The organism is Croceibacterium segetis, assembly GCF_011320115.1.
Lineage (GTDB): Bacteria > Pseudomonadota > Alphaproteobacteria > Sphingomonadales > Sphingomonadaceae > Croceibacterium_B > Croceibacterium_B segetis.
Genome location: NZ_JAANOZ010000018.1, coordinates 1 through 47184, shown reverse-complemented (window position 1 = coordinate 47184; position 47184 = coordinate 1). Strand labels below are relative to the sequence as shown.

Genomic DNA, 47184 nt, shown 5'->3' with positions numbered 1-47184 from the left:
CCGCGGCGAGCGCGCCCGACGCGTAGCCGGCTGAGCCGTTCGCGGCGCCGTAGCCGCTGCCCGAGGCGTTGCCGGCCAGCGAACCGGCGCCTCCGGCGAGGCCCGAGGCCGTGCCGCGCGCCTGCTGCGCGGTTCCGCGCGCTCCCGCGACGGCGCCTTGCGCGGTCGAACGAAGCTGGTCGGTGCCGATCAGGTCCGCCGACGCCGAGCCGCCGCCCGATGCCGAGCCGCTCGCGCGGCCGCTGCCGTTGGCGCTGCCCGCCGGGGTGTTGAGCACGCCGTTCAGGCCGCCGTTGCCGCTGGCGTTGCCGTTTCCGCTTGCGTCGACATGGCCCCTGTGGTGGTCGACATGCGCCGAGCCGTTGCCGCTGGCCGAGCCGCTGCCGGTGGCACCCAATGTGCCGCCGGTGGGATTGCTGGGCAGGTCGGGGAGGGAGGGGAACGACGGCATCGCGCCGACCGAGCCGGCGCCGCCGAGCACGCCGCCAAGTCCCCCGCCGCCGCCGAGAATCTGCGCTTGCGCCGGGAGGGCGATGAGAGCGATGGCCGATCCGGCGATCCAAATCCGTTTCATGACTGGGTTCCTTCTTCCATTCGCCGGCAGGGTCTGCTGCCGGTTCGAAAGGAAAACGGATGTCCCGAGCGGTTTAATTCACGCGATGGGAAAGAATTTTGCGAGCCGGTTCGGCTAGCGGCGGGCACACTCGCGGCAAAGCAGCCCGCGGCCGAATTGCCCGTCCGGTCCCTGCGGCCCCAGGTCCACCGCTTCGCGGTCGAGCGCCGCCCGCCACGATCCGCCGCGGGCGAGCGCGGCCGCGGCGCGAGCGGCAACGAGAGGGACGGCGAAGGAGGTTCCGCGCAGGCTGGCCCATTTCCCCGCCTTGTCGCGGCCACGGATGTCGGCTCCAGGTGCGGCGTAGTCGAGGTGCAGCGCGCGGCCAGCCTCGATCAGCGGGCGCTGGCGGCGATCGACACCGGTGACCGCCAGTACCCCGGGATAGGACGCCGGATAGGACGGCGGCGCGGCAGGGCCGTCGTTGCCGACGGCGGCGACCACGATCATGCCCTTTCGTTGCAGCGCTCCGAGCGCCTTCTCGAGCACTGCGTTGCGCGGACCGACCAGGCTGATCGAGACCACGCGCGCGCCGGCCCCGGCGAGCCAGTCGAGCGCGCGAACGATGGCGAGCGCGTTGCCGCCCGCCGGATCGCTGCCATAGACGTCGGCCGCCAGCACCCGGCGCGCGCCCGCGCCTTGCAGCAGCGAAACGACCGCGCTGCCGTGGTTGCTGGCCAGCGGCGCGCCCTTGGCGAAGCCGCGCAGCGCGGCGACTTGCTGGCCCTTGCCCGGAGCGCCGTCGATCACTCCCACGGGAGTGGCGATCGTCGCGGGCGCGACGGCCGCGGCAGCCGCAACTTCGAGCGTCGCCGTGCCGCCGCTCTGAAAATGCAGGTTGTCCGGGGCGATCTCGGCGGCGGGCGCCACGCGCAGCAAGTGCCGCTGCGCCTCGCCGAGCGACGCGCCCCGCGGCACCTGCAATCGGGTGACGCTTATTCCGAGCGAGCCAAGTTGTTCGCTGCCCGCTTCCCTAAAGCCCGCCGCGCGCACAGCCCCGAGCGTCGCCGCATCGGCATCGACCAGCAGAAGTTCGCCGCGCACCGCCGGCTCGCCGTTGGCATCGGGTTCGACGAATTCGCTCTGGCGCCGCAGCAGGTCGGCGATGCGGTCCGCGCGCGCCTCGACCAGCTGCTGCGCGGTCTGGCGAATGTCTTGCAGCGGGCGGTCGAGTGTCTGCTCGAGGCCTTGCGCGACCGGCCCCACCACTGGCAATTGCGGCACGCCGACGCCCGGCAGCAGCTGCGCCGCGGCAGGGACCGTGAGCAGCACCGCGCAGGCGGTCAGCAGGGTGAAGGGAGCACGCATTCTCGACATCTCTTGCTATTTCGCATGAAGCACGGATGAAACGCACGGTCTCATCCGTTTAATCCATGAAACGAGGCAAGTCATAGCCGACGACGGCTTCGAGCAAGGCGTGATGGCGCTCTTACCCCGGCTGCGGCGTTTCGCCGCGGGCCTGGCGCGCGACCCCGCCGACGGCGACGACTTGTGCCAGGCGACCGTGATCCGCGCGCTCGAAAAGCGCGATTTGTGGCAGCCGGGCACGCGACTGGACAGTTGGATGTACCGAATGATGCGTAATATCTGGATCGACGAAAGCCGCGCGAGGACGCGCCGGGGCGAGACCTTCGTCGCCGAGGAAGCCGGCCTGTCGGTCGGTGGCGGCGGCGGGCAGGAAGAAGCGGTCACGCTTTCGGTGATCGAGCGCGGCCTGGGCACATTGCCTGACGAGCAACGCGAGGCGGTGCTACTGGTGATGGTCGAAGGCTATTCCTACAAGGAAGCCGCCGAGATCGTCGGTTGCCCTGTCGGCACGCTCAACTCGCGGCTGGTGCGCGGGCGCGACGCGCTGATGGCGTGGCTGGGAGACGGCGTATGAGGGTGTTGCGCGAGGAACTGGCGGCCTTTGCCGACGGCCAGCTCGCCGAGCCGCGGCAGAGCGAAGTGGCAGCGGCGGTCGCGGCCGACCCGACGCTGGCGACCGAGGTTGCGCGGCATCGCGCGCTCAGGGACCGCCTGTCCGCCCACTTTGCGCCGATCCTCGACGAGCCCGTGCCGGAAAGCCTGACCGCGCTGTTTGGCAAGGCGGCGCCGAAGGTGATCGATTTCACGGCGGCGAAGCAGCGCCGCGCCGCACGCGGCATTCCACGCTGGGGCTGGATCGTCGGCCCGGCGCTCGCCGCGTCGCTCGCGCTGGCGGTCTTCCTGCCGCGCGGCGGCGAGGTGCCGGAAGGCTACGCCGGTGCGCAGCTTGCGTCCGCGCTCGATAACCAGCTCGTCGCCACGCAAGAATCCGGCGCGCCCACTCGCATGCTCCTCAGCTTCCGAAACGACGGCGGGCAATACTGCCGCGCTTTCGCCGGCGCCGCGCAAAGCGGGATCGCCTGCAAGGATGCGATCGGCTGGCAATTGAAGGCCGTAGGCGGTGCCGCCGCGATGCAGCAAGGCAACTACCAAATGGCCGGAAGCACCGCGGCCGAACTGATGGCGAAGGCCCAGGACATGGCCGCCGGGCCGGCGCTCACGGCAGACCAAGAGCGAGCCGCGCGGGCCAGCGCATGGCGTTGATTCGCTAGACGGACTGCGCGGCTCAGCGGGTGGCCCGGAACATTCCTTCCTGCGCCACGCTGGCGATCAGCCGGCCGTCGCCGGTGAACACGCGGCCGAAGTTGAGCCCGCGGGCGTGGCCGCTCCATGGGCTGTCCATCGCGTAAAGCAGCCACTCGTCGGCGCGGGCATCCTCGTGGAACCACAGTGCGTGGTCGAGGCTCGCTCCGCGCACGTCGCCGCGCGCGAAGGCGAGGCCGTGGGGTAGCAGGCAGGTCGCCATCAACCGCATGTCGCTGAAGTAGGCCAGCACCGCGCGGTGCAGGTTAGGATCGTCGGGAAGGGGTGCGCGAGCGCGGAACCACACGCGCTGCTCCGGTGCGCCCGGTTCGCGGCTGAGGAGCCCCATCGGGTTGGCTGCGCGCACCTCAATCGGTCGCGGGCGCAGGATGATCCGCGGCGCGTGAGCTTCGATTTCGGCGCGGTGGCGTGCCAGGACTTCGTGTTCGGGCTCGAGGTCGTCCGGCGGGGGCACCGCGGGCATCGTCGCGGACTGGTGGCTGGGTCCGTCCTCTGACCGCTGGAATGAGACCGAGCAGGCGAGGATCTGCCGCTCCTGCTGCATCGCGACGACGCGCCGGTTGGCGAAGCTGCCACCGTCGAAGCCCCGTTCAACGCGGTACTCGACATCGTGCTCCTCGCTGCCGCCGCGCAGGAAGTAGGCGTGGAGCGAATGCGCCGGGCGGTCGTCGGGTACGGTCGCCTGCGCCGCCATCAGCGCCTGGGCGATGACCTGGCCGCCGAACACCCGCCCGACCCCGTCGCGCCGCCGTGGGCCTTCGAAGCGGTCCTCGCCGAGCGACTTGAGCTCGAGCAGCCGTAGCAGGTTGGCGACGAGAGCTTCGGAGGTCGGTTCGCTCATCCCCGGCGGCTACACAAAAGCCCCGCCCGGCGCCAGCCGGACGGGGCTCTTGAACTCAGTCGTGAAGATCAGACGCCGGCGTGAGCGGCCAATGCCGCCAGGAGCAGCAGCGCGACGATGTTGGTGATCTTGATCATCGGGTTCACCGCCGGGCCGGCGGTGTCCTTGTAGGGATCGCCGACCGTGTCGCCGGTCACCGCGGCCTTGTGCGCCTCGGAGCCCTTGCCGCCGTAGTGACCGTCTTCGATGTACTTCTTGGCGTTGTCCCACGCTCCGCCGCCGGCGGTCATCGAGATCGCCACGAACAGCCCGCCGACGATCACGCCGAGAAGCAGCGCGCCGAGTGCGGCGAAGCCGTTGGCCTGCCCGGCGATCGCGGTGATCACGAAGTAGACCACGATCGGCGCGAGCACCGGCAGCAAGCTCGGCACGATCATCTCCTTGATCGCCGCCTTGGTGACCAGGTCGACCGTGCGGGCATAGTTCGGACGGCTGGTGCCGGCCATGATGCCCGGGTCGCCCGCGAACTGCTCGCGCACGTCCTTGACCACGTCTCCCGCCGCGCGGCCGACGGCAGTCATGCCCATCGAGCCGAACAGGTAGGGGAGCAGCGCGCCGAGCAGCAGCCCGACGATAACGTACGGGTTCTCGAGGCTGAAATCGACGTTCAGCGCGGGGAAGAACTCGCGCAAGTCGGTGGTGTAGGCGGCGAACAGCACCAGCGCGGCGAGGCCCGCCGAACCGATCGCGTAACCCTTGGTCACCGCCTTGGTGGTGTTGCCCACCGCGTCGAGCGCGTCGGTCTTCGCACGGACCGCGTCGTCGAGGCCGGCCATCTCGGCGATGCCGCCGGCGTTGTCGGTCACAGGGCCGTAAGCGTCTAGCGCGACAACCATGCCGGCGAGGGCGAGCATCGCCGTCGCCGCGTAGGCGATGCCGAGCAGGCCAGCGAGCTGGTAGGCGATGATGATGCCCGCGACGATCACCAGGGTGGGCAGTGCGGTCGATTCGAGCGACACCGCAAGGCCCTGGATGACGTTGGTGCCGTGGCCGGTTTCCGAAGCCTTGGCGATCGAGCGCACCGGGCGGAAGTTCGTCCCGGTGTAGTACTCGGTGATCCAGATGATTAGCCCGGTGATGACGAGGCCGAGCAGCGAACACCAGAACAGGTCCATGCCGGTGAAGTTGCCGCCACCGCCGCCGGCGACGCCAACGACCGCGTTCATGTCGCCGAGCGCGAGCATCATCATGCCGTAGATCGCCGGAATCGAGAGGACTGCGGTGACGAGGAAGCCCTTGTACATCGCGCCCATGATGTTGGTGCCGCCGCCGAGACGGACGAAGTAGGTGCCGATGATCGAGGTGACGATGCAGGCGCCGCCGATCAGCAGCGGCAGGCTCATCAGTGCCATCAGCTTGTCGCCGGCGCCGCCGAGCAGCAGCGCGGTGAGCACCATCGTGGCGCCAACGGTGACGACGTAAGTCTCGAACAGGTCGGCTGCCATGCCGGCGCAGTCGCCGACGTTGTCGCCCACGTTATCGGCGATGACCGCCGGGTTGCGCGGGTCGTCCTCGGGGATGCCCGCCTCGACCTTGCCGACGAGGTCGGCGCCGACGTCGGCCGCCTTGGTGAAAATGCCGCCCCCGAGACGGGCGAAGATCGAGATCAGCGAAGCGCCAAAGGCCAGTGCGGTGAGTGCCTGCACGACCGTGCGGTCGGTCCCGCCGACGGTGTAGCCGCCCGGGCCGGTGAGGTACCAGAAGAACACCGCGATCGCGAGCAGCGCCAGACCGGCGACGAGCATGCCGGTGATCGCGCCGGCGCGGAAGGCGAGGGTCAGGCCCTGCTGCAAGCCCTTCTGGGCTGCCGCAGCGGTGCGCACGTTGGCCCGCACCGAAATGTTCATGCCGATGAAGCCGGCGAAGCCCGAGAGGACGGAGCCGAGCACGAAGCCGGCGGCGCTGATCGGGCCGAGGAAGATAGCGACGATCACCGCGACGACGACGCCGACGATGCCGATGGTGGTGTACTGGCGCTTGAGGTAGGCCTGCGCGCCTTCCTGGATCGCCCCGGCGATCTCCTGCATCTTGTCGCTGCCGGCGGACGCGCCGAGGATCTGGCGGCTGGTGACGAAGCCGTAGACGACGGCCAGAAGTCCCAGAACAATCGAAATACCTACGAGGCTCATTGCTAGCCTTCCCCCTATTTCCCAAAACAAAGCCGCGGCCCGACGGGAACTCCCTCGGCCGCAGGCGACGAAGCTGGCTAGAGGGCGCGCGGGGCGCGTGCAAGCCCCTTGCGGCGGATTTCCGCGCCGACCTCGGCGGTGGCCGCCGCGCCATGGCGGCTGACCCGATTTGTGACGGCAAGCCCCTGAATCTTGCGGCGGACCATGGTTTAATTTAGGTAAACGGCCGATGGGCGCCCTCGTAATCCGCAAACTGCTCTATTGGATGCCGTTCCTCTTCGGGATCGGCTTCATTGCGCCGTTGACCGCGCAGACGATGGCCTATTGGCAGATCGACGCGCCGCTCGGCCTCTCGCGGATCGGCTTCGGGCTGCTGTTCGGTGGCCTCTGGGGGCTCTACGCCAACATCAGGGGGCGGTGGATTTGATGGACCGCCCGCTCGACGACCTGACCCGCGAAGAGGCGGAAGACTACGCCCTGCCCGGTGACGCCGGGTTGATCGAAGGCGGCGTCGAGGGCGCCGCCGCCGAGCGTTCGGCATTCGAATGGCGCCACGCGCCCCAGCTCGACAAGCACGTCCGCGTCAACCTGCGACTGCAGGAACGGGAGGTGGCCGAGAAGTTCATGGCCGACCCGAAGCATATGCGGATCTATACCGTGCTGACGCTTGGCTGCTTCGGCCTGTGGCTGGCGATGTTCCCGCTGACGATGATGCAGATCATCCCGATCTGGCCCTGTTTCCTCTTCGCCACGTTCATCGCCGCGGTCGGCTACATCCCGAGCCACGAGGCGATGCATCGCAACATCGGCCGGCCGGGCACCAAGTACCACTTCTGGAACGAACTGGTCGGCCAGGTCGCCACGCTAATCCTGATCTTCCCGTTTTCAATGGCGCGGCTGATGCACATGCATCACCATTACCATTGCAACGATCCGGTGATGGACCCGGACTACACCGACGGCGCCAGCGGGCCGATCATGGCCTGGGTCAAGACCTGGCTCAACCGGCAGCCCGGCGCCGACGGCTCGATCCATCACTACAAGCGCTGCCTCGAGCGGATCGGCACGCCGGAGGCCCAGGTCGCCCTGCGCGACACGATGCTGCTGCAACTGGGCAGCATGGGGTTCCTCTTCGCGCTGGCGTGGAGTGGATACGCCTTCGTTGCCTGCTTCCTGTTCTGGCTGCCGCGGCACCTCGGCCTCAGCTACATCCGCTACTGGCTGAGCTGGGCCCCGCACCATCCGCGCGACGGGCTCGACCGCTACACCAACACCCGCGTGTTCCGAACCTGGGTCGGCCACTGGCTGTCGCTGGGGATGCAGTACCACATCGTCCACCACCTCTATCCGGGCATCCCCAACCACGCGACCAAGTACGCCTATTACGAGATGAAGCCGATCCTCGAGCAGCGCGGAGTCGACTGCTCGCCGCTCTAATGCTCGTAGCCGAGCGGGCCCGTTGGCGGTTGGCCGTCGAGCAATAGCGCCGCATCGCCTCGTTCACGCACCTCGCCGATGCGCCAGGCGCTTACCGTGGGCTCGGCGCCGGCGGGGAGTGTGAACAGCAACTCGTAGTCCTCCCCCCAGCGCAGCGCATCGGCCCGTCGCTCCTCCGGAACGGCGATGGGCACGTCGGCAGAGCGCAGCGAAATCGTCACTCCGCTCGTCTCAGCCATTCGCGACGCGTCGAGCAGCAGCCCGTCCGAAATGTCCATCATCGCGGTGACGAAGGGGGCAAGCACCTCGCCTTCCGCCAGACAGGCGAGCGGGCGGCGGAAGGCCACGCTGCCCGCGCCGGTGCCGCCGCGCAGGGCCTCGAACCCCGCCATCGCCGCGCCGAGCGGCCCGGTCACCCAAACCGTGTCTCCCGCTCTGGCCCCGGAGCGCGAAGGCACGGGCCGGTGCGTCGCGCGCCCGATAGCGGTCAGCCCCCACGCGCGCGGCGGTCCGCCCGATGAGGTGTCGCCGCCGAGCAAGGGCACATCGTACCGGGCGAGAACTTCACGGAGGCCGCCGGCGAAGCGCTCGTCGTCCGGGCCGAGCATGTGCCCGAGCAGCACGCCGAGCGGCCGCGCGCCCTTGGCGGCCAGGTCCGAGAGATTGGTGGTGACCAGCTTCCACGCGATATCGGCCGCGTCCTGCCCCGGCAGCGTGTGGACGCCTTCGACCATCATGTCGTGGGTCAGCACCAGCGTCTCGCCGCCGACCTCGATTACCGCGCAATCGTCCGCAAGCCCGCGCGCGGCGGGGTCTGTGGCCAGGGTTTTGAGGGACTCGATGAAGGCGCGCTCGGCGCTCACCGCACCGCCTTGGACACGGCGTCGAGCACGCCGTTGACGAACTTCGCCTCACGGTCCTCGAAAAAGGCGTGAGCGACATCGACGTATTCGCTGATCGCGGTGCCGACCGGGATGTCCGGCCGGGCAAGCAGTTCGTAGGCGCCTACACGCAGAATCTGGAGCATGGTCTTGTCGAGCCGGGGGAGGCTCCAGCCCTGGGCCAGGCGTTCGCTCAGCAGGCCGTCAATCTCCTCGCGCCTGGCGAGCGTGCCGATGACCAGGTCGTCGAAGAAGTCGACGTCGGCCTGTTCGTACTGCTCGTCCTCGATCTCTCGGCCGAGGCGGTGCTGGTGGAACTCGTCGAGCAGCTTGGCCTGCGCGGTGCTCTCCATCTCGTGCTGGTACAGCGCCTGCACTGCGGCGAGGCGCGCCGCCGCGCGCGCCCGTGAGCGCTTGGGACCGCCGCGGCTCATTTGAGCCTCAGCTCGACCGACTGGGCGTGCGCCGGAAGCCCTTCGGCCTCGGCCAGCGCGATCGCCGCCGGGCCGATTTTGCCGAGCGCCTCGGCATCCATGGAAATGAAGCTGGTGCGCTTCATGAAGTCGAGCACCGACAGCCCGCTGGCGAAGCGCGCTCGGCGACCGGTCGGCAGCACGTGGTTGGGTCCGGCAATGTAGTCTCCCACCGCCTCGGGCGTGTGCCGGCCGAGGAAAACGCTGCCGGCGTGGCGGATCTGCGCGAACAGCGCCTCGGGATCGTCGACCGCCAGCTCGACATGCTCGGCGGCGAGCCGGTTGGCGAGGGCGGGGGCTTCGGACAAGTCGGACACGATCAGCAGCACCCCGAAGTCGTCCCAGCTCGCCCGCGCGGTGCGGCGGGTCGAGAGCATCGAACATTGCACGTCGATACGGTCCTCGACCTGTTCGGCGAACTGCGGGTCGTCGGTGATAAGAATCGACTGCGCCAGAGGGTCGTGCTCGGCCTGGCTGAGCAGGTCGGCGGCGATCCACTCGGGATCGTTCTTGCCGTCGGCGATGACGAGGATCTCGCTCGGACCGGCGACCATGTCGATGCCGACCACGCCGTAGAGCTGGCGCTTCGCTTCGGCGACATAGGCATTGCCCGGGCCGACGATCACGTCGACGGCCCGGATCCGATCGGTGCCGTAGGCGAGCGCGCCAATCGCCTGCGCTCCGCCGATGCGCCAGATTTCCTCGATGCCGACGAGGTGCGCGGCGGCGAGCACCAGCGAATTGACCTCGCCCTTGGGCGTCGGCGTGGCGATCACCAGTCGCTCGACCCCGGCGACCTTGGCCGGAATCGCGTTCATCAGCAGAGAAGAGGGGTACGAGGCACGGCCGCCCGGCACGTAGAGCCCTGCCGCATCGACGGCGCTCCAGCGCGCTCCCAGGCGCACGCCGGCGTCGTCGGTAAAGTCGCGGTCGCGCGGCAGCTGGTCCCGATGGTAGGCGCGAATGCGGTCAGCCGCGAGCTCGAGCGCCTGGCGCAACCTGGGGTCGAGCGCTTCGAATGCCTGCTTGCAGGTGTCTGGGCTGATCCGCCAGTCCTCGTCCGAACGTAGCCGATGGTCGTCGAAGCGTGCGGTGTATTCGATCAGCGCCTCGTCGCCGAGGTCGCGGACCCGGTCGAGGATGTCGTCGACAGCGTGCGCGACCTCGACGTCGCTTTCGCGCCGGTCGTCGACCAGGCGGGCGAACTTCGCCTCGAAATCGGGGTCGCTGGTCTTGAGCCGCTGCATCAGGCAGCTGCCTCGGCGACCAGCGTCCGGAACGTCTCGACCAGTGCGGCGACGCGCGGGTCGGTCTTGAGTGCCGCGCGATTGAGGATCAGCCGGGCGGAGACCTCCATGATCGTCGCCGTTTCCACGAGGCCGTTATCGGCCAGCGTCCGGCCGGTCGAGACGAGGTCGACAATCTGCCCGGCAAGCCCGAGCCCTGGCGCCAGCTCCATCGCGCCGTTGAGCTTGATGCACTCGGCCTGCACGCCTTGCCGCTCGAACCAGCGCTGGGTGATGTTGGGGTACTTTGTGGCGACGCGGATGTGGCTGGCGTTGTCCACTCGCTTCGCTTTCTGCGGCGCGGCGAGCGACAGCCGGCAGTGGCCGATGTCGAGGTCGACCGGCGCGTAGAGCTCGGAAAAGTCGAACTCCTCGATCACGTCCGAGCCGACGATCCCAGCCTGCGCCGCGCCGAAGGCCACGAATGTGGCGACGTCGAATGCGCGCACGCGGATGATCCGCATGTCGCCGCCGTGGCAGGCGAACGACAGCGCGCGGTTGCCCTTGTCGTGAAACGCGCTTTCCGGCACGAGGCCGGCGCGCGCCATCACCGGCAGCGCCTCGTCGAGGATGCGCCCCTTGGGCACGGCGAAGGTCAGCGGTTCGGGCATCGCGGCGCAGATAGTCGGCAGGTGGAGAAAGGGCAACGCATATGGCGGGAACCGGGGTGACCGACATTCTGGACGTGCGCGAGGCGATCGAATGGCAAGCCCGACATGCCGAGGAGGCCAGCGCGCCGCGCACCGCGCGCGTGATCCGCGCTGAGCTGGCGATTCTCGACACGGAGACCGCCACCGGGCGGCGGATGGCCAACTGGCATGGGCTGGTGCTGGCGGACGCCATGCCGCTGCGCATCGCCGGCGGCCTGCACTGGCTGTGCCTTTCCGGCGAGGACCGGCGGCTCGAGCCGGTCTATGCCGGGCTGCTGACCGATCAGGCCGCGATCGACGCGATCGTCGTGGACATGGTGGCCAAGTACGACGCGCGGCTAATGCCGTGGCTAGATGGCCCACCGCAGACCAACGAGGCCGGGCGTTCCGCGAGCATCATGGCCGGGCTGCTGTGGCTCTCGCAGCGAGTCGGGCCAAAGTTCGAGCTCAACGAAATCGGCGCCAGCGCCGGGATCAACACGATGATGGGGCGCTATCGTTACGACCTCGGCGGGGTGAGGTCGGGACCAAGCCTGTCGCGAATGAAGATCGCCCCCGAATGGCGCGGTCCGCCGCCTCCTGACGCCAAGGTGGAGATCGTTGCCGCGCGCGGATGCGATCGGTCGCCGGTCGACCTCAGCGATCCGCAGCAAGCGCTGCGCCTCAAGGCCTACGTCTGGCCCGACGCGACCGAACGCATGGCGCGCCTCGACGCCGCCATCGCGATGGCCGAGCGGTCGGCGCCCGAGCTCGTCGGGATGGACGCCGGCGAATTCGTCCGCGAGCGGCTGGCCGCGCCGCAGGAGGCGGGCGTTACCCGCGTGCTGTTCCATTCGATCGTCTGGCAATACCTGCCCGATGCGACCCAGCAGGCGGTCACCGAGGCGATGGAGGCGGCGGGCGCGAAGGCAAGCGCCGAAAGGCCGCTCGCTTGGCTGGCTCTCGAGACCAATCGCCAGACCTTCAAGCACGAGTTGCGCGTGCGCTACTGGCCCGGCGGCGCAGAACCGGTGAAGCTGGCGGAGGCCCATCCACATGGTGCATGGGTCGACTGGCTCGGCGAATCCTGACGACACCGAGTGGGCGAAATGTAACGCGTGTCGCAGACGTGCGACCAGCGAGCATGATTATTTCTTTGCCAAACCCCGCTAATCGTTGACTTTGTCCAGTTTCGTGCGCGGCACGGCCGCCGTACAATCTCCGACAATTTGCGTCACGTCGGGCAAACTCCTGCGACGCCCCCTGCGGCATATGGGTGCCATCGCCAATCACGGCGCCGACCCTCGGAGTTTCATCATGACCAAGCTTGCCATCAACGCGGTTCTTGCCGCCTCGCTTTCCCTCCTCGCCGTTGCCCCGGCCGCGGCCGAAGAGTTCGCCACCCAGGTGACCTACGGCGACCTCGATCTTGCCTCGCCCGCCGGCGTCAAGGTTCTCGCCCAGCGCGTCGAAGCCGCCTGCGCCCGTCCCGACATCCGTGACCTGAGCGCAGTGTCGGCGTGGCAGCAGTGCAAGGCTTCGGCGCGCGACAGCGCGATGGAGCAGCTCAACAGCAAGGGCGTGGCGTTCGACAGCGCGGCGTTCATCGCCAGCTGACCCATAAGCGCCTCGCCGAACCGGCCGCTTCGTAACCGGAGCGGCCGGTTTGCTATGGATAACTGACGGTTTTGGGCACTTCCGGAAGCGGAATGAATTCTTCTTCGTCACCCGGAACCTTGCCGAAACGGCCTTCGCGCCAGTCGGCCTTGGCCTGCTCGATCCGTTCGCGGTCGGAGCTGACGAAGTTCCACCAGACGTAGCGCCGCGAGGTGAACGCCTCGCCGCCGAGCAGCATCGCCCGCCCGCCATTTTCGGACCGCAGCGTCATGGCGTCGCCCGGGCGGAGCACGACCAGATCGTAAAGCTTGAGCACCTGGCCATCGAGGCTCGCCTCGCCGCCGACCAGCATGACCGCGCGCTCGTCGGCCTCGGCCTCGATCGGGATCGCGCCGCCGGCTGCGAGCACGATCTCGGCGTAGATGGTCTCGGCGTAGCAAGTCGTCGCTGCACGGCTGCCCCACAGCGAGCCCATGACGATGCGCGCCTGCGCACCGCCGCCGTCGATCACCGGCAGGTCGCTCACGGCTTCGAACGCCGGGGCAATCTCCTCGCGGCCTTCGGGCAGCGCGAGCCAAGTCTGCATGCCGTAGAGCTTCGGGCCCGCCATGCGCTCGGATGCTGGACTACGCTCCGAGTGGACGATGCCGCTGCCGGCAGTCATCAGGTTCACCGTCCCCGGATGGATCGTCGAGAAGGTTCCAAGGCTGTCGCGGTGGTCGATCGCGCCTTCGAACAGCCACGTGACCGTCGCTAGGTTGATGTGCGGATGCGGGCGCACGTCCATCCCCTCGCCTAGCGCGAGCTGCGCCGGGCCGAACTGGTCGACGAACACGAACGGCCCGACCATCCGGCACTCCGGACTCGGGATCGCCCGGCGCACCTCGAAGCTGCCGAGATCGTGGGTCACCGGAGTGACCGTCTTCAAGATGCTCATTCCGAGTCCAGTTCGGGATAGTGGCGGAAGATGCCGTCTTGATTGAACGGCAGGCGGCGGTCGGAGGCCAGATAGGCCTCGATGCCGTCGATTTCCATGACCGCCTGGCGGCAAAGCTCGAGCCGCGGGTAATCGAGTTGACGCATCCGCTTTGGGAACATGTAGTCGAGCCCTTCCATCAGCTGGAACAGGCTGGTGTCGACGTGCGCCCAGTTGTCTCCGAGCATGTATGGGCCGCCGTTCTCCTCGAGCGCGCTTTCGAAGTGGTTGAGAAAATGAGGGATGCGCTCGTCGCGGAAGTGCTGCGCAGCTTCGTAGGCGGCGTCCATCTGGTCATTGTAGTACAAGCTGCCGGCGAGCGGATGGTGGACGTTGTGCACCTCGGCAACGATGTCCGTCACGTCGAGCTGGAGCTGGATGAGCTGAAGGTCGGTGTCCAGCTCGCCTGCGCCGAAGTCGTGGCGGTCGGCCAGAACGGCGAGAATGTTGGCCGTCTGGCCGACGCACAAGTCGTCGTCGATCACGAGGTAGGGCGGGGCGAGCGGCTTGATGCCGCTGCGGCCCTGCAGGTCCTCGATCAGCGCCTCGGCCCCTTTCTCACGGGCCATGTCCTCGTATTCGACCTCGGCCGCTTCGAGCGCCAGGCGGACGAACTCGCCGCGGCCGGGAATGTTCGGCCAATACCACAGCTGGTAGCTCATCCGGCTTCTCCGGGAGCGAAGGCGCGGATGGCGAGCGCGTGGACCCGCTGGCCGGGAATGTCTCCCAGCGCGCGGTTGACCATCCGCTGGCGCTCGAGGCGGTTCTTGCCGGCGAAGGCGACGCTTTCGATCACCACAGTGAAGTGCGATTCGCCGCTGCCGTCGTCACCCGCATGGCCGTGGTGGCGGGCGCTGTCGTTGATCACCTCGAGCCGCGTCGGCACGAAGGCGTGGCCGAGCAGGGTTTCGATCTCGCGGGCGACACTTCCTGCCATATTGGGGTTTCCTTCCGAGGCGACTCTCCCCATCCTATAGCCGATGCGAAGCCAGAGGTTCCACGGCCGTTACGAAGAAACGGGGCGCGAATGCGAAGCGGAGGGATGCGACGAGCCGGGCGAGTTCCGCGCGCCGGGATCGCGCTCCCCCGGGTTTGACGGCCCGGGTGACTGGCGCTGGTTCTGCCTCGAGCACGTGCGCGAGTTCAATTCAGGTTACGATTGGTTCGAGGGGATGAGCGCCGACGAGATCCTCGCCGCGCAATCGCCTATCGCCGGCTGGCGTACCGAAACGCGCGTGTTCCGAGCCGACGCCGGGGTCGACGGCATGCCGCGCTGGGCCGACTTCCACGACCCGCTCGACGCGATCGGCTCGCGGGCCAACGACATTCGTGCCCGCGCAGCCGGGCGACAGGCGTTCGATACCTCCTGGTCGCGCTTCAGCGCGCGCGAGCGCGAGGCGCTCGGAGTCATGGGGCTCGATCCGCAGGCCGACCGCCAGCGCTTGCGGCGGCGCTATTCCGAACTCGTCCGCCGCTACCACCCTGATCGCAATGGCGGCGATCGCAGCCACGAAGGCCGGCTGCAGCGGGTGGTCGAGGCTTATCAGCTGCTGCGCAAGGCGGCGGCGTTCGCCTGACGACGGCTCAGATTTCGTATTCCGGTTGCCAGTGGGGCTCTTCGTAAGCGGGGCGGGGCGCGTCCGGCTGGCGCGCGAGCATCTCGCTGTAAAGTCCCTTGATCGTGGTGCTGCCGGTGCGGACGAAGAGCGCCGGAAATAAGGCGTGGACGAAGCAGGCGAACCCGCCGGCGACCATCGTCAGGCCGAAGCGCGAGGCGACGCGAAAATGCTCGGTGTAGGTCTCGCCGACGCTTTCGGGGTGGGCGACGAACCACTGGCGGATCGGATCGGGCATAGGCGTTTGTACCTAGCCGCGGGCCGATTGGGAACCTCCGGCCGGTTCACCCTTCGCCGAACCGCCACTGCGCCGGAACGGTACCGCCGCCTGCCTTGCGTCCGCTGGCATCGGCTTCGAGCGGGACGCCGCGTTCGATAGCCGCGTTCACCAGCCGCCAATCGAGATCGGTGAGCCGCACCTTGATGCGATTGACATAGCCGCAGCCGTCGGTGCGCGGCCACGAGAGATAGACGAAGCGTTGGTCGCGCGGCCCGCAGGCGAATGGGCCGGTGAAGTTCGGCCGCCCGTCGGGCCCCTCGCTCACCGTCAGCTCGAAGTCGAACACATGCATGCCATCGGCGCGCTTTATCGGCGGTTGCAAGTTCTCGTCCTTGTCCTGCAGCCCGAACGGGGCGCTGGCGTCGCCGCTCGGCGCCGCCGGGTCGTCGCGCAACAGGCGCATTCGAACGGTTCGCTTGGCCGTCATCAGCCGCCCCGCAAAGCGCGCCAGCGAGCCGCGCCATCCGGGCCGAACAGCGTGTCGAGATCGTCGCGACTGTAGAACACGTCGTAGGCCGGCGCGTCCATCGAGAGCTCGAACCACGGCTGCTTGCTGCCGGTGAAGATGTGCACGTGCGGCGGGCAGGCGTCGGGATTTTCGAGCGTGCCGACACGGACGAACGCGGCCTTCTCGCCCATTCCGCCGTAATGGCTCCACAGCGCGACGTGGCAGGTCGGACAGCGGACGATCTGCTGGCCCTTGCCGCTGGCCGATGGGGTGCCGATCATTTCGGGCGAACCGGCGATCACCTCGACCATCGGCGTCTCGATCAGCCCGTTGATGACGAAGGCCGACCCTGTCTCGCGCTGGCAATCGCGGCAATGGCAGCAATGCACCGCGAACGGACGGTCGGCGAGGCGGTAGCGAACCTCGCCGCAAGCGCAGTGGCCTTCGAGCGCGGCGGTCTCGTTAGCCATGCGCCTGCATCTCCTCGATCAGCTTGTTGTCGATCGCCTTGGCCTCCTGGTAGGCTGGCCGCGCCCGCACCCGATTGAGATAGGCGGTGAAACTGGCCCGCTCGGGAAAGGACTTGAAGATCAACCCCCAATCGACGTGCGAGCCGAGGTAGACGTCGGCCATCGTGAACCGTTCGCCGCACACGTAGTCATGGCTCGACAGCCAACCGTCGAGCGCGTCCATCGTCCTGTCGTAGCTGCCGAAACCGGCGGCCATCTCCTGCTCGGGCGGCAGCTGCCAGCCGAACATCTTCGCCGTCGCCGCCTGCTCGAGCGGCCCCGCGGCGAAGAACAGCCAGCGGAAATAGTCGGCCATCTCGTGCTCGCCGGGCAGCAGCCCGGCCTCGGGATGGGTGGCCGCGAGATAATGGCACACCGCCGCGCCTTCGCTCACCACGTGATCGTGGCCGCCGTGATGGTGGATGATCGTCGGCAGCTTGCCCATCGGGTTCGCCGCCATGAGCGCCGCGGGCTTGTCGTCCCACTTGACCAGCACCGGCTCGTAGTCGGCTCCCACTTCGTGCAGCGCCCAACGGGCAATCTGCGCCCGGCTCATCGGATTGTAGAAGAAGGTGAAGGCGGCCATCGCGAATCGCTCCCCAAGTGGCGAGAACAATAAGAGAACAAAAAGGGCAGGTCAATTCTCACAGAGCGTCTTGAGCTGCTCGGCGCAGGCGCCCCAGCCGGCTTCGAAGCCCATCTCGTCGTGGCGTTTCGAATCCGCCTCGGTCCAGTGACGTGCGCGCGCAGTGTAGCGGGTACCACTGCCCTCGGGCTCGACCTCCCAAATGCCGATCATGAACGGGCCGGCCGGCTCGAGGTCGTCGACGATCGCGTCGGTGAAGGCGAAGCGGCGACCTTCGTCCCAGGCGAGGACGGTGCCGGGGTGTGGATGCACTTCGCCGTCCGGGCCGTACATGGTGCAGCTGCCGTTGCCGCCGGGGCGCCGTTCGAGACCGTCGAATTCGGCACGCCACGGCTTCGGGCACCACCATTCCTCCATCCGGTTGGCCATGACGTCCCACACCCGGTCGGTCGGGGCGTCGATGTAACGGGTGATGGTAAGCTCGTGCATCGGCCTCTCCTGTTCAATCGCGATCGGGCGCACCCGGGGGGAAGTAGGGGCGATAGGGCCGTGCCTCATCGACGCAGCGGACGACCGGGGGCAACGCCAGGAGCTCAGCGCGCAGGGCGGCAAGGCGCGGGCAGTCCTCGGGAATCGGCTCTACCCAGTCGGCATAGAATAGCGACGGGGCGGCTGCGCAGGTCACGAGGCTGACGTGCGGCGGCAGCGCATTCGCCGAAAGCCACCGCTCGAGCCAGGCGTAGGCGCGGCGCAACCCGACCTTGGCAGCGACCATTTCCGGCGCGAAGGGCTCGTCCCGCAAGCCCCCTGCGGCTGGATCGTCCTTGTCGACGAAGTATGCCGCCATGAACCGCTGCATGTTGCCCATGACGTAATTGTCGAACACCCGGTCGATCATCCGCGCCACGACGGCCTCGGCGGGATCGGCCGGGATAAGCGGGGCGGGGCCGGGGTGGTGAACCGCGAGGTGTTCGATGATCGCGCTCGTTTCGACGACGATCGCGTCGCCGTCGGTCAGCACCGGGAACTGACCCGACGGGTGCGCCTTGCCGGTGAAGCTTTCGTATTTCGGCACCGACGGGTCGATTTCTCGGAACTCGAACTCGGTCCCGTTGGCATAGAGCGCGATCAGCGCCTTCCAGGTGTAGGACGAGAACGGATGCCCGTAGAGCGCCAGCATCACCAGCTACCTTCGGCGATGCGCCTCTGGCGGCGCTCCTCGCTCGCATTGCCTTCGACAGGCGGGCTCTGCCCAAGTTCGACGCCAAGCTCGGGAACGAAACTGGCAACCGTGGTCCCGCGGCCGGTCATCTTGCCGCTCTCAAGCCGCAGCGTCGCAGCCGGCGTGCCGTCGCAGAACAGGCGCTTCCCCTTGCCGAGCACGAGGGGATAGGTCAGCACCGTCAGCCGGTCGAGCAGGCCACGCTCCACGAGGCCTGGATAGAGCGTGCTGCTGCCCCAGACCTGCAAATCCGGCCCATCGCCGCCGCGGATTTCCGCCAATTCGTCGAAGCCCGCGACCCGGTGGCTGTTCTCCCATTCGAGCGGCGCGTCCGAATGCGTCATCACGAACTTCTCAGCCGCGTTGAAGTCCCGGGCAACCTGTCCGCTCTCGTCATCGCTCTCCTGGTGGGGCCAATACGACGCGAAGATGTCGTAGGTCCGCCGGCCGAGCAGGAGGGCATAAGGCGGTTGCAGGCTCGCGCCGATCGCCTCGCCGGCCTCCTCGTCGGGAAAGCCGAACTGCCAGCCGCCGAACTCGAACCCGCCAGTGGGGTCTTCGCTCGGCCCGCCTGGTGCTTGCATGACTCCGTCAAGCGTCTGAAATACCGTACCGACGATCTTGCGTGCCATGATCTCAGTCTCCCCTTACGGCCGCTTCGATCGCGGCAATGTCGATCTTCTTCATCTGCATCATCGCCTCGAACGCGCGCTTGGCGGCGGCCTTGTCCGGATGGGTCGTCGCGGCCATCAGCGCGCGCGGGGTGATCTGCCAACTGATGCCCCACTTGTCCTTGCACCAGCCGCACTGGCTTTCCTGTCCGCCGTTGCCGACGATGGCGTCCCAGTAGCGGTCGGTCTCTTCCTGATCGTCGGTAAAGACCATCAGCGAGAACGCCTCGCTCGCCTTGAAGTGCGGGCCGCCGTTGAGGCCGAGACAGGGGATGCCGCAGACGGTGAATTCGACCGTCAGCACCTGGCCTTGCTCGCCGGCGGGAAAGTCGCCGGGCACGCTGTGGACCGCGCCGACCGCGCTGTCAGGGAACACCGAGGCGTAGAACTTCGCCGCGTCTTCGGCTCCGGACTCGTACCAGATGCAGTTGGAGGCCTTGTTGGCCATGATCATTCTCCTTTCGGGCCGACGAAAGCGACCGCTGCGCCCGCGGGGTCGTTTGCCATGAAGATGAAGTCGCCTCCGGGCACCTCGTGCACTTCACCCCGGATCGTGCCGCCGGAATTCTTGGCCGCCTCGTGCGCTTTGTCGATGTCGGCGACCCCGAAATAGGGCAGCCACGAAACCGACATGCCGTCGGGCATCCACGGATTGATCGCGCCGATAGTGTGCCCTTCATGCTCGACGAAGCGGTACACGCCCTTGTCTCCCATCGGCATCGTGTTTTCGGCGGTCCAGCCGAACATGGCGGTGTAGAACGCCGTGGCTGCGGGCTCGTCGGTGGTTTCGAGCTCGAGCCACCGGCAATGCTGCGCCTTCTCGCGATCCCACACGTCGCTCTTCGCGTCGGGATTATCGGCCGGCGGAATGGGATCCATAAGGTAGAACGGCGCGCCTTGCGGATCGGCGACCATCGCCATTGTGCCGACATCCATCGTGCGGGTGGGCATCCAGGTTTTCCCGCCCAGCTGTTCGACTTTCTCGACCGCCGTGGGCACGTCGTCGACATGGAAATATGCCAACCAGCCCGGCTTTGCGCCGCCGTCGATCATGTCCCGGCTGAGGCCGAGCACGCCGCCGGCCATTCCGCCGTCGCCGCGCTGAATCGCGCGGTAGTCCATTTGCCCGCTGCCCGCGGTCATCCCCGCGGGCCCGATGTCCCAGCCGACGACGGCGCGGTAGAAATCACGCACCGCGTCGGGATCGGGCGTCATCAGTTCAAACCAGATGGGCATGCCAGTCATTGGGGCCTCCTCAGGTCCAGCATCGGCTCGAACGAGCCAAAGATCATCCGCCGTCCGTCGAACGGCATTTCGGTCATCGCCTTGAAGCGCTCGTCCTCGTGGATCGCCTCGTGCGCCGCGTCGGCCGTCGCCTTGTCGGGCCACAGGATCCACGAGAAGACGATCTTTTCGCCCGGCTCGGCGGCGACGGCCTTGCGGAAGTCAGTCCGTTTGCCGTTGGGCACGTCGCTTTCCCAGCCCTCGACCACCTCGAGCGCGCCGAGATCGATCATCGCCTGGTCGAACCAATGTGCCATCTCAAGGTAGGCCTGCCGCTTGCCTTCCGGGACGGGAATAACAAAGCCGTCGAGGTGCATGGCTCAGCCTCCCCGGTTGGGCGCGGGGCCGTCGAAGTCGGCCAGTTGCGCGGCAAGCGCCCGCTGGTAGGCCGGACGCTCGGTGCCGCGCTTGTGATAAGCGGTGAGCGTGGGGAATTCTGCGATGAAGGGGGTGTCTTTCAGGTTGTTGAGCACCGTAATCATCAGGATATCGGCGATCGAGAATTCGCCTGCCAGCCAGTCGTCGTCGCCGAGCGCGTCGCTCACCCGCTTGAGCTTCTGCCGCAGCAGCGGGATCACCGATTCCTTGGCGCCTTCCGTCCAGTCCTGGCCCGCGTTGAACACCTCGTAAGCGAAATAGCGCATGATTGAAGGCTCGACGCTGTTGAGCGCGGCGAACAGCCAGGCGATCGCCTGCCAACGCTTCGCCTCGTCCTTCGGTAGCAGCGCGCCGTGCTTCTCGGCGATGTACAGCAGGATCGCACCAGATTCGAAGAGTTCGACCTCGCCGTCGCGGTACGCCGGGACCTGCTCGAACGGTTGCCACTTGGCGTAGCCGTCTGGGCGGGGGTTGGCGGCGCCGAATTTTTCAACAGCGTAAGGCGCGCCGATCTCCTCGAACGCCCAGCGCACGCGCAAGTCGCGCACCAGGCCCTTGGCGAAATCGGGAACCCAGTCGAACGCAGTGACGACGGGGGCGGGTTGGGTAGCCATGGGATCAGTCCTTTGCTTGAGTGAGGGGGATCAGCGCGCGCAGTACCGGGGAGCGGAGCCAGAGCCCGCCCCACATGAACAGGGCGAGATAGATGCTGAAAAGCGTGTGGCTGAACAGCGGGCTGCCCACGCGCATCCGCGTCGCCAGCGCGCCTCCGAGGAGCGCGGTCATCAGAATGGCGCCGAGCACGCTGGTGCGCGGGATCGCGTAAAGCACCGTGAAGGCGAGCTCGAACAGACCGATCATCAGCACGAAGCGCGCAGGCCAGCCAAGTTCGGTGAGAGTCTGGGTCGCCACGTCGAGGCCGAGCAGCTTTGGTGCGACCGAGGCCCCGAGCATGAACACGACGAACAGCATGCTGAGCGCGCGGCCAATCCAGACGGAAGCCGGGGCGCTATCGTTGGGTGTTTGCGCAAGGGATGCCATCGGCTCTCTCCTGTCCTTTGCCGCGCCTCAGGCTTCGATATGCTCGACCGGCATCTCGCCGGCGGCGACCTTGGGATCCATCCACATCGTTTCCCAGATGTGACCGTCGGGATCCTCGAAGCTGCGGCCGTACATGAAGCCGTGGTCCTGCGTCGGCGTCGGGTCGGGGGCGCCGCCCGCGCGCTTCGCGTCGCCGACGATCGCATCGACCGCCTCGCGGCTATCCATGCTGACGCACAGCAGCACTTGCGCGCTCTCCTTCGCGTTGGGGATCGCCTTGCTTGTGAAGGTCTTCCAGAAGTCGTGCGTCAGCAGCATGACGACGATTTCGTCTGACCAGGCCATGGCGGCGGCGTTCTCGTTGGTGAACTGCGGGTTGTTGGTGAAGCCGAGCGCTTCGTAGAAGGCCATCGACTTCGCCAGGTCGGTGACCGGCAGGTTCACGAAAATCATCTTGCTCATCGTCAATTCCTTTGGCTGTGCTTCAGTTTGAGTAATCGAGCTTGGGGTACCAGTCCTTGCTGCGCCCCTCGGGTGTCCAGTCGATGACATTCCAGAGCGGAGTGGGGTCTGGCGCCAGGTGCGGATCGAAGCCAGGGTCGGCGGTCTCGGGCCCGCCTTCGGCGGCCCAGAACAGGCGCGCCGTGTCGCCGTCGCGCGTCCAGACGAGCACGCGGGCCCATTCCTCGCCATCGACTATCCACTGGATGTCACGCTCGAATTCGTCGCCGACGGGCTGGTAGAACCTGAGGTTGCGCCACCCCCGCTCGCGAGCAAAGGCAAGCTGCCGCGCCAGCGGCGAGCGGCCGATGATCGCCAGCGAGAGGCGCTGCTCGATGTCCGGCGCCGGGATGTCGAGCGAGCCGACGAACGAGGTGCACATCGGGCAGGGCCGTTTGCGCTCGGGCCCGTACATCCACAAATAGGTGAACAGGGTGCCATGCTTGCCGAACAGGTCGAGCAGGCTGACCTCCGCGCCCTGATCGTCGAGGAAGCGATAGTCCTTGGCGACCGGTCCCGGCGGCAGCGCGCGCCGCTGTTCGGCGACGCGCTGGATTTGCCGGCGCAGCTCGATCTCGTCGGCCAGCAGGGCGTTGCGGGCCTGGCGGTACTCGGCGCTTTCGCCCAGCCAGCTCGTCTTGTTGGCCTGGGCCATCTCCCGAGCCGGCTGCAGTTCGGACGGCAGTGTTACTGGGTCGCTCATCTTCACCTCTCCACGGGCTCCCGCGACTCGGGACTTGCGATTCGTGCCGCAATGAGTTACTAAAAGCAACTATGAAGTTACAAAAAGAAACCGAGTCGTCGGAAACGCGCCACGGCCGGTGGTATGAAGACGCCTGCGGGACGGCCTTCGCCATGGAACTGGTCGGCGAGCGGTGGTCGATGCTTGTAGTGCGCGAGCTGATGATGGGGCCGCGCCGGTTTTCCGAGTTGCGCAAGGCGTTGAACGGAATCAGCGCCAAGGTGCTGACCGAGCGGCTCGAAAGCCTCGAACGGGCAGGCGCCGTAGCCAAGCGAGTGCTGCCGCCGCCGGCGAACGTGCAAGTCTACGAGCTGACCGAATGGGGCTATCTCGCCGAACCGGCGCTCCAGGAGCTCGGACGCTGGGCGGCGACCTCGCCGCGCCATGACCCCACACTGCCGCTGTCACCGGTATCGCTAATGCTCAGCTTGCGCACGATGCTCGACAAGGTGCGGGCGACCGAATTCGATGCGACGATCGGATTCGATCTCGCCGGCGAGTCTTACCTGGCGGAGCTGAAGGACGGCCGATTGCCGATCCGCCGCGGCTCGATCGAGCGCGCGCAAGCGATCTTCCGCGCGCCGGCGGCGCCGCTTCTCGCGGCGGTGTTCTACCGCAAGGTCCCCCCGGAAGACCTCGCGGGGCAGGGGGTCCGCATCGACGGCGACCGCGCCCTCGCGGATCGCTTCATCGACTTGTTCCACCTGCCCGCGAAGGTCGGCTAGCCCTGCATCGAGGCGAAGACCGCGTCTTCCTCGTCCGCCGCCTGCTGCCATGCAGCGCGCTCGGTCACGCGGCCGTACCATGCCGCCAACTTGGGATAAGCCGCAGGATCGAGCGTCCAGCCGGTGTAGCCGAGCGTCTTGATCGTGCAGGCCACCGCGATGTCGCCGATCGAGAAGTTCCAGTCGAGCCAGCCGCTGTCGCTCACCGCGCTTTCGAGATAACCCAGCGGCTTCTTGATCGCCTCCTCGCCCGCCTTGGCCGCTTCCTCGTCACCGTCGGTCCCGAAGATCTTCGGCCGCAGGAAGCGGTTGACCACGATCGGTGCGCCGGCCGGGACCAGCACGGTGTCGGATACTTCCTCGAACCACACCGCGCGCCCGCGCGCCTGCGCCTCGACGGGGAACAGCGGTGGCTCAGGATACTTGGCATCGAGATAGGCGACGATCGCAGTCGAATCGGCGAGGCAGAAATCCCCGTCCTCGAGAGCGGGAATCTTGCTGAACGGGCTGACCTTGAGGAACTCCTCGGTCGGCTGGCTCGGATTGGCCGGGACCAGATCGTACTCGAGTCCCTTCTCGCGCGCGGCAATAACCACTTTGCGAACGAAAGGCGACAGTGGAAATCCGTAAATCTTCATGAAGCGTTTTCCTCCCGGCAGACAGTTGCCATTGTTTGTTGCAGCGCCAAGTCGGCGCGTATAGGCGTGGCCGGCGATGAATGAAATGACCTCTACCCACGGCGAATCCGGCACCCTGATGGCGGCGCCTGACACCGAAGTCGACGTTCGCAAGACGTTCGGCATCGACACCGACTGGAAGGTTCCCGCCTTCTCGAAGGCAGACGAGCGTGTCCCCGACATCGACGATGCCTACGTGTTCGATCCGGACACCACGCTCGCGATCCTCGCCGGCTTTGCGCACAACCGCCGGGTGATGATCCAGGGCTATCACGGCACCGGCAAGTCGACCCACATCGAGCAGGTGGCTGCGCGCCTCAACTGGCCGTGCATCCGCATCAACCTCGATGCACACATCAGCCGCATCGACCTGGTCGGACGCGACGCTATCGTGCTGCGCGACGGCTTGCAGGTCACCGAGTTCCGCGAAGGCTTGCTGCCGTGGGCGCTGCAGCATCCTGTGGCGCTCGTGTTCGACGAATACGACGCAGGTCGGCCGGACGTGATGTTCGTCATCCAGCGCGTGCTCGAACAGTCGGGCAAGCTGACCCTGCTCGACCAGAACCGGGTGATTCGGCCGAATCCGTGGTTCCGCCTGTTCTCGACCGCCAATACGGTCGGCCTCGGCGACACCAGCGGGCTCTATCACGGAACCCAGGCGATCAATCAGGGCCAGATGGACCGCTGGAACATCGTCACCGCGCTCAATTACCTGCCGGCGCCGGTCGAACTCGAGATCGTCAAGTCAAAGACCAAGATCGCCGACAAGACCATCGCCGACATGATCCGCGTCGCAGAACTGACACGCCAGGGGTTCATCGGCGGCGACATCTCGACCGTGATGAGCCCGCGAACGGTGATCACCTGGGCACAGAACGCCGAAATCTTCGGCGACGTCGGCTTCGCCTTCCGCGTGACCTTCCTCAACAAGTGCGATGAGGCCGAGCGGATGCTGGTGGCGGAATACTACCAGCGCGTGTTCGGTGACGAGCTGCCCGAAAGCGTCGTCGCCAAGGCGTAACGGCAATGCCTATGCTGCGCGAGCGCGGCTCGTGCGCGACGGCACCCGCAGCTTGAAGCGCAGGCCGACAGGGCCGGAATCGAAGCTTGTCTGGGCGCCCAATTGCTGTGCCAGGGCGCGAATCGTCCTTGCCCCGGTGCCACCGTCGGCCTGCGGGTCGAATCCCTCGGGCAGGCCGACGCCATCGTCGGCTATCTCGACGATCAGCGACCCGTCGCATTCTTCCCGGCAGCCGACGAAGATCTTGCCCGGAACCTTGGTCGGATGCGCGTACTTCAGGGAGTTGGTGACCACCTCGGTGACGATCAGGCACAGCGGAACGACCTCGCGCACCGCGACGAAGCACTCGCCGACACCGATTCTCACCAGCTTGGCGCGTTGCGGATCGCTTAGGGCCGAAAGCAGGGTTTCGCTCAGTCGGTACAGGTGATCGTTGAGCTCTAGGCAATCGGCGCCGGGCTTGTCGGAGAGAAAGCGGTGCAGCCAGGCGATGGCCAGGATCTTGGCGCTGACATCGCCGAGAATCAGCGACACCTCATCGTGGCTAAGGTGCTGCTGCCGGCGAGAGACGTCTGACGCCCGAATGCGGACCGCGCTCGCCAGAATGGCAAGATTGTTGGAAATCCGGTGATTGGCTTCGGAACTGGAGACATTCGGCTCGACAGACGGAAGCGATCCGGGTTGCGAGTCCCGGACTTCACCCGCGTGGAGGAAATCCCGATGTGCCATGAAGCGCGTTGCTTTATCAGTATTTGACATGATGTGCAAGTTTATTGCATTTGTCAGCGGGTATATGGAATATTACAATAGAACCCATGTTGAGTATTCCAATACTATTGCGCCGCTTGCACAACGGAACCAAACCGCGACGAATGTGTAAAATGAGTAAGTGACGTCTCATGGCGCCTCTCTGGATGCTGCGCGGTCACGCAGGCCGCGCCGTTTGGAGAGCGAGATCAGGAGGAAGAAGCTTGAGCGAGTTGATGCGCGAGCAGCGTTTGCAAATCATGCTCACCGAGGATGAACTGTCGGCGATCGACGATTGGCGGTTTGCCCGCCGCATGCCGACCCGAGCTGCCGCCGTGCGCGAGCTGCTCAAGCGAGGCCTTGCCGCCGAAGGTTTCACTTCTGCCGCGGCTCGCGAGAAGTCCCAGGATTTCGGTGTGGTCGCGGGCCGAGAGGCGCACAAGAACGGCGACGGCCAAGGCGACGGGACGTCGTAGCTTTTCATCGGCGCGGGGAGCTAAAGCGATCCGATAGGCTGGCGATTCGGCAGTCGGGCTCACGGGAGTATCGCGAATGGACGGCGCGGCACGAGGCGCGATGACCAAAGTGCCTGCGGTCACGCTGGGATTCTGGATCATCAAGATTCTCGCCACCACGCTCGGCGAAACCGGCGGCGACGCCGTTTCGATGAGCTGGCTGGGCGAGACCACGCCGGAGGCAGGGCAGGGCGGTTTCAACGGCTATCTAGTCGGCAGCGCGATCTTCGGAGCGCTGCTGATCGTGCTGGTGTGGGCCCAGATCGGCGCGCGCAAGTTCAATCCGTGGCTCTACTGGGCGACGATCGTCGCCTCGACCACCGCGGGCACGACGCTGGCCGACTTCGCCACACGGTCGATCGGCATCGGCTATGCCGGCGGCTCCGCGCTGCTGCTCGCGCTGGTGCTGCTGTCGCTGTTGGCCTGGTATCGGGCCACCGGAACGATCTCCGTCAGGAGCGTCGTCAGCCCGCGTGAAGAGACGTTCTACTGGGTGACGATTACTTTCTCGCAGACCCTCGGCACAGCGCTCGGCGACTGGATCGCGGACTCGAGCTTCGGCTATGGCGGCGGCGCGCTGTTCTTCGGCGCACTGCTGGCGATGGTCGCTGCAGCTTACTTCTGGACCCGTCTCGGCCACGTGCTGCTGTTTTGGATCGCCTTCATTCTCACTCGTCCGCTTGGCGCAACGATTGGCGATTTCCTCGATAAACCGCTTGCCGATGGTGGCCTATCGCTCAGTCGGCCGCTCGCCTCGATGGTACTGGCGGTGGCGATCGTCGCTCTGGTCCGGCTGATCCCGCAACGGCCGGGCGAGCACCCAGGACATGGCGGCTCGAACGCAGCCTAAGCCATTTCCCGTTCAGCGCTTGATTTCTAAACGGCGTTCGCCAAACTGTGTTACGGAGTTAAAACAGTACCGATGCGGATGTTCTGGGATCGATCTGGCAAGCAGAAGGGTGGCGCTGGCCCGTCGGGGGAAGCGACCGAGCCGACGTTCTATTCGCTGCAGGATGCGCCCGGCGACCGCTGGGCGGCGCGGCTCGAGCAAATCGACCGCTATCTCGGCGCTAACAAGCCTCCCGAGTCGAAGCCAGACGCTCCCCAATCGGATCAGCCGCAGAAGAAGCGCAGCCGCTGGTGGTGGATCAGCCGCGGCTTCGCGACGTTCTTCGGCTTGTTCGTCCTCACCGTGCTGTGGCTGGCAATCACCGCGCCGTTGTCGAAGTCGCTGCAGCCGATCGCGCCGCCCGAGGTCACGCTGCTTGCGGCCGACGGCACGCCGATCGCGCGCAACGGCGCGATCGTCGACAAGCCAGTGCGGGTGTCGAAGCTGCCGCCGCATGTGGTCCATGCGTTCATCGCGATCGAGGATCGGCGGTTCTATCACCACTGGGGCGTCGATCCGCGCGGGATCGCCCGCGCCGCGTGGAGCGACCTGACCACCGGGCGCACCCAGGGCGGCAGCACGATCACCCAGCAGCTGGCCAAGTTCACGTTCCTCTCGCCCAAGCAGACGCTCGGCCGCAAGGCGCGCGAGGCGCTGATCGCGTTCTGGCTCGAGGCCTGGCTGACCAAGGACGAGATCCTCGAGCGCTACCTTTCAAACGCCTACTTCGGCGATAACACTTATGGCCTGCGCGCCGCCTCGCTGCATTACTTCTATCGCCAACCGGAAAAGCTGACGCCGGGTCAGGCGGCGATGCTCGCGGGGCTGCTTCAGGCGCCGTCGCGGTACGCTCCGACCGACAACTTCAAGCTGGCGCGCCAGCGGATGCGCACCGTGTTGTCGGCCGAAGTGGCGGCCGGCTACATGACAGCCGCGCAAGCTCGGCGGACCCCCACGCCCCAGCTCGACGTCCGCCCCAACAACGATCTTCCAACCGGGACCTACTTCGCCGATTGGGCGCTGCCGCAGGCGCGTCAGCTGAGCGACGTCGGCTACTCGCGTCAGACGCTGCGGACTACGCTCGACTCGCGCCTGCAGGGCATTGCCCGGCGCGTGATCGAGCGCGCGCCGCTTGGAGGCGCGCAAGTCGCGTTGGTGGCGATGCGGTCTAATGGCGAAGTCGTGGCGATGGTCGGCGGCAAGGACTATGAAAAGTCGCCGTTCAATCGCGCCACGCAGGCGCAAAGGCAGCCCGGATCCACGTTCAAGCTGTTCGTCTACCTCGCCGCGTTCGAGAAGGGCATGACGCCCGACAGCACGATCGACAACAGCCAGTTTCAGCAGGGCTCATACCGGCCGAAGAACGCCAGCGGCAGCTATTCCGACCGGATCACGCTCGAGGACGCCTTCGCCCGCTCGAGCAACGTTGCTGCGGTGCGGCTGCTGCAGACTGTCGGCGACGACGCGGTGATCGCAGAAGCCAAGAAGCTCGGCGTCGATTCGCCGCTGGCGCACGGGGACCCGAGCCTTGCCCTCGGCACCTCCACGATGACGCTGCTCGAACTGACCAGCGCCTACGCCGGAGTGGCGGCCAACAAGTTCCCGGTCGAACCGCGTGCGTTTCCAGCGGAAGAGGAGGGCTGGTTCGATTGGCTGTTCGCCGAGCGTCACCGCCTCTCCGGTACCGAGCACGACGAGATCGAGCAGCTGCTGGCGCGCACCGTCAGCGAAGGGACCGCTCGCGCTGCCAGGCTGCCAGTCCCGAGCTTCGGCAAGACCGGCACGACGCAGGACAACCGCGACGCGCTGTTCGTTGGCTACGCCGGTGACCTCGTCGTCGGGGTGTGGATGGGCAACGACGACAACACGCCCTTGAAAGGCGCCCACGGTGGCGGAGTGCCGGCGCAGATCTGGCACGATTTCATGGTCCAGGCGCTCAAGCTCGCACCTGCTCCGCGCCCGGTGCGCCCGAGTCCGTCGCCCAACCCCGAGGGTCCGGTTCAGCCGCAGGACGTGCCGGACCTGCGGGATATCCCCCTCGGCGACGGCGACACGAACCTGCAGATCCACGACGACGGGGCCACGATCACGACCCAGATCAACGGCGTGCCGGTGACGCTGGGGATCGATCGCAACGGGGTGCGCGTGCAGCCGACAGGCAAGCTACCGACGCCGTCACCGACGCCGCCGCCGACGTTCGATCAGGTCATTCGTCCGGATAGAGTGCCCGCACGAAATACAGGCCCTCAGCCGGAGCGTTGAGGCCGAGCGCGGCGCGGTCCCTGGCCGCCAGCGCCTCGGGGACCTGTTCCTCGCGCCATTGCCCCTGGCCGACCAGCGCAAGGGTGCCGACCATCGAGCGGACCTGGTGATGAAGGAAGCTGCGCGCCGCGGCCTCGATTATGACGCGCTCGCCCTCGCGCCGGACATCGAGCCGGTCGAGCGTCTTGACCGGATCGTTCGCCTGGCAATGCGCGGAGCGGAATGTGGTGAAGTCGTGGTGTCCGACGAGCGCCTGAGCCGCGCGGTGCATGGCGTCGGCGTCGAGTTCGCGGGCGATGTGCCAGGCGCGACCGCGCTCGAGCGTCAGCGGCGCGCGGCGGTTGACGATGCGGTATTCGTATTGCCGCCCGACGCATGAGAAGCGCGCGTGCCAATCGTCCGGCTTCACCTCGCAGGCGAGCACGGCGATAGGGTCGGGCCGCAGGTGGGCGTTGACCGCTTCCATCAGCCGGAACGGCTCGATCGCCTTGGCGATGTCGACATGGCTGCGCATCGCCAGCGCGTGAACGCCGCTGTCGGTTCGTCCGGCGCTGTGCATCGTCACTGTCTCGCCAGTGACCGCGTGGACCGCCGCCTCGAGCGCCCGCTGCACGCTCGGCCCGTGATCCTGCCGCTGCAGGCCCATGAACGGGCCGCCATCGAATTCAAGCGTGAGCGCAAAGCGGGTCACCTGAGCACGGTTCCTGCCGGCACGGGCTTGCCGCGCAGGAAGTCATCGGCGCCCATCGCCGGCTTGCCGGCGCGCTGGACTGTCAGGAGGCGAAGCGCCGCCTGGCCGCAGGCGATTGTCAACTCGTCATCGAGCACCGTGCCATCGGCCCCGTTCACGCCGATGGTACGGGCACGCAAGACCTTTATCCGTTCGCCGTCGAGTTCGAACCAGGAACCGGGGAACGGAGCAAAGGCGCGTACTTCGCGCTCGATCAGCTCGGCGGGCTTGCTCCAGTCGATCCGTGCCTCGACCTTGTCGATCTTGGCCGCGTAGGTCGCCCCTAGCTCGGGTTGCGGCTGCGGCTTGATCTGATCGAGTTGGGCGACGGTTTCGACCAGCAGGCGAGCGCCGATCTCGGCGAGTTCGGCGTGCAGCTCGCCGCTGGTCTTGTCCTCGATAGGCACCCGCGCGCTCGCCAGCATCGGCCCCGTGTCGAGGCCCGCTTCCATCCGCATGATCGTCACGCCGGTCACATTATCGCCCGCGAGGATCGATCGCTGGATCGGTGCCGCCCCCCGCCAGCGTGGCAGCAAGCTGGCGTGGACGTTGAGGCAGCCGCGCTTGGGCCCTTCGAGGATCGGCGTGGGCAGGATCAGGCCATAAGCGACGACCACCGCCAGCTCGGGCTCGAGCGCGAGGAAATCGGCCTCCGCCTCGAGATCGCGCAGGGTGATGGGGTGGCGCACCTCGATCCCCAGCTTTGCGGCGGCGAGCTGCACTGGCGACTTGCGATCCGCCTTGCCGCGGCCCGCGGGACGGGGCGGCTGAGTGTAGGCCGCGACGATCTCGTGCCCGGCCTCGTGCAACGCCAGGAGCGTGGGGACCGCGAACTCGGGCGTGCCCATGAAGACGATCCGCATTGCCACCCTTCCTAAGCGCCCGCCATGGCCCTATCTGCCGGCCCATGGCATCGCAAGAGATCGAGGCGCTCAGCGCCGCGCTCGCCCGCCTTCCGGGGCTCGGCCCGCGTTCGGCTCGGCGCGCTGTGCTGTGGCTGGTCAAGCGCCGCGAAACCGCGCTCGGGCAGCTGCTCCAGGCGCTCACCGCGGTGCAGGACACGCTGGTCGAGTGCCACGTCTGCGGCAACGTCGATACCCGCGACCCGTGCGGCATCTGCGCCGATCCTCGCCGCGACGCTCGTCAGCTGTGCGTGGTTGAGGATGTCGCCGACTTGTGGGCGCTCGACCGGGCCAAGCTGTTCACCGGCCGCTACCATGTGCTCGGTGGGAGGCTGTCGGCACTGGAGGGCATTCGCCCCGAGGATCTCAGCATCGGCAGGCTGATCGAGCGGGTAGCGCAGGGCGGTATCGACGAAGTCGTTCTGGCCATGAACGCCACCCTCGAAGGCCAGACGACGGCGCACTACCTCGCCGAACGGCTTGAGGCATATCCGGTACGGATCACCCAGCTCGCCCACGGGCTGCCGGTCGGCGGCGAGCTCGATTACCTCGACGAGGGCACGCTTGCGCAGGCGTTGCGGGCGCGCCGGCCGGTCGGATGAAGCGCGGCTGGATCGTCGGCGGCTGGCTGTTCGCGCTGGTAGCGTCGGCGATTCCGTCGCTATGGATGGCCGGCGACCTTGCGGACCGAAATCCGCTGGGGATCTACGTCGACGAAGGCGGCGCCTACACACCGCAGCTCTACTGGCAGTTTTTCAAATGGTGGCTGCCGATCGCCGGCGCGGCCAGCGCGCTGGCGCTCGCCTGCATGTTACTCAATCGGCCTTCCGATTAAGCCGTCTCGAGGATAGTCTCGGTGTGCAGCGCGCATTTCCACGCGCGGCCGTCCTTCACCCACGCGGTGCTGTCGGCGCACTCCATGTCCATCGGTTTGCCCTTGAGCTCGCCCTTCTGGTGGACCTTGTAGGCGACCACGGCGGTGTCCTCGGCCGGGAAGATCACCTTCAGGTCGCTGAACTCGAAGGTGTCGAGCGTCCATTGGCCGTCCTTCATCATCGTCTTGTACTTGCCAGGATCGATCCGCATCGTGCCGCTCGGACCGGTGATCAGGCACTCGTCGGCGATCATCGCTGCGGCGGCGCCGGTGTCCTTGTCGACCAGCGCCTTCCAGAACCGGGTCTCCAGATCGACGATGGTTTGCGTGCTGTCGGCCATGGCGCTCTCCTTTACCCGGGTTAACCGTCGCAAACCCCGCGAGGTTCCGCGCGTTCACTTGTCGTTACGGCGCGAAATGCTTATCTTTAGCGCATGGCTATCCGTGAAATCCTCGAAGTGCCGGATCCCCGGCTGAAAACCGTTTCCACACGCGTCGAGACGTTCGACGACGGGCTCAAGGCGCTCGCCGCCGACATGTTCGAGACGATGTACGCCGCGCGCGGCATTGGTCTGGCGGCCATTCAGGTTGGCGAGCCGATCCGCCTACTGGTGATCGATCTGCAGGAGCCCGACGAGGACGCGGAGCCCGAGGACTGCGATCACGGCGGGCATCACCACACCCACCAGCCGGTCAAGCACGACCCGCGCGTGTTTGTGAACCCCGAGATCATCGATCCGGCCGAGGAGCTGTCAACTTACCAGGAAGGCTGCCTCTCGGTCCCCGAGATCTATGCCGACGTCGACCGCCCGAAGGCGTGCCGCGTTCGCTGGCAGGACCTTGAGGGCAAGGTCCACGAGGAGGACATGGAAGGGATGCTGGCCACCTGCATCCAGCACGAGATGGACCACCTCGAAGGCGTGTTGTTCATCGACCACCTGAGCCGCCTCAAGCGCTCGATGGCGCTCAAGAAGCTCGAGAAACTGCGCAACGCTGCCTGAGGCTGCTCAGGAGTCCTCCAGCGCCTGCCCAGCCAGCACGGCCGGATCGCTCGCCAGTTTGTGGAGGTACTTGCGTCGCTCGAGGCTGCCCACTGCCAATGTCTTTAGCTGGTGGGCCTGGCCTTTGGTTAGCCTGAACCTTGTGTAGCCCCGATCTGTCAGGCAGCGCTCCAGCTCGTGCCGCATGATGGTTCCTGCGCGGTTCCACTGAACGTCCGGCGGAGCGAGCCGCAACGCCCGTTCGACATCGTCGTAGCCGTTCTGGTTGGTGATCATCCGCGATGCCAGAACGAGCGCCTCGGCCGGTGCCGTGCCTGACAGGTCGGTAGCCGCGGCCGTGTGGCCGCACTCGCTGGCGTCGATCCAATATTCCTCGAGCGAAACACCGGCCTTGCCCCAGCTGGTCTGGTATTCGGGCCTGACCCGACCGGCGCTTGCCGGCGAGGCGAGGAGCGGGAATGCCGTGGTTGCGGCGACGAAGGCGGAGATCACGAGCGTTCTGCGCACGGAGACAGGCTCCCTCGACTGGCGACAGGCCGCCATACCATAAATGCGCGCGCGGAGGCAAAACGCTCGGCGCTTCGAATTATGCTGCCTCAAGCGGCGCCGTGCTCGAAGTGGCTGACCTGCCCGTCGGCGTGGACCTCGTCGTTCAGACTCTCCAGTGCGCGTCGGCAATCCTCGGCGCATTCTTGGCACATCTGCGCGCAGCGGCGGCAATGCGCGTTGTCGTGCCTGGCGCACTCGGCCTCGCAAATCTCGCAGGCGTGGACGCAGGTCGCCAGCATCGTGCGGATCAGTTGCCGGTTGTCGCCGGTCCGGCGGGTGGCGACGCGATAGGTCGCCTCGCACACGTCCGAGCAGTCCGAGCACGTGCGGATGCACTGGCGCATGTCCATTTCTTCGGCCGAGCAGGCATCGGCGCAGGAATTGCAGATTGCCGCGCAATACATCGCGTGCTTGACCGCCCGGCCGAGCGCCTCGTTGTAGTCCGATCCGACTTGCGGATGCTCGGAAATCATCTTCTCGATCGACATGCGAATGCTCCTTCCTTCGGGAAAGGAGCGCGGAAGCGCGAGGTTGGTTCCGCCGTTAGTCGAGCGCTGCGAGCGTTTGCCGGTCGTGGGCGTAAGGATCGCTGCTGACTGCGATCCGGTCCCCGTCCGGGTGTGCCGTCAGGTAGGTGATATAGAGCGGCACCGGTTGCGGCAGGTCAACCTTCTGCTCGGGAGCGCCCTTGGAGATGGCGGCGAGATCGCCCCCCAGCAACCAGCGGCCGAGCCGGTTGGCGTCTTCCAGCCGAATGCAGCCGTTGCTGAGCTGGCGCACATCCTTCTCGAGAAGGTCTTTCTCCGGGGTGTCGTGGAGATAGATGCCGTAAACGTTGGGGAACTCGTACTTGACCTTGCCCATCGAGTTGATCGGGCCGGGAAGCTGCCGAACGTGAGGCTCTATGTCGCCGCGCTGTACAGCGTGCCAGTCGATTGAATTCGGGTCGAGCGCAGCGGCGTCGGGTTCCCAGCCGTCAACCACTTCGTAGCCCTGGCGCTTCATGTACCGCGCGCCCTGCGACAGCATGTTCCTGGCAATCAGGCTGCGCACCAGGTTGTCCGGTACGTTCCAATACGGGTTGGTCACAGCGTAGCGCACGTAACCGGCGTAGATCGGCGTTTGGGTGACGGCCTTGCCGACGATGACCCGCATCGTGTCGACGACGCGGTCGCCTTCGTACATCGACAGGGTGGCATTGGCGGCGTCGATGAGGATGTATCGATCGGCCGGATGCGCCGGAATGTCGCGGATGCGGGCGAGGTTGGCCACCGCCACCTGCCGCTCGGAGGGACCGGCCGCCCCTTCGGCGACGAGGCGACGCAGCGGCGCGTAGAGCGGATGCATCCAGCGCATGTCGTGGATGTATTCGGCGAGCGAGGGCGCCTTTGCCGCTTCGGAGAGAGTATAATAGGTTCCAAGCGTGTGCGGACGTAGCGTGGCCGCTTCGTAAGTCATGCCCGAAGGGGCGGGCTTCCGCAGCGCCGCGACGTAATCGGCGAAACTCTGGGAAAGCCGAACCTCGGCATCGATCAGCGCCGCCGGAGTGGGGGTAGCCTGCGCCTGGCTTACCGCCTGGGCAAGCTCCGAGGCATGGAGCGCGGCGGGGTCGAGCCCATCGGCGTCGGCCGTCTGCACCAGCTTGACGAGTTCCAGCGCGGCAGGATCGAACGTGCCGTCGGCGCGGGTCCACATTGGAGCGCTGCGATAGGCGTAAAAGCTTTTCAGCTCGCCGGTGGCGTGCGAGGCGAGCTGTTCCTGGAAGGTGGGTACGTGCACCGCTACCGGCGGCGGGGCAGCCTTCTTCTTGGCGAATGCCGGCTGCGACAACGCGACTGAAAGGGCCAGAGGCAGGAAGACGGCCGTTCGGCCTACACGAGAGAGCGACATACCTTTCAAACCGGCGATTCCCCTATCCGTTCCATGAGCCTGAAGACCTCGAAGCCCATAAAAATAATCGCAGGAGGTTCCTTAACGTCGGGTGAGTCTCGGCAAAATTCGCCAATAGCCACAATCGTTCCTAACGAAAGTTAGGGACAGGCAATCCTGAACATCGCGGCGCCGCAAGAAAAGCGCGGTTGCCATGATCTGCCATTCAATAGCCGCGGACGATGTGCGCTTCCAAACAGACGACGTTCCGGATGCGCTTGCAAAGATTCCGCCAAAGTCAGGACTGGACGCGGCTGAACAACTCTTGCAGGGCCCGGGCCATCCATTGCTCGTCGAGCTCTTCGAAGGCGACCGACAGAGGCGGACCGCTGGCCAGCGAATAGCGGCTGCGGTCAATCGGTTGGGCTTCGAGAACGGCCCGGCCGGTCTCCACGCGCATGGCAACCGCCATTACGCGATTGGCGTGGACCTTGAGCACGAAGCGTTTGACGTCGCGCGTCGCGCCTTCCTCGGTGAATTCGAACTCGCCGCGCTTCTCCAGCGCCGCATGGGCGAACGCCACCAGCCGCGCCAGCACCGGGCCGACGTTGCGCTCCCACTGCAGACGTTCGAACAAGGCGCCGTCGACCACGCTCGAGAGGCGGTCGCATTCGATTTCGAAGTTGTTCTGGGGCACGCGGGTTCGTTTCGATGCTGGACCCGGGTCGGCTGACGGGTCGCGGTGATCTCGCCGTACGCGCGAGACCTTAACGAGTGGCCCTGCGCCGCGGGCACAAAGCAGAAGCGCCGCCCCTTTCGGAGCGGCGCTTCGGGTTTCGTCTGGCGATCTCGGATCCTAGAACAGCCCTTCGATCTGGCCGTTCTCGTCGAGATGAATCGCTTCCGCGCTCGGCACCTTGGGCAGGCCGGGCATGGTCATGATGTCGCCGCAGATGGCGACGACGAAGCCGGCGCCGGCCGAGAGGCGCACCTCGCGCACTGGCACCGTGTGGTGCACCGGCGCGCCGAGCTGAGTCGGGTCGGTGGTGAAGCTGTACTGGGTCTTGGCCATGCACACCGGAAGGTGGCCGAAGCCGGCGTCTTCCCACGCCTTGAGCTGGTCGCGGACCGACTTGTTGGCGATCGCCTCGTCGGCGCGGTAAATGCGCGTGGCGATGGTGTTGATCTTTTCGAACAGCGGCATCTCGGCGGGGTAGAGCGGGGCGAACTGCGCGGCGCCGCTCTGGACCACTTCGACCACCTTGTTGGCCAGGGCCTCGGTCCCGGCGCCGCCGTTGGCCCAGTGCGTGCAAACGATCGCTTCGGTGCCGACTTCCGCCACCGCCTCCTGGATCACCTTGAGTTCGGCCTCGGTGTCGGTGACGAAGTGGTTGATCGCCACCACCGCCGGCACGCCGAACTGGCGCACGTTCTCGATGTGGCGCAACAGGTTGACCACGCCCTTCTTGACCGCGCCGGCGTCTTCCTTGCCGAGATCGGCCTTGGCCACCCCGCCGTTCATCTTGAGCGCGCGCACGGTGGCGACGATCACGCAGGCCGAGGGCTTGAGCCCGGCCTTGCGGCACTTGATGTCGAAGAACTTCTCGGCGCCGAGATCCGCGCCGAAGCCGGCCTCGGTCACCACGTAGTCGGCCAGCTTGAGCGCGGTCTTGGTGGCGGTCACCGAGTTGCAGCCGTGGGCGATGTTGGCGAACGGGCCGCCATGGATGAACGCCGGGTTGTTCTCGAGCGTCTGCACCAGATTCGGCTGGATCGCCGACTTGAGCAGCACGGTCATCGCGCCGTGCGCCTTGATGTCGCGCGCGGTCACCGCGCTCTTGTCACGGCGGTAGGCGACGATGATGTTGCCGATCGATTCCTCGAGGTCCTCGATCGACGTGGCGAGGCACAGGATCGCCATGATCTCGGAAGCCACGGTGATGTCGAACCCGGCTTCGCGCGGGTAACCGTTGGAAACGCCGCCGAGCGAGACGACGACCTGGCGCAGCGCGCGATCGTTCATGTCGAGCACCCGGCGCCAGGTCACCCGGCGAGTGTCGATGTCGAGCGCGTTGCCCCAGTAGATGTGGTTGTCGATCATCGCGCTAAGCAGGTTGTGCGCGCTGGTGATCGCGTGGAAATCGCCGGTGAAGTGGAGGTTGATGTCCTCCATCGGCACGACCTGGGCGTAGCCGCCGCCGGCCGCGCCGCCCTTCATCCCGAACGACGGCCCGAGCGAAGGCTCGCGCAGGCACACCACGGCGTTCTTGCCGATCCGGTTGAGTCCATCGGTGAGGCCGACCGAGGTGGTGGTCTTGCCTTCGCCCGCGGGAGTCGGGTTGATCGCGGTGACCAGGATCAGCTTGCCGTCTTCGCGGCCGGCTTGCTGCTTGATCCAGTCCATGGCGATCTTGGCCTTGGTGCGGCCGTATGGCTCGAGCGCGTCGTCGGGGATGCCCAGCCGCGCCGCGATCTCGCCGATCGGCTTCATCGTGGCTGCGCGGGCGATCTCGATATCGGTGGCCATTGGGCTTCCTCTTCCGTTGTGGGGCTCGGCAACGTTTCACTTACGCGAAAATTTCGCGAGTCCGAAATTGTAAGCACCCCATACAATCGGCAGGGGGCGAATCTCAAGGGTGATTCTGGCGTGCGGTCAGCCGCTGCCGGTGGAGGGCTCCCGCAGCGGGGTTGTGCGCGCGCGTTCGGCCCGATAGGTTCGCGCTTCGTTCCAGAAGGGCCGTTCGCATGGACATCACCGCCGTCATTCTCATCCTCGTCGCGCTCGCGGGTGGCGCGCTGGTCGGCTGGTTGCTCGGTTCGCGCCCGGCGGCCGACTGGAAAGCGCGCCATGCCGAGCGCGAGGAGGAACTCAAGCGGGCGGTCAGCGAGCTCGGCGACGCCCGGATCGAGCTCGCCACGCTCAAGGCCAATGCGGAGAATTTCGACAGGCAGATTCAGCAGCTCAACGAGGCGCGCGAGCATCTGCTCGCGCAGTTCAAGGCCGCCGGCGGCGAAGTGCTCTCGAAGGCGCAGGAGGAATTCCTAAAGGCGGCCGCCGAGCGCTTCGGCCATGCCGAGCAATCGAACAAGGAAGCGGTCAAATCGCTGCTTGAGCCGGTCCACCAGCGCCTCAAGAGCTACGAGGAGCAAGTCGCCAATCTCGAAGCCAAGCGGGTCGACAGCTTCGGCCAGCTCACCGGCCTGATCGAGAACATGCGCGCCGGCCAGGAAGCGATCCGGCAGGAAGCGGCGCGGCTCGGCAATTCCCTGACCAACGCGCCCAAGGCCCGGGGGCGCTGGGGCGAGCGCGCGTTGCAGAACGTCCTCGAGCAATGCGGCCTGGCCGAGCACACCGATTTTCACCTCGAACACTCGCTCGACACCGAAGAGGGCCGCCTGCGCCCAGATGCGATCGTCAACGTGCCCGGCCAGAAGAAGCTGGTGATCGACGCCAAAGTCTCGCTCAACGCCTACCAGGCCGCCTTCGAGGCCGACGACGAGGAGGAGCGCAAGCGGCACCTGGCGCTTCACGCCAAATCGATGCGCGGCCATGTGCAGACGCTCGGCGCCAAGAGCTACCAGAGCCAGTTCGAGGACGCGCCGGACTACGTGGTGATGTTCGTCCCCGGCGAGCATTTCGTCGCCGCCGCGCTCGAAGCCGATCCCGAGCTATGGGACTTCGCTTTCGAGAAGCGGGTGCTGCTGGCCACGCCGACCAATCTCGTCGCGATCTGCCGCACGGTGGCACAAGTCTGGCGGCAGGACGGGCTGGCGCGGGAGGCGCAGGAGATCGGCCGGATGGGCGCGGAACTATACGAACGGCTACGCACCGCCGCCGAGCATCTCAAGCGCGTGGGCGGCGGGCTCGAAACGGCGGTCAACAATTACAACAAGTTCGTCGGCAGCTTCGAGCGGAATGTCCTTTCCTCCGGCAAGCGGCTGGCCGAAAAGGGGGTCGATATCGGCAAAGCCGAAATTCCCGACGTGCCCCTTGTCGAAAGCGCGCCGCGCTATACAGGTGGCGACGAGGAAGAACCTGCGCCCGTCCGCCTGGTGGCCGGGACCCGGGTCGAGGAGACTGGCGAGAGCGGATGACTGGACGGCTGTGGACCTCGATCGCGCTCCCGCCGCTGCTGCTGTCGGCCGCAGCGTGCGATCGTCACAAGGCGCCCTCCGACAAGCTCGCGCAATCCGCTTCGGAGCTGGTCGGGGCCAAGGAGCCCGAGCCGGCACCGCTCGCCCAGGGTCCCTATGCTCCGCGCGACACCTGTCACGACTTGCCGGGCGCCGAGGAATTCCGCGAGAAGCTGGCCGAGGCGGTGATGGCCCGCGACAGCAGCGCGTTCGTTGCGCTCGCCGCCGAGGACATCAAGCTCGACTTCGGCGGCGGCACCGGCCGCGCCGAGCTGAAGAAGCGGCTCACCAGCAAGGACTGGATGTTGTGGGATGAGCTCGACGACCTGCTCGCCCTCGGCTGCGCGGCCAACAGCCAGGGCGGGCTGACGATTCCGTGGTATTTCGAGCAGCACATCGACAAGGTCGACCAGACGAGTGGAATGCTTGTCGTTGGAGAGAAAGTGCCGCTGCTGGCCGCGCCCGATCCCAAGGGCAAGCCCATCGAGGCGATCTCCTGGGATGTCGTGACGCTCAACACGCTCAAGCCCGACGATCCGTTCCAGCATGTCACCACGCTCGGCGAGGCCAAGGGTTACATCGCGACCGAAAAGCTGCGCAGCCTGCTCGATTACCGCCTGCTGGCTAGCCGCCGCAACGGCAAGTGGAGCGTGGTCAGCCTCGTTTCGGGGGACTGAGCGAGGACAGCGCCTCGTAAGCCAGCACCGCGCCCGCAATTGCCGCATTGAGGCTGTCGGCGCGACCGCGCATTGGAATCGTCACCCTGAGATCGCAGGCGGCTTCGTATTCCTCCGGCAGTCCGCGCGATTCGTTGCCGACGAGGATGAAGCACGGCGCCTGGTACGGCGCGCCACGATAGGGCACCGCATCGCGCAGGCTGGCGGCTACGAGCTGGCCTTCGTCCTGGCGCAACCAGGCAATGAACTCGCCCCACGGCGCCTGGGCGATCGCTTGCGTGAACACCGCGCCCATGCTCGCCCGCACGGCCTCGGCGCTGAACGGGTCGGCGCACTCGTCGATCAGGATCAGCCCGCCGGCGCCGGCGGCGTCGCCGGTGCGCAGCATCGTGCCGAGGTTGCCGGGATCGCGCAGCGCCTGCGCCACCAGCCAGATCGGCGCGGCCGTGCGGTCGAGCGCGGCGAGCGAGGTGTCGAATTCGGCGAATACGCCGAGCACGGCCTGCGGGTTGTCCTTGCCGGTGATCTTGGAAAGAATCTCGGGGCTGGTTTCGAGAATCTCGCCACCGGACCTGTCGATTTCGGTCGCCAGCGCTTCGAGCAGCGGATGCTCGTCGCGCCGGTCGGCCATCACCAGCATCTCGGGCAAGCGGCCGCTTTCGCGGGCGTCGGTCAGCAGCCGCAAGCCTTCGGCGAGAAACTTGCCTTCGCGCTTGCGGTGCTTCTTGTCGCGCAAGCTGCGCAGCAGCTTGACGGTCGGGTTGGAGAAACCGGTGATCGTGCGGCGGGTCACGGAAGCGACCCTAGTCCTCGCCGAAGCGGCCCGCGACCAGCGCGACCAGCTCTTCGAGCCGCGCCTCGGCCTGGTCACCCTCGACGGCGATCTCGATCGTATCGCCCTTGGCCGCGCCGAGCATCATCAGGCCGAGGATGGAGGTTCCTCCGGCGCTCGACCCGTCCTTGGTGACGGTGATCCTGGCGCCTTCCATCAGCGCCGCCGCACCGACGAACTTGGCACTTGCCCGCGCATGCAGGCCACGCTTGTTGCAAATCGTGACCGTCTGCTTCGCTGCCGTCATGCGGAAGCCTTACGCGTCCTGTCCCAGATACTCCGAGGCGACCGTGATGTAGTTGCGCCCGGCTTCGCGCGCGGCGGTAACCGCGGCGGTCAGGTCCATGTCCTTGCGTGCGCCGGCCAGCCGGATCAGCATCGGCAGGTTGATCCCCGCGATCACCTCGGTCTTGCCCGCCTTGAGCAGCGAGATCGCCAGGTTCGACGGCGTGCCGCCGAACAGGTCGGTGAGGATCACCGCGCCTTTGCCGCTGTCGACGCGCTTGATCGCGTTGGCGATCTCGCGCCGGCGCGCCTCCATGTCATCGTTGGGGCCGATGCAGATTGTCGCCACGTCGGGCTGTTCGCCGACAACGTGCTCCATGGCATGGACGAATTCCTCGGCCAGACGGCCGTGGGTCACCAGGATCATTCCGATCATGTGGTCAGGTTACTCTCGAAATCTTTCGATTCTGCCCTAAACGGCAGGCAAGGACGGGGCGCATACTCCCAATTCACGGCTGATGCGACCCCTCAATCGCCCCGGCTGCGCGCGAGCCGAGGTTCCGGTGCAGCACGGTCGGCGAAAAGCCGCCATCGCGCAAGGCCGCGGCGACCTTTTCCGCCATGAACACAGACCGGTGTCTCCCTCCGGTACAGCCGAAGGCGATGTTGACGTAGGTCTTCCCTTGCGCTGCGTAGCGCGGGAGCAGGTCGATCAGCAGCTCGCAGATGCGGCCGAAATTCTCCTCGAACGCCGGATCCTTGACGATGTGCTGGCCGACTGGCTTGTCCAGCCCGGTCAGCTCGCGCAGCTCGGGCTGCCAGTGCGGGTTGTCGAGAAAGCGCATGTCGAACACCAGATCGGCCGCCGGCGGCACCCCGCGGGCGAACCCGAAGCTCGAGATGGTCACGGTCATCTGCCCGCTCGACTGGCCGGCGAAGTGCTGGCGGATAACCTGCCGCAGCTCGTTCGACGAAAAGCGCGTGGTGTCGATCAGCACGTCGGCCCAGCGCCGCAGAGGGGCGAGCAGCTCGCGCTCGGCGAGCACGCCGATGTCGACCGGCACGTCCTGCGCCAGGTGGTGGCGGCGGCGGGTTTCGTCGAACCGCCGCTGCAGCTCGGCGGTCGAGCAGTCGAGGAACAGCGTGGTGACTTCGAGGTCGGCGCGCGCGCTCAACTGTTTGACCCGTTCGATCACTCGGTCCGGCGAAAAGCCGCGCGTGCGGGAATCGAAGCCGATCGCCAGCGATGGGGCCTCGCCGTCCCCCCGCTCGCCTTCGCGCCCGATCAGGCGGCCGAGCAAGCGGATGGGAAAGTTGTCGACCGCTTCCCAGCCGATGTCTTCGAGCTCGTGCAGCGCGGTTGTCTTTCCGGCGCCGAGCATGCCGGTGACCAGCAGGATGCGCTGGCGGTCGGTGGGAGATTCGCTCGCCATGGGATTTTCTTGCGCGTTCGCCCGGCGAAAGGGAAGGGCTCAGGCCAAACCGTAGGTTTTCAGGGCATATTCGGCGAGCAACGGCAGGATCGGGCTGGCTGGATCGAGGGCGACGAGCGGCAGCGCGTGGCCGGCAAGCCCGGCCTGGTCTGGGCTGTCGATGAAGCGCGGCGCGGCGGCGTCGAGGCGGATCACAAGGGCCAGCGGTGCCGACACGGCCGGCAGGCGGACCAGGCCGACGTTGCGGACCTCGATCAGGCCGGCGATGTTCGGCGGCGGCACAGCCCACAAGCGGTCGCCGCGGTCTTCGAGCGTCACCCCGTCGTCGCCGATCAGCACGGCGCCGCGGTCGATCGATGCCAGCGCCAGGCTCGACTTGCCGCTGCCGGGCGGGCCCTCGATCAGCACGCCGCGTCCGTCGATCGCGACGCAAGTGACGTTGGCGAGTATTGTGCTCACGCTGCCGGCAGGGTCAGCACCAGGCACGCGCCGGGGCCATGCTCGGGATCGCGCACGATCAGCGTCCCGTCGTGCGCTTCGGCGATGGTTCGGCCGATGGCCAGGCCGAGCCCGCTGTGATCGCCGAAGTCCTCTGCCTCGGGCCGCAACGAATTGAAGCGGGTGAATACCTTCTCGCGCGCTTCCGCGGGAATGCCGGGGCCCTGATCGCACACCGAGGTTTCAACGGTCTCCTCGTCGCGGACGACCGACACGATGATGGCGCCGTTTTCGGGCGAGAACGAGACCGCGTTGTCGAGCAGGTTCTCGATCACCCGCTCGAGCCTGAGCGGCACGCCGAGCACCACCGCCGAGCCGCCACCGCGCGCCAGCTCGATCCGGCAGGTGCCGTTCTCGCCGCGCGCCTCGCGCCGCTCGATGACGTTGGCCACCAACCGGGCGAGATCGACCGGCTCGAACGTCGCCCGGCTCAGCTCGGCGTCGATACGGCTGGCTTCGGAGATCTCGCTCACCAGCCGGTCGATGCGCCGGACGTCGTGCGCGGCAATCTGGGTCAACTGCTTGCGCAGCTCGGGGTCCTCGACTTTCCCGAGCGAGTCGATCGCGCTGCGCAGGCTGGCGAGCGGGTTCTTGATCTCATGCGCGACGTCGGCGGCAAAGCTTTCGACCGCGTCGATGCGGTGGCGCAGCGCCCCGGTCATGTCGGCAACGGCGCGCGCGAGCAAACCGATCTCGTCGTGCCGCTCGGGCAGCCGCGGAACCTCGATCTCGCGCCCGCGGCCGAGGCGCACGCGGATCGCCGCGCGCGCGAGCGTGCGCAGCGGGGTGACGATCGTCCGCGCCATGAACAGCGAGAGCATGATCGAGATGAGCAGCGCGAGGCCGACCGCGATTCCCAGCGTGCTGCGCGCCTCGCGGACTTTCTGGGTGATGTCGATCGCGTTGCGCGTCGTCAGCAGCGTCGTACCCGCCAGGCCCACCGGCGCGGCGGCGTTGATCACCGGCGTGCCGTCGGGCGCGTCGCGCAGCTCGATCTGGGTGAGGCGCTCTTCACGCGCGCGGCGCAGCTCGGGCCAGGCGTCGGCGCGCGGTGCGTTGGGCTCGACGTAGTCGGGGATCGGCTCGGCCCCGACGATGGTGTCGACCGCCCGGTCGAGCCAGCGCGAAAACCTGCCCCGCCAGGTCTCGGCGCCGATCTGGCCGAGCTGGAACGCCGGCTTGTCGAGCGCGAAGCTGTCGGCGGTGAGGCGGCCCTGGGGATCGAAGATGCGCAGCCGCATGTGCTGCTCCTTGCCGATCTGGGTCAGCACCGCGTCCTGCCGCTCGCGCGTCGCGCCGGCGAGGGCCTCAGCGGTGATCTGCGCCTCGATCCGGGCGAGCTTGTAGCGTTCCGAGAGCAGCTGCTTGCGATAGGAATCGAGATAGAAGATGCCGCCGCCGAGCAATGCCAGCGGCAGGAGGTTGACCGCCAGGATCCGCGGGGTGAGCGAAAGCCGGCTCGACCAGCGTCCCGGGTGGGAGAGAAAGTCGGGCCGGCGGCGCGGCGCCCTTTCAGCCATCGGAGAAGCTGTAGCCGGCGCCGTAGAGCGTTTCGATCGCTTCGAACTGGGGATCGACCGCGCGGAACTTGCGGCGCAGGCGCTTGATATGGCTGTCGACCGTGCGATCGTCGACGAACACGTCGTCGGGATAGGCCGCGTCCATCAGCTGGTTGCGGCTCTTGATAACGCCCGGCCGGCTGGCCAGCGCCTCGAGGATGAGGAATTCGGTGACCGTCAGAGAAACCGTCTTGCCCGCCCAGGTGACGCGATGCCGCGCCGGGTCCATCGTCAGCCGGCCGCGCTCGATGACCGTCGCCTCGCCCGGCTGCGGATCGCCGCCCGGGCTCTGCGGCGGGCCGGCGCGGCGCAGGATTGCGCGGACGCGGGCGAGCAGCAGGCGCTGGCTGAACGGCTTGGTGATGTAGTCGTCGGCGCCGAGCGCGAGGCCGGCAGCCTCATCCTGCTCCTCGTCCTTGCTGGTGAGAAAGATCACCGGCAGGTCGGAATGCTCGCGCAACCGGCGGAGCAGCTCCATCCCGTCCATCCGCGGCATCTTGATGTCGAATACCGCCAGGTCGGGCGGGTTTTCGGCGAGCGCCTTGAGCGCCGCTTCGCCGTCGGAATAGACTCGCGTGGCGAAACCTTCGGCCTGCAGCGCGATCGACAGCGTGGTCAGGATGTTGCGGTCGTCGTCGACGAGGGCGATCGTGCGCCGGCCGTCGACGGCTGGCGGATCAGCGGCTTGCTGGGCGGGGTCACTGGCCATGGGAGCGGGCTCTGGCTTGCACCCGGAAGGGGTTACAGCTTTGCCCTTGCCGAGACAATCGGCTTGCGACCTCGCCGATTGTGCCAGCGGTAAACAATTGTTGTTGTTAAGGAATCCTGTTTGGTATCAAGATGCTTTGCCGCGCTGCAGGTGAGCCAAATTGACGCCGGGGACGGTGGCGACTATGCGCGAACGCAGGAGCTACCCCCGGCGCTGCCCGCCGGTTTTCGTCTATTATCGAGAGAGGCCTCGCGTGACCGTATCGCATACTGTTTCCCTCGCCGATCAGGGCATCTCGACCCGTGCCCAGATCAAGGCAAACCTCGGCACCGCCGCGCTCGTCGAAGAGGCGATCCGCAACCGCGAAGGCCACTTGGCGGCGCATGGTCCGCTGGTGGTCGAAACCGGCAACCACACCGGGCGCAGCGCCAAGGACAAGTTCATCGTCCGTGACGCCGAGACCGAGAACACCGTGTGGTGGGGCAAGGTCAACGTACCGATGACGCCGGAGCACTTCGCGGCGCTCAAGGAAGACTTCCTCAAGGCACTTGGCGAGAAGGACATGCTCTACGTCGCCGACCTGTTCGGCGGCTCGCAGCCCGAGCACCGCGTCAACGTGCGGGTCATCACCGAACTCGCCTGGCACAGCCTGTTCGTGCGCACCCTGCTGGTGCGCCCGACCCGGCACGAGCTGGCCCACTTCGCACCCGAATATACGATCATCGACCTGCCGAGCTTCCGCGCCGATCCCGCGCGCCACGGCTGCCGCAGCGAGACGGTGGTCGCGGTCAACCTGACCGAGAAGCTGATCCTCATCGGCGGCACCAAGTACGCCGGCGAGATGAAGAAGAGCGTCTTCGGCATCCTCAATTACCTGCTGCCAGTGAAAGGCGTGATGCCGATGCACTGCAGTGCCAATATCGGTTCCGACGGCAGGACCGCGGTGTTCTTCGGTCTCTCCGGCACCGGCAAGACCACGCTTTCGGCCGACGCCAGCCGCACGCTGATCGGCGACGACGAGCACGGCTGGTCGGATACCGCCGTGTTCAACTTCGAGGGCGGCTGCTACGCCAAGATGATCCGTCTTTCGCCCGAGGCCGAGCCCGAAATCTATGCCACCAGCCGGATGTTCGGCACGGTGCTCGAGAACGTGGTGATGAACCCCGACACCCGCGAGCTCGACTTCGACGACGCCAGCCTCGCCGAGAACAGCCGCGGCGCCTATCCGATCGAGTTCATTCCCAACACCTCGGCGGCGAACCTCGGCCCGGTGCCGTCCACGGTCGTCATGCTGACTGCCGACGCGTTCGGCGTGCTGCCGCCGATCGCGCGGCTGACGCCCGACCAGGCGATGTACCACTTCCTCTCGGGCTACACCGCCAAGGTCGCCGGCACCGAGATCGGCGTGACCGAGCCCGAGGCGACCTTCAGCACCTGCTTCGGCGCGCCATTCATGCCGCGCCACCCGTCGGTTTACGGCAACCTGCTCAAGGAACGCATCGCCA

General features: G+C 66.9%; 61 protein-coding genes. 18 read left to right on the top strand and 43 right to left on the bottom strand.

Annotation, left to right across the window (positions count from 1 at the left end; translation table 11 throughout):
- Both G7B69_RS15090 and G7B69_RS15085 read right to left on the bottom strand, forming a co-directional pair.
- A partial coding sequence (locus G7B69_RS15090; protein WP_166180778.1) for a hypothetical protein occupies positions 1 to 574 on the bottom strand: 574 nt, incomplete at its 3' end.
- A 114-nt stretch (positions 575 to 688) separates the two neighbouring features.
- Positions 689 to 1921, bottom strand: coding sequence for a S8 family serine peptidase (locus tag G7B69_RS15085; RefSeq protein ID WP_166180776.1), 1233 nt, complete (start codon positions 1919 to 1921; stop codon positions 689 to 691).
- Positions 1922 to 2003: 82 nt separating this feature from the next.
- On the opposite strand from G7B69_RS15085, the gene G7B69_RS15080 reads away from it, so the two are divergent.
- On the top strand, positions 2004 to 2495 hold the full coding sequence (locus G7B69_RS15080) for an RNA polymerase sigma factor (protein WP_279323174.1): 492 nt from the start codon (positions 2004 to 2006) through the stop codon (positions 2493 to 2495).
- The gene (locus G7B69_RS15075) at positions 2492 to 3184 is read left to right on the top strand and encodes an anti-sigma factor family protein (protein WP_166180772.1); all 693 of its coding nucleotides are present in this window, start codon (positions 2492 to 2494) and stop codon (positions 3182 to 3184) included. The genes G7B69_RS15080 and G7B69_RS15075 overlap by 4 nt, the downstream gene beginning before the upstream one ends.
- 22 nt (positions 3185 to 3206) lie before the next feature.
- Here G7B69_RS15075 and G7B69_RS15070 read toward each other — a convergent pair whose 3' ends face one another.
- The 3 genes from G7B69_RS15070 to G7B69_RS16960 form a co-directional block, all read right to left on the bottom strand.
- On the bottom strand, positions 3207 to 4085 hold the full coding sequence (locus G7B69_RS15070; RefSeq protein WP_166180770.1) for an acyl-CoA thioesterase: 879 nt from the start codon (positions 4083 to 4085) through the stop codon (positions 3207 to 3209).
- 68 nt (positions 4086 to 4153) lie between these two features.
- The gene (locus tag G7B69_RS15065; protein WP_166180768.1) at positions 4154 to 6274 is read right to left on the bottom strand and encodes a sodium-translocating pyrophosphatase; all 2121 of its coding nucleotides are present in this window, start codon (positions 6272 to 6274) and stop codon (positions 4154 to 4156) included.
- A 77-nt stretch (positions 6275 to 6351) separates the two neighbouring features.
- Complete coding sequence (locus G7B69_RS16960) at positions 6352 to 6480, bottom strand: hypothetical protein (RefSeq protein WP_279323173.1); 129 nt, start codon at positions 6478 to 6480, stop codon at positions 6352 to 6354.
- A 23-nt stretch (positions 6481 to 6503) separates the two neighbouring features.
- On the opposite strand from G7B69_RS16960, the gene G7B69_RS15060 reads away from it, so the two are divergent.
- Positions 6504 to 6701, top strand: coding sequence for a hypothetical protein (locus G7B69_RS15060; RefSeq protein WP_166180766.1), 198 nt, complete (start codon positions 6504 to 6506; stop codon positions 6699 to 6701).
- Positions 6701 to 7711, top strand: coding sequence for a fatty acid desaturase (locus tag G7B69_RS15055; protein ID WP_166180764.1), 1011 nt, complete (start codon positions 6701 to 6703; stop codon positions 7709 to 7711). The genes G7B69_RS15060 and G7B69_RS15055 overlap by 1 nt, the downstream gene beginning before the upstream one ends.
- On the opposite strand, the gene thiL is transcribed toward G7B69_RS15055, so the two are convergent.
- From thiL to hisG, 4 genes are read right to left on the bottom strand one after another with little or no spacing between them, the layout of a single operon-like run.
- Positions 7708 to 8574 (bottom strand): thiamine-phosphate kinase, encoded by an 867-nt coding sequence (thiL, locus tag G7B69_RS15050; protein WP_166180763.1) that lies wholly within the window; start codon positions 8572 to 8574, stop codon positions 7708 to 7710. The genes G7B69_RS15055 and thiL overlap by 4 nt on opposite strands.
- Positions 8571 to 9026 carry a transcription antitermination factor NusB gene (nusB, locus tag G7B69_RS15045; RefSeq protein ID WP_166180761.1) on the bottom strand — a complete coding sequence of 152 codons (456 nt, stop codon included), beginning with the start codon at positions 9024 to 9026 and terminating at the stop codon, positions 8571 to 8573. Before nusB ends, thiL begins: the two co-directional genes overlap by 4 nt.
- A complete protein-coding gene (gene hisD / locus G7B69_RS15040; protein WP_166180759.1) occupies positions 9023 to 10312 on the bottom strand; it encodes a histidinol dehydrogenase in 1290 nt (429 codons plus the stop codon). Before hisD ends, nusB begins: the two co-directional genes overlap by 4 nt.
- The gene (gene hisG, locus G7B69_RS15035; RefSeq protein ID WP_166180757.1) at positions 10312 to 10962 is read right to left on the bottom strand and encodes an ATP phosphoribosyltransferase; all 651 of its coding nucleotides are present in this window, start codon (positions 10960 to 10962) and stop codon (positions 10312 to 10314) included. Before hisG ends, hisD begins: the two co-directional genes overlap by 1 nt.
- Before the next feature lie 41 nt (positions 10963 to 11003).
- Between hisG and G7B69_RS15030 the strand changes: the two genes are divergently transcribed.
- Together G7B69_RS15030 and G7B69_RS15025 are read left to right on the top strand one after the other, a co-directional pair.
- The gene (locus G7B69_RS15030) at positions 11004 to 12071 is read left to right on the top strand and encodes a DUF2332 domain-containing protein (protein WP_166180755.1); all 1068 of its coding nucleotides are present in this window, start codon (positions 11004 to 11006) and stop codon (positions 12069 to 12071) included.
- A 226-nt stretch (positions 12072 to 12297) separates the two neighbouring features.
- A complete protein-coding gene (locus tag G7B69_RS15025) occupies positions 12298 to 12597 on the top strand; it encodes a UrcA family protein (RefSeq protein ID WP_166180753.1) in 300 nt (99 codons plus the stop codon).
- A gap of 52 nt (positions 12598 to 12649) precedes the next feature.
- On the opposite strand, the gene G7B69_RS15020 is transcribed toward G7B69_RS15025, so the two are convergent.
- From G7B69_RS15020 to G7B69_RS15010, 3 genes are read right to left on the bottom strand one after another with little or no spacing between them, the layout of a single operon-like run.
- Positions 12650 to 13534, bottom strand: a complete 885-nt coding sequence (locus G7B69_RS15020; RefSeq protein WP_166180750.1) for a pirin family protein — start codon at positions 13532 to 13534, stop codon at positions 12650 to 12652.
- Positions 13531 to 14235 carry a glutathione S-transferase gene (locus G7B69_RS15015; protein WP_166180748.1) on the bottom strand — a complete coding sequence of 235 codons (705 nt, stop codon included), beginning with the start codon at positions 14233 to 14235 and terminating at the stop codon, positions 13531 to 13533. Before G7B69_RS15015 ends, G7B69_RS15020 begins: the two co-directional genes overlap by 4 nt.
- Complete coding sequence (locus G7B69_RS15010; protein WP_166180746.1) at positions 14232 to 14510, bottom strand: BolA family protein; 279 nt, start codon at positions 14508 to 14510, stop codon at positions 14232 to 14234. Before G7B69_RS15010 ends, G7B69_RS15015 begins: the two co-directional genes overlap by 4 nt.
- A gap of 43 nt (positions 14511 to 14553) precedes the next feature.
- On the opposite strand from G7B69_RS15010, the gene G7B69_RS15005 reads away from it, so the two are divergent.
- Positions 14554 to 15150 (top strand): J domain-containing protein, encoded by a 597-nt coding sequence (locus G7B69_RS15005; RefSeq protein ID WP_166180744.1) that lies wholly within the window; start codon positions 14554 to 14556, stop codon positions 15148 to 15150.
- Positions 15151 to 15157: 7 nt separating this feature from the next.
- On the opposite strand, the gene G7B69_RS15000 is transcribed toward G7B69_RS15005, so the two are convergent.
- The 14 genes from G7B69_RS15000 to G7B69_RS14935 are packed head-to-tail and all read right to left on the bottom strand — an operon-like array spanning position 15158 to position 22812.
- On the bottom strand, positions 15158 to 15427 hold the full coding sequence (locus G7B69_RS15000; RefSeq protein ID WP_166180742.1) for a DUF6356 family protein: 270 nt from the start codon (positions 15425 to 15427) through the stop codon (positions 15158 to 15160).
- A gap of 46 nt (positions 15428 to 15473) precedes the next feature.
- Positions 15474 to 15896 carry a DUF5990 family protein gene (locus tag G7B69_RS14995; RefSeq protein WP_166180739.1) on the bottom strand — a complete coding sequence of 141 codons (423 nt, stop codon included), beginning with the start codon at positions 15894 to 15896 and terminating at the stop codon, positions 15474 to 15476.
- The gene (locus G7B69_RS14990; RefSeq protein ID WP_166180737.1) at positions 15896 to 16387 is read right to left on the bottom strand and encodes a GFA family protein; all 492 of its coding nucleotides are present in this window, start codon (positions 16385 to 16387) and stop codon (positions 15896 to 15898) included. Before G7B69_RS14990 ends, G7B69_RS14995 begins: the two co-directional genes overlap by 1 nt.
- Entirely contained in the window at positions 16380 to 17012 is a 633-nt protein-coding gene (locus G7B69_RS14985; RefSeq protein ID WP_166180735.1) for a glutathione S-transferase family protein, read from the bottom strand. The genes G7B69_RS14990 and G7B69_RS14985 overlap by 8 nt, the downstream gene beginning before the upstream one ends.
- A 51-nt stretch (positions 17013 to 17063) precedes the next feature.
- The gene (locus G7B69_RS14980) at positions 17064 to 17501 is read right to left on the bottom strand and encodes an SRPBCC domain-containing protein (protein ID WP_166180733.1); all 438 of its coding nucleotides are present in this window, start codon (positions 17499 to 17501) and stop codon (positions 17064 to 17066) included.
- Positions 17502 to 17514: 13 nt separating this feature from the next.
- A complete protein-coding gene (locus G7B69_RS14975; RefSeq protein WP_341479203.1) occupies positions 17515 to 18192 on the bottom strand; it encodes a glutathione S-transferase family protein in 678 nt (225 codons plus the stop codon).
- Positions 18192 to 18866 carry a dihydrofolate reductase family protein gene (locus G7B69_RS14970; RefSeq protein ID WP_166180729.1) on the bottom strand — a complete coding sequence of 225 codons (675 nt, stop codon included), beginning with the start codon at positions 18864 to 18866 and terminating at the stop codon, positions 18192 to 18194. The genes G7B69_RS14975 and G7B69_RS14970 overlap by 1 nt, the downstream gene beginning before the upstream one ends.
- A gap of 4 nt (positions 18867 to 18870) precedes the next feature.
- The gene (locus G7B69_RS14965; protein ID WP_166180727.1) at positions 18871 to 19353 is read right to left on the bottom strand and encodes a VOC family protein; all 483 of its coding nucleotides are present in this window, start codon (positions 19351 to 19353) and stop codon (positions 18871 to 18873) included.
- A gap of 2 nt (positions 19354 to 19355) precedes the next feature.
- On the bottom strand, positions 19356 to 20150 hold the full coding sequence (locus tag G7B69_RS14960) for a VOC family protein (RefSeq protein ID WP_166180725.1): 795 nt from the start codon (positions 20148 to 20150) through the stop codon (positions 19356 to 19358).
- The gene (locus G7B69_RS14955) at positions 20147 to 20506 is read right to left on the bottom strand and encodes a DUF1428 domain-containing protein (RefSeq protein WP_166180723.1); all 360 of its coding nucleotides are present in this window, start codon (positions 20504 to 20506) and stop codon (positions 20147 to 20149) included. Before G7B69_RS14955 ends, G7B69_RS14960 begins: the two co-directional genes overlap by 4 nt.
- A gap of 3 nt (positions 20507 to 20509) precedes the next feature.
- Entirely contained in the window at positions 20510 to 21181 is a 672-nt protein-coding gene (locus G7B69_RS14950) for a glutathione S-transferase family protein (protein ID WP_166180721.1), read from the bottom strand.
- 4 nt (positions 21182 to 21185) lie between these two features.
- On the bottom strand, positions 21186 to 21608 hold the full coding sequence (locus G7B69_RS14945) for a DoxX family protein (RefSeq protein WP_166180719.1): 423 nt from the start codon (positions 21606 to 21608) through the stop codon (positions 21186 to 21188).
- A gap of 27 nt (positions 21609 to 21635) precedes the next feature.
- The gene (locus tag G7B69_RS14940) at positions 21636 to 22070 is read right to left on the bottom strand and encodes a VOC family protein (RefSeq protein WP_166180717.1); all 435 of its coding nucleotides are present in this window, start codon (positions 22068 to 22070) and stop codon (positions 21636 to 21638) included.
- 22 nt (positions 22071 to 22092) lie between these two features.
- On the bottom strand, positions 22093 to 22812 hold the full coding sequence (locus G7B69_RS14935; RefSeq protein WP_243415211.1) for a DUF899 family protein: 720 nt from the start codon (positions 22810 to 22812) through the stop codon (positions 22093 to 22095).
- 71 nt (positions 22813 to 22883) lie between these two features.
- Here G7B69_RS14935 and G7B69_RS14930 point away from each other — a divergent pair, with 71 nt between their 5' ends.
- Positions 22884 to 23576: a winged helix-turn-helix transcriptional regulator gene (locus G7B69_RS14930; protein WP_166180715.1), complete on the top strand. Its 693-nt coding sequence runs from the start codon at positions 22884 to 22886 to the stop codon at positions 23574 to 23576.
- On the opposite strand, the gene G7B69_RS14925 is transcribed toward G7B69_RS14930, so the two are convergent.
- The gene (locus tag G7B69_RS14925; RefSeq protein WP_166180713.1) at positions 23573 to 24214 is read right to left on the bottom strand and encodes a glutathione S-transferase family protein; all 642 of its coding nucleotides are present in this window, start codon (positions 24212 to 24214) and stop codon (positions 23573 to 23575) included. The two genes, G7B69_RS14930 and G7B69_RS14925, sit on opposite strands and share 4 nt — an antisense overlap.
- 76 nt (positions 24215 to 24290) lie before the next feature.
- Between G7B69_RS14925 and cobS the strand changes: the two genes are divergently transcribed.
- Complete coding sequence (gene cobS, locus G7B69_RS14920; protein ID WP_166180711.1) at positions 24291 to 25274, top strand: cobaltochelatase subunit CobS; 984 nt, start codon at positions 24291 to 24293, stop codon at positions 25272 to 25274.
- 9 nt (positions 25275 to 25283) lie between these two features.
- Here cobS and G7B69_RS14915 read toward each other — a convergent pair whose 3' ends face one another.
- Positions 25284 to 26033, bottom strand: coding sequence for a sensor histidine kinase (locus tag G7B69_RS14915; RefSeq protein WP_243415212.1), 750 nt, complete (start codon positions 26031 to 26033; stop codon positions 25284 to 25286).
- 212 nt (positions 26034 to 26245) lie between these two features.
- On the opposite strand from G7B69_RS14915, the gene G7B69_RS14910 reads away from it, so the two are divergent.
- The 3 genes from G7B69_RS14910 to G7B69_RS14900 all read left to right on the top strand — a co-directional run bounded on the left by G7B69_RS14910 (position 26246) and on the right by G7B69_RS14900 (position 29687).
- Complete coding sequence (locus G7B69_RS14910; protein WP_166180706.1) at positions 26246 to 26497, top strand: hypothetical protein; 252 nt, start codon at positions 26246 to 26248, stop codon at positions 26495 to 26497.
- 100 nt (positions 26498 to 26597) lie between these two features.
- Positions 26598 to 27386, top strand: a complete 789-nt coding sequence (locus G7B69_RS14905) for a COG4705 family protein (protein WP_243415210.1) — start codon at positions 26598 to 26600, stop codon at positions 27384 to 27386.
- A 78-nt stretch (positions 27387 to 27464) separates the two neighbouring features.
- Positions 27465 to 29687: a transglycosylase domain-containing protein gene (locus G7B69_RS14900; protein WP_166180784.1), complete on the top strand. Its 2223-nt coding sequence runs from the start codon at positions 27465 to 27467 to the stop codon at positions 29685 to 29687.
- Here the strand turns inward: G7B69_RS14900 and truA are convergent.
- Together truA and fmt are read right to left on the bottom strand one after the other, a co-directional pair.
- A complete protein-coding gene (gene truA / locus G7B69_RS14895; protein WP_166180702.1) occupies positions 29632 to 30378 on the bottom strand; it encodes a tRNA pseudouridine(38-40) synthase TruA in 747 nt (248 codons plus the stop codon). The two genes, G7B69_RS14900 and truA, sit on opposite strands and share 56 nt — an antisense overlap.
- Positions 30375 to 31280, bottom strand: a complete 906-nt coding sequence (fmt, locus tag G7B69_RS14890; RefSeq protein WP_166180700.1) for a methionyl-tRNA formyltransferase — start codon at positions 31278 to 31280, stop codon at positions 30375 to 30377. The genes truA and fmt overlap by 4 nt, the downstream gene beginning before the upstream one ends.
- A 44-nt stretch (positions 31281 to 31324) precedes the next feature.
- Between fmt and recR the strand changes: the two genes are divergently transcribed.
- Together recR and G7B69_RS14880 are read left to right on the top strand one after the other, a co-directional pair.
- A complete protein-coding gene (gene recR / locus G7B69_RS14885; RefSeq protein ID WP_166180698.1) occupies positions 31325 to 31921 on the top strand; it encodes a recombination mediator RecR in 597 nt (198 codons plus the stop codon).
- A complete protein-coding gene (locus tag G7B69_RS14880; protein ID WP_166180696.1) occupies positions 31918 to 32154 on the top strand; it encodes a hypothetical protein in 237 nt (78 codons plus the stop codon). The genes recR and G7B69_RS14880 overlap by 4 nt, the downstream gene beginning before the upstream one ends.
- Here G7B69_RS14880 and G7B69_RS14875 read toward each other — a convergent pair.
- Positions 32151 to 32534 carry a nuclear transport factor 2 family protein gene (locus tag G7B69_RS14875; RefSeq protein WP_166180694.1) on the bottom strand — a complete coding sequence of 128 codons (384 nt, stop codon included), beginning with the start codon at positions 32532 to 32534 and terminating at the stop codon, positions 32151 to 32153. The genes G7B69_RS14880 and G7B69_RS14875 overlap by 4 nt on opposite strands.
- Before the next feature lie 93 nt (positions 32535 to 32627).
- Between G7B69_RS14875 and def the strand changes: the two genes are divergently transcribed.
- A complete protein-coding gene (gene def / locus G7B69_RS14870; protein ID WP_166180692.1) occupies positions 32628 to 33194 on the top strand; it encodes a peptide deformylase in 567 nt (188 codons plus the stop codon).
- 6 nt (positions 33195 to 33200) lie between these two features.
- On the opposite strand, the gene G7B69_RS14865 is transcribed toward def, so the two are convergent.
- The 5 genes from G7B69_RS14865 to G7B69_RS14845 all read right to left on the bottom strand — a co-directional run bounded on the left by G7B69_RS14865 (position 33201) and on the right by G7B69_RS14845 (position 38139).
- The gene (locus G7B69_RS14865; protein WP_166180690.1) at positions 33201 to 33701 is read right to left on the bottom strand and encodes a hypothetical protein; all 501 of its coding nucleotides are present in this window, start codon (positions 33699 to 33701) and stop codon (positions 33201 to 33203) included.
- Positions 33702 to 33790: 89 nt separating this feature from the next.
- Positions 33791 to 34231 carry a four-helix bundle copper-binding protein gene (locus tag G7B69_RS14860; RefSeq protein ID WP_166180688.1) on the bottom strand — a complete coding sequence of 147 codons (441 nt, stop codon included), beginning with the start codon at positions 34229 to 34231 and terminating at the stop codon, positions 33791 to 33793.
- A 55-nt stretch (positions 34232 to 34286) separates the two neighbouring features.
- Complete coding sequence (locus G7B69_RS14855; protein WP_166180686.1) at positions 34287 to 35573, bottom strand: L,D-transpeptidase family protein; 1287 nt, start codon at positions 35571 to 35573, stop codon at positions 34287 to 34289.
- Positions 35574 to 35910: 337 nt separating this feature from the next.
- Positions 35911 to 36309 carry a hypothetical protein gene (locus G7B69_RS14850; RefSeq protein ID WP_166180684.1) on the bottom strand — a complete coding sequence of 133 codons (399 nt, stop codon included), beginning with the start codon at positions 36307 to 36309 and terminating at the stop codon, positions 35911 to 35913.
- 159 nt (positions 36310 to 36468) lie between these two features.
- The gene (locus tag G7B69_RS14845; RefSeq protein WP_166180682.1) at positions 36469 to 38139 is read right to left on the bottom strand and encodes a formate--tetrahydrofolate ligase; all 1671 of its coding nucleotides are present in this window, start codon (positions 38137 to 38139) and stop codon (positions 36469 to 36471) included.
- 218 nt (positions 38140 to 38357) lie between these two features.
- Between G7B69_RS14845 and G7B69_RS14840 the strand changes: the two genes are divergently transcribed.
- Both G7B69_RS14840 and G7B69_RS14835 read left to right on the top strand, forming a co-directional pair.
- Positions 38358 to 39707 carry a DNA recombination protein RmuC gene (locus G7B69_RS14840; RefSeq protein WP_423717956.1) on the top strand — a complete coding sequence of 450 codons (1350 nt, stop codon included), beginning with the start codon at positions 38358 to 38360 and terminating at the stop codon, positions 39705 to 39707.
- On the top strand, positions 39704 to 40423 hold the full coding sequence (locus G7B69_RS14835; protein WP_166180680.1) for a hypothetical protein: 720 nt from the start codon (positions 39704 to 39706) through the stop codon (positions 40421 to 40423). The genes G7B69_RS14840 and G7B69_RS14835 overlap by 4 nt, the downstream gene beginning before the upstream one ends.
- Here the strand turns inward: G7B69_RS14835 and G7B69_RS14830 are convergent.
- From G7B69_RS14830 to G7B69_RS14800, 7 genes are all read right to left on the bottom strand, one after another.
- Positions 40401 to 41216 (bottom strand): TrmH family RNA methyltransferase, encoded by an 816-nt coding sequence (locus G7B69_RS14830; protein ID WP_166180678.1) that lies wholly within the window; start codon positions 41214 to 41216, stop codon positions 40401 to 40403. The two genes, G7B69_RS14835 and G7B69_RS14830, sit on opposite strands and share 23 nt — an antisense overlap.
- Positions 41217 to 41226: 10 nt before the next feature.
- Positions 41227 to 41502 (bottom strand): HPr family phosphocarrier protein, encoded by a 276-nt coding sequence (locus G7B69_RS14825; protein ID WP_166180676.1) that lies wholly within the window; start codon positions 41500 to 41502, stop codon positions 41227 to 41229.
- A gap of 9 nt (positions 41503 to 41511) precedes the next feature.
- Positions 41512 to 41916: a PTS sugar transporter subunit IIA gene (locus G7B69_RS14820; RefSeq protein WP_166180674.1), complete on the bottom strand. Its 405-nt coding sequence runs from the start codon at positions 41914 to 41916 to the stop codon at positions 41512 to 41514.
- A 73-nt stretch (positions 41917 to 41989) separates the two neighbouring features.
- A complete protein-coding gene (gene rapZ, locus G7B69_RS14815) occupies positions 41990 to 42913 on the bottom strand; it encodes an RNase adapter RapZ (protein ID WP_166180672.1) in 924 nt (307 codons plus the stop codon).
- Between the two features lie 39 nt (positions 42914 to 42952).
- A complete protein-coding gene (locus G7B69_RS14810) occupies positions 42953 to 43372 on the bottom strand; it encodes an HPr kinase/phosphorylase (RefSeq protein ID WP_341479200.1) in 420 nt (139 codons plus the stop codon).
- Entirely contained in the window at positions 43369 to 44931 is a 1563-nt protein-coding gene (locus G7B69_RS14805; RefSeq protein WP_166180670.1) for a sensor histidine kinase, read from the bottom strand. The genes G7B69_RS14810 and G7B69_RS14805 overlap by 4 nt, the downstream gene beginning before the upstream one ends.
- A complete protein-coding gene (locus G7B69_RS14800; protein ID WP_166180668.1) occupies positions 44924 to 45679 on the bottom strand; it encodes a response regulator transcription factor in 756 nt (251 codons plus the stop codon). The genes G7B69_RS14805 and G7B69_RS14800 overlap by 8 nt, the downstream gene beginning before the upstream one ends.
- Before the next feature lie 253 nt (positions 45680 to 45932).
- Between G7B69_RS14800 and G7B69_RS14795 the strand changes: the two genes are divergently transcribed.
- The coding region (locus tag G7B69_RS14795; protein ID WP_166180666.1) for a phosphoenolpyruvate carboxykinase (ATP) at positions 45933 to 47184 on the top strand (1252 nt) is incomplete at its 3' end.

What these genes read in the sequence shown, in the direction of transcription:
- G7B69_RS15085 (WP_166180776.1), bottom strand. Translation starts at nt 1,921, where the DNA reads ATGCGTGCTCCCTTCACCCTGCTGACCGCCTGCGCGGTGCTGCTCACG.
- G7B69_RS15075 (WP_166180772.1), top strand. Translation starts at nt 2,492, where the DNA reads ATGAGGGTGTTGCGCGAGGAACTGGCGGCCTTTGCCGACGGCCAGCTC.
- G7B69_RS15070 (WP_166180770.1), bottom strand. Translation starts at nt 4,085, where the DNA reads ATGAGCGAACCGACCTCCGAAGCTCTCGTCGCCAACCTGCTACGGCTG.
- G7B69_RS15065 (WP_166180768.1), bottom strand. Translation starts at nt 6,274, where the DNA reads ATGAGCCTCGTAGGTATTTCGATTGTTCTGGGACTTCTGGCCGTCGTC.
- G7B69_RS16960 (WP_279323173.1), bottom strand. Translation starts at nt 6,480, where the DNA reads ATGGTCCGCCGCAAGATTCAGGGGCTTGCCGTCACAAATCGGGTCAGC.
- G7B69_RS15060 (WP_166180766.1), top strand. Translation starts at nt 6,504, where the DNA reads ATGGGCGCCCTCGTAATCCGCAAACTGCTCTATTGGATGCCGTTCCTC.
- G7B69_RS15055 (WP_166180764.1), top strand. Translation starts at nt 6,701, where the DNA reads ATGGACCGCCCGCTCGACGACCTGACCCGCGAAGAGGCGGAAGACTAC.
- nusB (WP_166180761.1), bottom strand. Translation starts at nt 9,026, where the DNA reads ATGAGCCGCGGCGGTCCCAAGCGCTCACGGGCGCGCGCGGCGGCGCGC.
- hisD (WP_166180759.1), bottom strand. Translation starts at nt 10,312, where the DNA reads ATGCAGCGGCTCAAGACCAGCGACCCCGATTTCGAGGCGAAGTTCGCC.
- hisG (WP_166180757.1), bottom strand. Translation starts at nt 10,962, where the DNA reads ATGCCCGAACCGCTGACCTTCGCCGTGCCCAAGGGGCGCATCCTCGAC.
- G7B69_RS15030 (WP_166180755.1), top strand. Translation starts at nt 11,004, where the DNA reads ATGGCGGGAACCGGGGTGACCGACATTCTGGACGTGCGCGAGGCGATC.
- G7B69_RS15025 (WP_166180753.1), top strand. Translation starts at nt 12,298, where the DNA reads ATGACCAAGCTTGCCATCAACGCGGTTCTTGCCGCCTCGCTTTCCCTC.
- G7B69_RS15020 (WP_166180750.1), bottom strand. Translation starts at nt 13,534, where the DNA reads ATGAGCATCTTGAAGACGGTCACTCCGGTGACCCACGATCTCGGCAGC.
- G7B69_RS15015 (WP_166180748.1), bottom strand. Translation starts at nt 14,235, where the DNA reads ATGAGCTACCAGCTGTGGTATTGGCCGAACATTCCCGGCCGCGGCGAG.
- G7B69_RS15010 (WP_166180746.1), bottom strand. Translation starts at nt 14,510, where the DNA reads ATGGCAGGAAGTGTCGCCCGCGAGATCGAAACCCTGCTCGGCCACGCC.
- G7B69_RS15005 (WP_166180744.1), top strand. Translation starts at nt 14,554, where the DNA reads ATGCGAAGCCAGAGGTTCCACGGCCGTTACGAAGAAACGGGGCGCGAA.
- G7B69_RS15000 (WP_166180742.1), bottom strand. Translation starts at nt 15,427, where the DNA reads ATGCCCGATCCGATCCGCCAGTGGTTCGTCGCCCACCCCGAAAGCGTC.
- G7B69_RS14995 (WP_166180739.1), bottom strand. Translation starts at nt 15,896, where the DNA reads ATGACGGCCAAGCGAACCGTTCGAATGCGCCTGTTGCGCGACGACCCG.
- G7B69_RS14990 (WP_166180737.1), bottom strand. Translation starts at nt 16,387, where the DNA reads ATGGCTAACGAGACCGCCGCGCTCGAAGGCCACTGCGCTTGCGGCGAG.
- G7B69_RS14985 (WP_166180735.1), bottom strand. Translation starts at nt 17,012, where the DNA reads ATGGCCGCCTTCACCTTCTTCTACAATCCGATGAGCCGGGCGCAGATT.
- G7B69_RS14980 (WP_166180733.1), bottom strand. Translation starts at nt 17,501, where the DNA reads ATGCACGAGCTTACCATCACCCGTTACATCGACGCCCCGACCGACCGG.
- G7B69_RS14975 (WP_341479203.1), bottom strand. Translation starts at nt 18,192, where the DNA reads ATGCTGGCGCTCTACGGGCATCCGTTCTCGTCCTACACCTGGAAGGCG.
- G7B69_RS14970 (WP_166180729.1), bottom strand. Translation starts at nt 18,866, where the DNA reads ATGGCACGCAAGATCGTCGGTACGGTATTTCAGACGCTTGACGGAGTC.
- G7B69_RS14965 (WP_166180727.1), bottom strand. Translation starts at nt 19,353, where the DNA reads ATGGCCAACAAGGCCTCCAACTGCATCTGGTACGAGTCCGGAGCCGAA.
- G7B69_RS14960 (WP_166180725.1), bottom strand. Translation starts at nt 20,150, where the DNA reads ATGACTGGCATGCCCATCTGGTTTGAACTGATGACGCCCGATCCCGAC.
- G7B69_RS14955 (WP_166180723.1), bottom strand. Translation starts at nt 20,506, where the DNA reads ATGCACCTCGACGGCTTTGTTATTCCCGTCCCGGAAGGCAAGCGGCAG.
- G7B69_RS14950 (WP_166180721.1), bottom strand. Translation starts at nt 21,181, where the DNA reads ATGGCTACCCAACCCGCCCCCGTCGTCACTGCGTTCGACTGGGTTCCC.
- G7B69_RS14945 (WP_166180719.1), bottom strand. Translation starts at nt 21,608, where the DNA reads ATGGCATCCCTTGCGCAAACACCCAACGATAGCGCCCCGGCTTCCGTC.
- G7B69_RS14940 (WP_166180717.1), bottom strand. Translation starts at nt 22,070, where the DNA reads ATGAGCAAGATGATTTTCGTGAACCTGCCGGTCACCGACCTGGCGAAG.
- G7B69_RS14935 (WP_243415211.1), bottom strand. Translation starts at nt 22,812, where the DNA reads ATGAGCGACCCAGTAACACTGCCGTCCGAACTGCAGCCGGCTCGGGAG.
- G7B69_RS14930 (WP_166180715.1), top strand. Translation starts at nt 22,884, where the DNA reads ATGAAGTTACAAAAAGAAACCGAGTCGTCGGAAACGCGCCACGGCCGG.
- G7B69_RS14925 (WP_166180713.1), bottom strand. Translation starts at nt 24,214, where the DNA reads ATGAAGATTTACGGATTTCCACTGTCGCCTTTCGTTCGCAAAGTGGTT.
- cobS (WP_166180711.1), top strand. Translation starts at nt 24,291, where the DNA reads ATGAATGAAATGACCTCTACCCACGGCGAATCCGGCACCCTGATGGCG.
- G7B69_RS14915 (WP_243415212.1), bottom strand. Translation starts at nt 26,033, where the DNA reads ATGTCAAATACTGATAAAGCAACGCGCTTCATGGCACATCGGGATTTC.
- G7B69_RS14905 (WP_243415210.1), top strand. Translation starts at nt 26,598, where the DNA reads ATGACCAAAGTGCCTGCGGTCACGCTGGGATTCTGGATCATCAAGATT.
- G7B69_RS14900 (WP_166180784.1), top strand. Translation starts at nt 27,465, where the DNA reads ATGTTCTGGGATCGATCTGGCAAGCAGAAGGGTGGCGCTGGCCCGTCG.
- fmt (WP_166180700.1), bottom strand. Translation starts at nt 31,280, where the DNA reads ATGCGGATCGTCTTCATGGGCACGCCCGAGTTCGCGGTCCCCACGCTC.
- recR (WP_166180698.1), top strand. Translation starts at nt 31,325, where the DNA reads ATGGCATCGCAAGAGATCGAGGCGCTCAGCGCCGCGCTCGCCCGCCTT.
- G7B69_RS14880 (WP_166180696.1), top strand. Translation starts at nt 31,918, where the DNA reads ATGAAGCGCGGCTGGATCGTCGGCGGCTGGCTGTTCGCGCTGGTAGCG.
- G7B69_RS14875 (WP_166180694.1), bottom strand. Translation starts at nt 32,534, where the DNA reads ATGGCCGACAGCACGCAAACCATCGTCGATCTGGAGACCCGGTTCTGG.
- def (WP_166180692.1), top strand. Translation starts at nt 32,628, where the DNA reads ATGGCTATCCGTGAAATCCTCGAAGTGCCGGATCCCCGGCTGAAAACC.
- G7B69_RS14860 (WP_166180688.1), bottom strand. Translation starts at nt 34,231, where the DNA reads ATGTCGATCGAGAAGATGATTTCCGAGCATCCGCAAGTCGGATCGGAC.
- G7B69_RS14845 (WP_166180682.1), bottom strand. Translation starts at nt 38,139, where the DNA reads ATGGCCACCGATATCGAGATCGCCCGCGCAGCCACGATGAAGCCGATC.
- G7B69_RS14840 (WP_423717956.1), top strand. Translation starts at nt 38,358, where the DNA reads ATGGACATCACCGCCGTCATTCTCATCCTCGTCGCGCTCGCGGGTGGC.
- G7B69_RS14835 (WP_166180680.1), top strand. Translation starts at nt 39,704, where the DNA reads ATGACTGGACGGCTGTGGACCTCGATCGCGCTCCCGCCGCTGCTGCTG.
- G7B69_RS14825 (WP_166180676.1), bottom strand. Translation starts at nt 41,502, where the DNA reads ATGACGGCAGCGAAGCAGACGGTCACGATTTGCAACAAGCGTGGCCTG.
- G7B69_RS14820 (WP_166180674.1), bottom strand. Translation starts at nt 41,916, where the DNA reads ATGATCGGAATGATCCTGGTGACCCACGGCCGTCTGGCCGAGGAATTC.
- rapZ (WP_166180672.1), bottom strand. Translation starts at nt 42,913, where the DNA reads ATGGCGAGCGAATCTCCCACCGACCGCCAGCGCATCCTGCTGGTCACC.
- G7B69_RS14805 (WP_166180670.1), bottom strand. Translation starts at nt 44,931, where the DNA reads ATGGCTGAAAGGGCGCCGCGCCGCCGGCCCGACTTTCTCTCCCACCCG.
- G7B69_RS14800 (WP_166180668.1), bottom strand. Translation starts at nt 45,679, where the DNA reads ATGGCCAGTGACCCCGCCCAGCAAGCCGCTGATCCGCCAGCCGTCGAC.